Here is a 57085-nt window from a genome sequence, read left to right as displayed (position 1 = left end):
ACGTATGTGCTGTGCGACGAGCCCCTCCTCCGTCGTCTCGAGGTGGTACAGCGCGTCGAGTTCCGGGCTGTAGTAGCTGCCCGCGTACCCGGCCAGCGTCGCGGGATCGGGAGTCGGGGGCGGGACGGAATCGGCGGCCGGAGAAGGCGGATCCTCTTCCTCCTCCAGAGCCGCCTCGGGGAAGACCTCGGCGAGGACGACCTCCGCCACCTGCCGCGCCCGGCCTCCCGGGTTGCCGTTGGCGACGTTCGTGAGAACGACGACCCCGACACCGGCCTCGGGATACCAGGTCGCCTGCGTCCGGAACCCCGCGTCGGCGCCCCCGTGCCCCACCGTGCGCAGGCCCCGGTGGTCGCCGATGCTGAGGCCGTGCGCGTAAGGGATCGTGTCTCCGCCGTTCAAGACCCCGCGCGCCGTCATCATCTCCATCACCTCCGGGCCGCCGACCGTCTCCTGCCGGAAGTTGTCGAGCCAGCGGGCGAGGTCGTCCGCGGTCGTAAAGAGGCTCGTCGCCCCCGCGTTCGCGTAGCTCAGGACCGCCTTGGTGTACTCCGCGCCCATCCCCCCGCCGCCTCCCTCTTCCCCACTGTCTTCGTCCGTGGGTATCGGCCGGTAGGAATAGGCGCGGGCGGGGACGATGTGTTCGTGGTCGTCGTGGAAGTGGGTTCGGTCCATTCCGAGCGGCCGGAAGATCCTCGCTGCGGTGAATTCGGGGAAGGACATGCCGCTGACCGCCGCCGCCGTCTGTGCGAGGAGCGTGTAGCCCATGTTGGAGTAGAGGTACTCCGAGCCCGGCACGAAGTTGAGTTCCCGCTGGCGCGACATGAGGCCGAGGATCTGCTCGGTCGTGATCACGTCGTCGAGGCGCCAGCCGGAGATCCCGAGAAGCTGCCACTGGTCCCGGATCCCGCTCGTGTGGTGGATCATCTGGCGGACCGTGACCGGGTGCTCGAACTCGGGGACGAACCCGAGGTGCGCCTGCACGCGGTCGTCGAGCGAGAGCGCCCCATCGGCCGCCAGCATGGTCACCGCCATGGCCGTGAACTGCTTCGACACGGAGGCGACGTGGAAGACCGTATTGGGGGTGACGGGGACGCCATGCTCGATCTGGGCGTAGCCGTAGCCGCGCGAGTGGATGATCTCGCCGTCGCGGATGACCGACACGGCGGCGCCCGGCGAGCCCGGGCGGTCCAGGTCGGCGAACACGGCGTCGATCGCGCGCGCGAGGTCGGAGGACGAGGCCGGGTCTCCGGCGCCTCCGCACCCGGCGAGCAGGGCGGCGGCGACAAGCGGGAGGAGCGCGGAGCCTGCTACCGGACGCATGCGGGCGGCCGTGCGATCAGGGGTCATCGAGTTCGACCAGCATCTCGATCTCGACCGACTGGTCGCGCGGGAGCGAGGCCATGCCCACGGCCGCGCGGGCGTGCTTCGAGATCGAGGGGCCGAACACCTGCTCCATCAGGTCGGAGCAGCCGTTGATGACCTGCGAGTGGTGCGTGAAGTCGGGCGGCGTGTTCACCATCCCGAAGACGCGCACGATGCGCTTCACCCGGGAGAGGTCGCCGATTTCCCTGGCGAGCGACGCCAGCAGGCAGACGCCGACCCACCGCGCGATCTCGTAGCCCTCCTCGACGGTGTGGTCGAGGCCGACCTTGCCGGTGTTGCTCTCGTCGAGGCCGCCGCACGGGCCGTGGCCGGCCAGGAAGACGAGATTCCCGGTCGTCACGGCCTTCACGAAGTTGGCGGTCGGCGCATCCGGCGTCGGGAGTTCGATCCCGAGTTCCGCGAGGCGCTCTTCCGGAGTCTGGGCGGCGGCTCCGGCGGCCAGGGGGAGGAGGACGAAAAATCCCGCGAGCGCGCCGACGACGGCGCGCGGCGCGTGCCCGGATCGCAACGAGGGCCAAGTCATGCGGTCCCCGCCGGATCGCGCCGCCGGGTGACGATCGCCTCGGGCGTCTCGCCCGTGCGGATCGCCTCGGCCGCGATGTCCACGGCCTCGAAGATCTTCGTATAGCCGGTGCAGCGGCAGAGATTGCCGGAAAGCGCCCGCGCGATCTCCTCGCGCGCGGGGTCCGGATCGCGGGTCAGCAGTCCGTGGGCCGAGCAGAGAATGCCAGGTGTGCAGAAGCCGCATTGCGCCCCTCCCGTGAGATCGAAGGCGTCCTGGAGCGGGTGGGGGCCGGACGCGTCCGCGAGCCCTTCGACGGTCGTGATCTCGTGACCCGCGGCCTCGTGCACCGGCATGATGCAGGAGAGCACGGCCTCGCCGTCGCGGAGCACCGTGCACGCCCCGCAGTCCCCCTTGTCGCACCCCTGCTTCGATCCGGTGAGGCCGAGGCCGTAGCGGAGGGTCTCGAGGAGGGTGTAGTGGGACGGCACTCCGACCCGCCGCCGGTCTCCGTTCACCCGCAGTTCCACCACCTTGTGCATGATGATCAAGTTGTCCGCGGCGCTCACGGGCGGCAACCGAAACCGGGGCGGGGACGGTTCGGGTGCGCATCGTGTGACGAAAGCCCCATGTTTATCCGTCTGGAGAGAGTCCACCCGCAGATGACGGCCACACGGATGCCGGTCACACGGATGACGGCCATATGGCCATATGAGGGAACGCACGATGCATTGCCCGGTTCGACGAACTCTGCTTTCGCTCCTGCTCTGCGCGGCGGGAGTGTGCGCGCTCGCCCCCGACGCCGCATGGGCCCAGGAGATCCCGGTCGACCGCTGGCTGGTCACGACCGCGGAGCACGCGGGGGGCGACCATCCGCTTCCCCTGGCGGGGCGGGACCGGTTCCCGGACCGGAACCTCGAGACCGCCGCCGGCACGTGGTCGCTCTTTCGCCGCGACGGGCAGGCGGTGCTGGATTTCTCGGAGTTCTCGGACGCCGGGCAGGCGACGCTCGCCCACGTGTACCTGAAGTCACCCGCGGACGCGAGCGTGCGGCTCGAACTGGGCTTCGAGCCCTGCACGCGGCTCGAGGCGTGGGTGAACGCGCAGTACATCGCGGACCCCGGAACCGCGCACGAAGTACGGCTGGCGGCGGGTTGGAACACGCTCCTCGTCGTGCTCGACGGCGAACCCGGATGTGCGCGCACGCTCTCCGCGCAGCTCTCCCCGGACACGGGTCCGAACGTGTGGGCACGGCGCGACGACCGCTCCGGCGACCCGTTGACCGTGCAGGCCTCCCGACCTCCCGGTGTACAGCCGACCTGGCCGGCGGGTGTCGTGACGGTCTCTACCCCCCGCATCACGGGGCTCGCCTGGCGCCCGGACGACGACGATCTCCAGGCCGCCATCCGCTACGAACTCGCGAGTTGGGGTCGCGAGTTCGAGGCCGGTATGGCCGGCACCGATGCCCCGGGGATCCAGCGCCAGGTGGTCCGCTTCCGAAACCCCTTCGATCTCCCCCGCCGCAGCGGCGGCGCTCCGGGCGAATCGGGCGCCGCGGGTGAGGACGAGGATGAGACCGGTCCAACCGACCCGGAAGGCATGCGGGCGCGGATGGTCGCGCAACTTCTGGGGCTGGGTCGGCCGGAAGCACGTACCCCGGCGCCGAGACAGGGCTCCGCGGAGCTGCGCCTCGCGGACGAGTCGTTCGTCGCCGCGTCCAACGACCTCAAGCCGGGCGTGGCCGTCTCCTTCGAGGGCGTCCTCCCCTTCCGGAAGCTCCGTGAGGCCGCGCTGCGCGAGGACGGAATGAAGGGCGAGTTCCGCTGGGACGGCGGAGATGGCGAGGGGGAGGGCCGCATGCCGGCGGCGCCTGTGCTGCGAGCGCTCCACGGCGCGCTGGATCTGGCGCTCGAGGCCGGGCTGGACGGCGTGTGGCGCGGCCGGTTGCGGGTTCCGGAGGCCCTGGCGGGTTTCACGCTCCGAGGTGCGGACGGATCGTGGACCGTCGACGGATCCGCGATGGAGGACGGCCTCCTGTGCGACCCGTGCGAGCGCGGACGTTGGCTGGAAATCGAGTTCCGCGGTACCGGTGGGGAGCCGCCACGTGCGTGGATCGCGGGCCCGGGTTTCCCGGATCCGTCCGGAACCGGCCCGCCCTCGGCGGTCGAGCTGCTGCGGGCGCTGGAAGGGGATAACGACCGTTACCGCGCTCTCATCGAGCGTCCGTCGCCGGATCCTCCTCTTCAGGGGGTTCAGTCGGTTCCTGCAGCGCGGGCTCGGTCGGCGGCGGCGCGATCACGGGCTCCGAGGCCGGTTTAGGGCCGAACGTCGGACGCGAGGAATCCGTGGACCAGGGATCGATGAACTCCTGAGCCGGATCCTCCTCATCGCGCGGCGTGGGCGGCGCCTGCTCCTCCACGACCGGTCCCGCAGCCGCGTTGGCCGCGTCCGCCTCGTCCCCCGTCTCGTCCCCCGTCTCGTCCCCCGTCTCGTCCGCGGCGGCGGTGGACGCCCCGGCGGCCGCGGCGGTCCCGGCGGCGGTGGCGGTTCCAGCGATCGTCTCGCGGTTCGCCGTCGGGGGTTTCGGAGGCGCGGGCGGCGACTTCCACTGCGTCTCGCGGCCAGCGGCCTCGAGTTCGCGCTGGATCTCGTTCATCCCCTTCCGGAACTCGCGGATCCCCTTGCCGATGGTGCGGGTGATCTCGGGGAGGCGGCGGGGCCCGAATACGATGAGCACGAGTATCGCGATGAGGATGAACTCCTGGATCCCGAAACCCAGATCCATTCGGCTAACCGGCCGCAGGTCCGGGGGCCAGCGCCCGCAGCACGTCCTCGCCGTAGAACATGCCGATGTACCTGGCCTGCACTGGCGTGACCGTGCGGACGGCCCAGATCAACTCGACGTGGTTGGGTTCGCGGGGTTCCGCCGGGAGCGAGAACCCGCATTCTTCCAGCAGACGGTCCGCCTTCTTCAGGTTGCACTTGCTGCAGGCCGTGACCACGTTCGACCATCCGTTGTCTCCGCCACGCGAGATCGGAGTCACGTGATCGCGAGTCAGCGATTCGCGATACCCCAGTTCCCGCCTGTGACGGCCGCAGTACTGACAGCGATAGGCGTCGCGCGCGAACAGGAAGGTGTTCGTGACCTGGCGGCGGAAACGGCGGGGGATCTGGATGAACCGAACAAGACGGATGACGACGGGGGTATCCATCCGCACACGCTCGGAGCGGATGGGACGTGCGGAATCCACCTCCAGGGCGTCGGCCTTCCGGTCGATGAGCAGGCGAACGGCGCGCCGGACCGGAATGATCGTCAACGGCTCGTATGAAGCGTTCAGGGCCAGACAGCCCATGAGCGACCCCCCTTGGATTCGGTGGCGGAAAACAAGCAATCCGGCTGCGACGTGTCAAGCGAAGGCCCCCCCGGGAAGGCGGTGCGGGAGATAAGCTCCGCCGGCGTGTGCGAGGTAGCGGTCGCGCGAACGTTCCTCGGTACGCTCGCGTACTCGATCCCCGCCTCGCTCGTCGGCGCCGTGGAGCCGGGCGTGCGGGTGCGCGTGCCGCTCGGCGGCGGCACGGCGGTCGGGGTCGTGGACCGTCTCGGACTGCGGACGGATCGGGGGCGCAAACCCCGGTTGCGGGAGCTGCGGGGCATCCTCGACGAAGCGCCGGTGATCGATGCGCCCCTCCTCGATCTCTGCCGTTGGATCTCGGACTACTACGTGGCGCCGCTCGGCGTCGTGCTGAGGGCGGCCCTCCCCCCCGGTGCGCTCGGCTCCCGGGCTGGCGGCGGGAGCCCCGCGCGGCCGCGCACCGAGCGCGTGCTCCGGCTGGTGCGCGAACTACGAACGCTGAGCGAACGCGACCGCGCCTTCGGGCGGGCGAAGCGACAGCGCGAGCTGTACGAGACGCTTGAGTCGGTCGGTGGGCAGGCCGGCGTCGGTCACCTGGTGAAGCAACTCGGCTTCAGCCGCGGTGTGCTCAACGGGCTCGTGGAGCGGCGGCTCGCGGAGTTCGTGGAGCGCGAGGTGGAGCGGGACCCGTTCGCCGGCCCGGTGGAGGCGGAGGCCCGGTTCAAACTGACTCCGGACCAGGCTCGGGTGGTGAGCGACCTTGAGCGTCTCGACGCGCCGGGGCGCGTCACGCTCCTGCGCGGCGTGACGGGCTCGGGCAAGACCGCGGTCTACCTCGAGGTCCTGGAGCGCCAACTCGCGCTGGGCCGCTCCGGCATCGTCCTCGTGCCGGAGATCGCGCTCACGCCCCAGACCGTGCAGCGGTTCCGGGCCCGCTTCGGTGATGAGGTCACCGTGCTGCATTCCGGGCTCTCGGACGGGGAGCGCTTCGACGCCTGGCGCAGCCTGCGCGAGGGAAGGAGGCGGATCGCGATCGGCCCGCGCTCGGCGGTGTTCGCGCCGGTCCGGAATCTGGGCGCGATCATCGTCGACGAGGAACACGAGAGCAGCTACAAGCAGTCCGACGTGCCGCGCTACCATGCCCGTTCGGTTGCGATCGTGCGCGCGCGGCTGGAAGGGGCTCTGTGCGTGCTCGGGTCCGCGACGCCGGCCCTCGAGAGCTGGGAGAATGCGCGGACCGGGCGCTACCGCCTGCTCGAACTCGAGGAACGGGTGACGGGCCACGGGCTCCCTTCCGTGGAACTCGTCGACCTGCGCGCCGACGCCGGCGGGGGCCCGGAACGGGAGGCGGAGGACCCCGCTCCGGGCGGCGGACCGCGGGTCTTCTCCAAACGGTTGCGGGAGGCGATCGCCGCGCGTCTCGAACGGGGCGAGCAGACGATCCTCTTTCTCAACCGCCGCGGATACGCCTCCTTCGCGGAGTGCGCGGCCTGCGGTCACGTGTGGAGTTGCGACGCCTGCTCCGTGACCCTCACGTATCATCGCCGGCGCAGGCAACTCGTGTGTCATCACTGCGGCGCCACGAGCCCGCCGCCGTCCGGGTGCGGCGAGTGCGGCGGCCCCGCGCCGCGCTACGCCGGGATCGGCACCGAACAGGTCGAACGCCGCGTGGGCGAGCTTTTTCCCGAAGCCGGCATCGCCCGCATGGACCTCGACACCACGGGCTCCAAGTGGGCGCACGTCGAGATTCTGGAGGCGTTCCGGAGGCGGGACGTCGACATCCTGCTCGGCACGCAGATGATCGCCAAGGGCCTCGATTTCCCGCAGGTCACACTCGTGGGCGTGATCAACGCGGATGTCGGTCTCCATCTCCCGGACTTCCGCGCCAGCGAACGCACCTTCCAACTCCTGGAGCAGGTCGCCGGGCGGGCGGGGCGGGGCGAGGAACCGGGGGAGGTGCTCGTCCAGACGTCGCGTCCGCGGCACTACGCGCTCGCCGCGGCGGCGGAACACGACTACGTCGGCTTCGCGGAACGCGAACTCGGGGACCGCGAGGAACCCGGCTATCCGCCGCACCGCCGGCTCGCGAACCTCGTCATCTCCGGGAAGAGCGAGTCCCGGGTGATCGACGTCGCGGAGGAACTGTCCGAGTGGACGCGGCGGCTGATTCGGGATCGCCGGCTCGCGGGGGTCGAGGTCATCGGACCGGCCCCCTGCCCGATCGACCGACTCCGGGAGCGGTGGCGGTGGCACTTCCTGATCAAGGCGGATCGCGCCGCGACGCTCGGCGGCGTGCTGCGCTTCCTCGGCGAGCAGCGGGGCCAGCCCGGCTCCGGTCTCCGGCTCGAGATCGACCGCGATCCCGAGGCGCTCCTGTGAGAGGGCGATCAGGCTCTCCGTTTCGCTTGTTGGCAGGACTCTGCTCCGGCAGGTTGTGCCACGGAATTCTACCCGCCGTACATCGGCGAGAAGCAGAAGCGAGGGAGAGGGAATGAGCGAGTCAGGACCGCGGACCGTCGTGTCCATGGGAGTCCACCGGCGCGGGCGCGCGCGGGGCGTCGGGCTTGTCATGGCGATCGGGATCGCGGCGGCGACCTGCGGGGGGCCATCGCTGCCACCCATCGCTTCGGCCGAGGCGGCGGCCGCGTTCGAGGCGTGCCGCGAGTTGGGGTGGGAGGAGAAGCAGGGGTGCTACGAAGCACGGCTTCTCGACGAACTCGGCGCGGGCGGGGCGGGCGCGGCGCTGGAGATGCTCGAGTCGCTGGCCGCTGCGGACAGGGAAGCTCAAGCTCAAGCCCATGTCCTCACTCATGCGATCGGTATCAACGCCTACGCGCCCGGAGAGACCTTCACCGATGCCTTCGAGGAGTGCACGGAGGTCTTCCAGTCCGGGTGCTACCACGGCGTCGTCCAGGCCTATTTCATCGCGATGGGCGAACCGAACGCGGAGATGGTCGCCGGACTTTGCGCGCCCTATGAAGCGGACCCCGCCGACCGCTGGCTGCTCTTCCAGTGCCTGCACGGCCTCGGGCACGGTCTCACGATGTACTACGGCCATCACCTGCTCATGGCGCTCGAGGGCTGCGACCTGCTGACGACCGGATGGAACCGGAACTCGTGCTACGGCGGGGCGTTCATGGAGAACGTGGTCAACGCGATCGCGCCTCATCATCCGGCCGCCGAACTGGTGTCCGACGGGACCGCCGCGGAGGGCGTTCCGGGGGAGACGGGCGAGGCCTCGGATCACGGCGCGGGCGCGCACGTCCACGGGGCGATGGCGATGGCGGACGGCGTGGAACCCTTCGAACCGCTGCGCGCCGACGACCCGCATTACCCCTGCTCGATTCTGGACGAGAAGTACCTGACCTCCTGTTACCAGATGCAGACGTCCGCCATGCTCTGGCACAACGACGGGGACATCGCGGACGCCGCCGCCGCCTGTGTGGATGCACCCGACGCCTGGCGAAACCACTGCTTCGTGAGCCTCGGCCGCGACATCAGCGGCCGCACGCTGCAGGACGAGGACGATGCGCGCCGCGAGTGCCGGAAGTCGCCGGAGGAGTACCGCGAGTGGTGCTACGTGGGCGCCGTGAGAAACTTCGTGGACGTCACCGCGACGACGGACGCCGGGTTCTCGTTCTGCCGCGGCCTTGAGGACTCGGCCAAGCCGCGGTGTCACGAAGCGATGGGAGAGGCGGTGTACTCGCTCTACGCGGATGAAGCCGCGCGGCGCGACGCCTGCGAGGCGTCGGAGACGGAGGAACTCGCGCTCGCGTGCCGGCGCGGCGCACTCGTCACGGACTAGCGGCGCAACCCGACGCGCTAATCTTTCTCGCTGCCTCTCGCTGCCCGCATGAAGCCTCGCAGCAGCCCTTCATCGAGTCGTCCGTCCGTTCTCACTCCCGAGCAGACATCCACGCCGAAGGGACGGACCGCCCGCAGGGCCGCGGCCACGTTGGTTGGACGGAGGCCGCCCGCGAGGTAGACGGGGCAGCCGGCCCGTTCGACGATGGCGCGGCTGTGGCTCCAGTCGTGGACGCGACCCGTGCCCCCGAGTTGCCGCACGGGGAGGTCCGGGTTGCCCGAGTCGAGCAGAACCGCATCGACCAGCGGCGCCACCGCGACCGCCTCCTCCACCGAGTCCTCCCCCCGGACGTGGACGACCTGAACGAGCGAGACGCCCGGCAGACGCCGGCGCAGGCTGCGGAGCGCTTCGGACTCAAGCCGGTCCACGAGCTGGAGCGCGTCGGCCCGGATCCGGCGCTGCTGGGCCGCGATCTCCTCGGGATCCGTCCGCGACGTGAGCAGGAAGGTCGCGACGTCGCGCGGGGCCGCGGCCGCTATGCGGCGGATCATGGCCTCGTCGATGACCCCCGGCCCGCTCGGCATCGCCGACACGAGCCCGATCGCCGTGGCCCCGCAGCGGGCGGCGAGCGCGGCCTCCTCGGGACTCCCGATGCAGCAGATCTTGACCGCCGGCTTCGGCTGGCTCAGGCGGGCGCCCCCGTGGCTGCGCGCTCGACGCCGAGCCCCGGAGCGTCCGGCAGGACGATGCGACCCTGCTCGAGATGCGGGCCCGTGAACGGATCCGTACGGAGGAGCGCGGCGCCATCCAGGTCCGCGTAGTCCACGAGCGAGGCCAGGTGCGCCGCGGGCGCGATCCCGAGGCTCGTCTCGAGCATGCAGCCGAGCATGACCGAGAGGCCGCAGGCGCGCGCGGTGTGGATCATGCGGAGCGCCTCTCTCGGACCGCCGCACTTGGCGAGCTTGATGTTGATGCCGTCGACGAGGCCGTCGAGTCGCGGGATGTCGCTCGCCACGATGCTCGACTCGTCCACGACGATGGGGAGAACCGCGCGCGAGCGGACGAAGGCCAGCTCATCGTTCTCCGTCGGCGGGAGCGGCTGCTCCACGAACTCCACCCCGTACTCGGCGCACATCGCGATCCCCTCGATGGCCTCGGCGGACGTCCAGGCTGCATTCGCGTCCACGCGCAGGATCTTGTCCGGCGCCGCGCCGCGGACGGCGCTCAGCCGCGCTTCGTCGTCGTCGCTCCCGAGCTTGATCTTGAGGATGGGCCACGCTGCGGCCTCGCGCGTCTTCCGCGCCATGACTTCCGGAGCGTCGATGCCGATCGTGAACGAACTGAGTGGCGCGTCGGCCGGATCCAGACCCCAGAGCTTCCAGAGCGGAAGCCCGGCCCGTTTTCCGACCCAGTCGTGGAGCGCCGACGAGATGGCGCAGCGGGCCGACCCGTTGCGGCCGAGGAGGCTCGCGAGGTCCCGCTCGATGTTCTCGAGCCGGAACGGGTCTTCCACCTCCTCGATGCGGGGGGCCAGCTTCTTCAGCGCGGCCTCCACCGTGCCCACCGTCTCCCCGTAGTATCCGGACGGATCCGCCTCGCCCCAGCCCTCGATCCCCTCGTGCTCCAGCCGCACCCACACCAGGTCGTCGCCCGTCTTCACGCCGCGGCTGATGCCGAAGGGGTACGCCGTCTCGACGTGGAACGGCTCCCACGAGATTCTCATGCGTCGACCGTCCGCCAGAGACTGTACTGGATGCGGGACGGAGTCACTTCCGGTCCATCCTCGCGCATGTAGACATCGATTTCCGTCCGGTGCCCGAAGCGCCCCTCCAGGTAGACGCCGGGCTCGACGGAGAAGCCGACGCCCGCCACGAGTCGCCGGTCGTCCCGCATCTCGATGCTGTCCAGAGTGGGTCCGACACCGTGGAGTTCGCGGTCGATCCCGTGCCCCGTGCGATGGAAGATCGCGTCCTCGTAGCCGCGCGCGATCAGCGCCTCCCGGGCCGCCCGATCCGCGTCCGCACCGGTGGCGCCCGGGTCCTGCCGGATGACTTCGACCGCCGCGTCGCGGGCCTCGACGACCGCGTCCCAGCCGGCGGTCACCTCGGCCGGCGGCTCCGGGCCGAGGAAGCCCATCCAGGTCTGGTCGGCGAAGACCGCGTCGGGTTCCCCCGCCACGCGCCCCCACAGGTCGACCATGAACACCTGGCCCGCTGCGAGAGCCGACGATCCTTCGGCCGGAGGTTCGTAGTGCGGCTTGGCGGCGTTGGGGCCCACCGCGACGATCGTGTCCGTCTCCGCCAGGCCCTCGGCGCGCAGCCGCGCCCGGATCCATTCGGCCAGGTCGTGCTCCGTGACGGGGATCGGCTCGCCGGACGTGTCGAACGCGGCCGCCGTCCCGGGATCCGCCTCGGGCGTCAGCCCCGCCGCGCGCGCCGCCAGTTCGAACGCCGTCCGCGCCGTCCGCGCCAGGATCTCGGCTGCCGCGTGGTGCAGCGCGTGCCCGTGCGCGCCCCACTGGGCCGCTGTCCCGGAGATCAGCTCCACCGAACTGACGACCCGGGGTCCGAGCGCCTCCACGAGTTCCACAACGCCGGCGGGGACGTGGTCCACGTACGGGATCGAGTCCCGAGGGCTCACCTCCATCGCGACCGTATCCATGCCCCGCAGCATCCCGCGTAGCGCCGTCTCCATTTCATCCCAGCCGACGTAGCTCGTGAGCGCGTGCGGCCACCCCTCCCATCCGGACACCTCGATCTTCTGGACGAGCGCGTGCGGCGTCCGCCCCGGCTCGATGAGGACGAAGTACCGGCGCTTCTGGCCCTCGGGCAGGCCGACGAGGTGGGCCGCCAGCGGATTGAGGGCCCGGAAGTCGTACAGCAGCCAGGCGTCGATTTTCTGTCGTTCGAGCTCGCTGGAAGCGGTCTCCAGAAAGGTGGCATCGAGGTCGGGCAAGGCCGGGCTCCTGTTGTGCGGGGTGCGCCCCGGGGGCGGTCAGCCCGTCGCGGTCAGCCCGTCGCGTCGCGCAGGGCCGTCAGGTGCGAGACGACGTTGCGTCCCAGTTCGTCGGGATTGTAACCGCCCTCGAGGAAGGAGACCACGCGGTTTCGGGCTGTGGCCCGCGTCCGTCCCAGGATCTCGTGCGTGAGGGTGTCGAAGTGCGCCGGGGTGAGGGTGAAACCTCCCAGCGGATCCTCCGCCCCCGCGTCGAACCCGGCGGAGATGAGCGTGAGGTCGGGCTCGAAGCGGGCCAGTGCCCGATCGACGCCGTCGAGCAGGGTCTCCACGTAGCGCTCGGGCGGAAGACCCTCGTGCATGGGCAGGTTCAGCGTCGTCCCTGCTCCCGCCCCCCGTCCCCGTTCGGCGGCGGACCCGGTGCCGGGGAAGAGGGGGTGCTGGTGCATCGAGAGGAAGAAGACGGAGGGGTCGTCGTAGAAGATGTCCTGGGTCCCGTTCCCGTGGTGCACGTCCCAGTCCACGATCAGCACCCGTTCAACTTCCGGCCGCGCCAAGGCGTGCCGCGCGGCTACGGCGATGTGGTTGAAGAGGCAGAAGCCCATGGCCCGGTCGGGCGTCGCGTGATGCCCCGGCGGGCGCACAGCGCAGAAGGCGGCGCGGCACATGCCGTCGAGGACCGCGTCCACCGCCGCGACTCCGCACCCGGACGCCGCGACGGCGGCGTCCCAGCTTCCCGGCGAGACCGGCGTATCGGGATCGATGCGCACGATCCCTCCGCTCTCGATGGACCGGTCGCAGACCGCCCGCACCCGTTCCACATGTCCCGGCGTGTGGGCCCGTTCCAGTGCGGCGACGTCCGCCGGAGGCGGCATGACGGGGAGGACATCCTGGTGAAGATCGGGCAGCGCCCGCTCGAGCGCGCTCATGAGGGCACGGAGCCGTCCCTGGTGCTCCGGGTGACCCCAGCCCGTGTCGTGCCGGCTGCAGTCGGGATGCTGAAACAGACCGACCTGCTTCAGCGCCGCCGCCTCAAGCTGGCAGCGCGGCGTTTTGCCACGAGCTTCTACGTCGCGAAGGTCGCGAGGCTCTGTCCCTCGGGACCTTCCCGCAACTCCCGGAGCGCCCGGTCCCGAAGCTGCCGGACGCGTTCGCGCGTCACGCCCAGCAGGCGGCCGATCTGCTCCAGCGTGTGCGGGTCCTCGCCCTGCAGTCCGTAGTACAGCCGGACGACGCGCGCGTCGCGGGGCCGCAGGCGGCGCAGACCCTCGGCGATGTGCCGCTTCAGCATGCGCTGTTCGACGACTTCCTCGACGTCCGTTTCGTCCGCGAGAAACCGCTCGGCGAGGTCGCTGTCGTCGGCGGCCCCGATCCGCGCGTCGAGTCGAACCTCGCGCGCGTTCAGCCTCCGCAGCAGCGCGACCGTGGGCATCGTCAGCCCCGTCTCGTCCGCAAGCTCCTGATCGCTGGGCTCGCGGTCGAGGGTCTGACGCAGTTCGCCCCGCGCGCGGATCATGCGCGCCAGCTCGGTCGCCCGGTTGAGAGGCACGCGCACGGGCCTGCCCTGCTTCGCGATGGCGGACAGGATCGCCTGACGAATCCACCACACGGCGTAGCTGATGAACTTCACGCCGTGGTCCGGGTCGAACTTCCGGGCAGCGATGACCAGGCCGACGTTCCCCTCCTGGATGAGGTCGAGGAAGCTCAGCCCCTTGTTGCGGTAACGTCGGGCGACGGAGATGACGAAGCGCAGATTCGCGCGGATGAGACGGTCGAGGGCGGAGGTGTCGCCGCTGCGAGCCGAGCGGGCGGTCTCACGTTCCTCGCTGGGGCTCAGGAGCGGATAGCGACCCAGCTCCTCGAGGTAGCGTTCAAGGATGTTCGGCGACAAACCCTCGCGATCCATCGCAACTTCCTCTCTCTGCGGGACGTCGACCCGGTCAGGCTGTCGGCCCGATCCAACGATTCCGGCTCCGTCGCGCACGGACCATCCGACGCTTCGATGAAGCTAAACGCGAACCGGCCACCCCGCAAAATGGGGGAGCGAGACGCGGGGCGGTGCGTCAGAACCGGCCGCGAGCGCGTTCGCGGGCCGGGAGGACTTCGAGGCAGGTGGTCCACCAACCCGTGAGGATCGTCTCCACGAACTCCTCCGGCAGTTCTTCGTCGCGCATCTCGGCTGCGAGGCGCTCGTGATCGTAGCCCACCGACACGAACTCGAGACTTGGCGGAGCCCCCGTGTCGGCGCCGAAATCGAGCAGTGCATACCACACCTCCGTCCGCCCGTCATTCGCGGGCCGGCCCAGCACGCCGACGTTGGCGAACAGCCCGACACCGGGCAGCGAGCGCTTCCACGGGATCCCGGTATGGGTCGCGAGCACGATGTCCGCCTCGTACTCGCGGGCGACCCACGTCAGGAACTGCGTCGAGGTCGCGGATTCCCAGAGGAATTCGTTCATGCGCCGGGGGCTGCCGTGGCACATGAGCACCCGCGTGCCGTTCACCTTGAGGCGGATCTCTCCGGGGAGGCGGCCCATCCAGCGGCGCCACCGCTCGTGCGTGTTCCGGAACGTGTAGCGGTACGAGAGCCGTGCGAAGTGGTTGTCGCGCGGGTCGGTGTAGCCGCACTGGCAATCGTCGAGGCCGCGCGCGATCGAATCGTCGTAGTTCCCGCGCAGGACGCGGATATCGTGGTCGACGAGGAGCGGGAAGACCCGGTCCGGGTGGGGGCCGAACGCCCCCAGGTCGCCCAGGCAGTAGAGCGCTTCCGCCCCCCGCGCCGTGGCGTCCTCGATCGCGGCCGCCAGCGCCAGGTGGTTGCTGTAGACACCCCCGAAGACGGCGATCCGGCGCGGCTCAGGAGACATCCTGCCCGATGCCCCCGTAGTTGGAGCAGATCGCGCCGTGCAGCCAGCACGTGTAGCACGCGGACTCGTCGAGCCGCACCGGGCGGGAGGCTTCCTCCAGCGTCGAACCCATGCGCGCCGCCGGCGTCTCGATGAGGATGGGACACGCGTAGATGCCGCGGTTCGTCACGACCCGGCTCGACGCGCAGAGCAACTGGTTTTCCTCGTACTCCTCCATCATCGCCTCCGTCACGCGCTCCTCATCCGTGTAGGGGCGTATGCGGTCCGCCTCGCGTCCGATGCGGAGCGACGGAAGGATCTTGAGCCGCGGGTTCTCGTAGCCGAGCGCCCGAAGCCGGGCGACGAACGCCTGCCGCACCTCCTCGTCCCGTTCCGGTTCCCACACCTGCGTGGCGGTGATGATGGGAAGGAACCCCTCCTCGAGCAGCTTGCGGACGCCGTCCATGGCGCGATCGAAGGTGCCGTCCCCCCGGATGGGGTCGTTTGTCTCGGGCGACGGCCCATCGAGGGAGACGCGCATCTCGAGCGAGTAGCTCGCCGCGCGGGCGGTGCGGGCGATGGGCTTCAGGGCCCGCGCGGGGAGCAGGGTCCCGTTCGTCAGCACGGAGGCCGGCCCCCGCTCCAGGGTCCGTGCCAGCATGGCGGGGAGGTCGGGGTGCATGAAGGGTTCGCCGCCGGTGAAGTAGTACTCCTTGACGCCCCACTTCTCCGAGCGCCGGAGCCAGTCCTCGACCTCGGCGAGCGAGAGGAACTCGAAGCTGTCGTTGTCCGGGGCGCAACTGATGAAGCAGTGGATGCAGCGCAGGTTGCAGATCGTCCCGGTGACCTGGAACCAGAGTGTGTCCAGGTGGTCCAGCCGTACGAGGGGCGCATCCGGGCGCGGATCCGCAGCCAGTCCTGCGCCGTTCGACGCGGGCGCGGGCGAGTGGATCTTCCGCGCTCTCGCGATGTCTCGCTGTGGTTCGATCGGCAGCGCCGATCCAGGCATGAGATGAACCTCTTGCGGGTGGTCTGGCCGTTGATTCTACCGCGAGCGCCGGGGCGCGCGCGACCTGGCAGCCCGTCGCAAAGGCCCCGCCGCCTTCGAGTCGCAAATGTATCTCAGGCCGCGAGGACGGCCTTCAGGTCAGGAGCGGGTGCCTCGAGTCGAGCCGTGCCTCCACTTCCTCCTCCGCGGCTTCTATCAGCGCCAGCACCGGCTTCGGATCGCGCGGTGCGGAAGGTTCGAAGGAGAAGATGCGCAGCACGCGCGCCGAGTGGTGCAGGGAACGCCCGAGCCGCGGGATGTCGATGAGGCCCCGCTCGCCCAGCGCGGTCAGCCGGCGGACCTCTCCGTCGTTCCGCACGAGGAGCAGGTTGAGTTCGAGCATGCCGGGGTAGCTCGGATAGTCGAGCATCACGGCGCCCTCGGAGAGCCCCCACTCGAGGGCCATGCGCCGCTCGAGCGCGGCCACGAGGTCCGGGCGCCGCGACGGCCACGACGACAACGCGTCGGGAAGCTGGTCGCCCGTCAACTCCACGAGCCGCTTCGGAAGGCGCCGGTCGACGAGCGCCCGCAGCAGCTTCGCCGCCCGGCCGACAGCGGACGCGCGGTCGTAGCCCGCGCCCGCCGACGACCGGTCGATGCGCCGGCCGATGAGCGCGAGCAGTTCCTCGTCGCTGGGCCCCGCCAGGTCCTCGGAGGCGAGCAGGCCGCTGTCGAGCGCCGTCTGGACGAGGCGCACGAAGGTCAGCGTCGCGGCGCGCACGGCGTGGTGCCAGTAGACGTTGCGGAACATCTGGTACTTCGAGAAGAGGAGCGTCTCCAGCGCGCTGAGTCCCTTCTCGCTGACCGCGAGTTCGAGCGGATGTCCGGCCCCTTCGCGAGCGAGGGTGAGCGCGGGGAGGAGACGGTCGACATCCACGGCTCCGTACGGCACGCCGCAGAAGAGCGAATCGCGCCGGAGATAATCGATCTTGTCGAGGTCCAGCGATCCCGAGATCAGCCCCTGCAGCGGGTGGCCGGACTGACCGCGGATGAGGGCGCCGATGCGGCCTGGGGCATCCGCGCCGTGCCGCTCCAGGACGCGTCGGATGGGGTCCGCCGCCATGAAGCGCGCCGCGATCTCCTCATGGTCTCCCGGGATGGCGCTCGGACCGAGTTCCTCCACCGCGTGCGAGAAGGCGTAGTGCCCGACATCGTGGAGGAGGGCGCCGAGACGAACGACCGGCAGTTCGCCCATGTCCTCCGCATCCAGCGCCTCGAGGTGTCCGTCGCGCTCCAGGCGGGAGATGGCCCGCGAGACGAGGTGATAGACGCCGAGGGCGTGCAGGAAGCGGTTGTGGACGCCGCCGGGATACACGAGGTGCGCGAAGCCGAGTTGCTTGACCCGCCGCAGGCGCTGGAACTGGGGCGCGTCGAGAATCTCGGCCGCGTCCCCCTCCACGCGGACGTTCCCCCACAGGGGATCTCGGATGGTTCGTATTCTGGCCATGGGCGTCGCTGAACATGATCCGCACAGCGTTCAACGGCCAATCAACCGAGCCGGCGGCATGTGGCCCGCGGCATGCGGCCAGTTGGAGGTGCCGGCGGTGTTGCGGCGCGGACGGGGCACTTGCGAGCTTGCCAGACCTTGGCTGTCGGGTTCCTCCGCCGCGGGCGTCCGCAAGGAACTCCGAAGCGGGAACCGGCTGAACGGGAGGCGGCGTGGAGATCAAACGCGACCGGATGGTTCACCTCGGGTACGCGAAGTACTGGCGCTCCGACCAGATCGTCGGGCTGCTCCCGATCGAGGAGGATCGGGGACCCGGCCGGCGCACGGAGGTCTTCGTCGCGAGCCGGTCCGAGCCCGTCACGGCGTCCCGGTCCGAGGCTTCGATCCTCCGGGACATGGCGTCGCTCCCGGACGAAGCCCGGGTCGCCGAGGCCGGCTCCATCGCCGAGGACCTCGTGGGTGCGCTGCGCGACCTGTCGCCGGTGCTCAAGCGGATGCTGAAGAACGAAGAGAGTTTCGACGTCGAGTACTGGGCCGGCCGACTGCGGCGCGTCATGGAGTCGGACGATGATGGGCAGGAGGACCTCTTCGGCTGACGGGGGACGGGTGGCCGCCGCCTTGGCGGTCGCCGTGGCAGCGCTCTGCTTCGCCTCCCGGTCCGGAGCCCAGGAGATCCCCGCACCGCCGACCGCGGCCCGGCAGGCCGGGGCCTCCGAGGGTTGGAATTCCGAGGCGGCCCTTCTCCTCATCGAGCGGGCGATCGATGCGCGGCGGCACGCGTGGGCCGACAGCTCGCTCGAACGATTTCGGGCCGACGTGCAGGGGCACGTGTACTACCTCGGCGACATCCTCGGGGAACGGCACGTCATCCGCGCGGACCAGCTCGCGCTGGATGTGCGCTGGCAGCGGCCGGACCGCTCGATGCAGACGATCGTCGGGCGCCGGCACGAACTCCGGCTGCCCACGACCATCGATTACCACCTCGACCACCTCTTTCTCGTCCTCGACAACTTCCCGGACCGGATCCGGATCGGAGAGGGCGACGAGATCCGGGACGTGCTTCACCCCGCGGGGTCGGGCGCGCGCGAGTTGTATGAATACCGACTCGCCGACTCGCTCGAGATCCGGCTCCGCGACCGAACCGCGCGGGTCTTCGAACTGGAGGTCCGTCCGCGCGACGGAGCGGACGCGGCCGCCGTGGGATCGCTCTTCGTCGAGCGGGAGACGGGGGCCATCGCGCGGATGCGGATCACGTTCACGCCCGCCGCCTATCAGGATCCGCAGATCGTGCGGCTCGTCGTCGACCTGCGCTCGGCCCTGCAGGAGGGCCGCTACTGGCTGCCCGACGAGCAGGCGGTCGAGATCGTGCGCTCGCTTCCCTGGCTCGACTTCCCGCTCGGAACGCTCGTCCGAACCCGCCTCCGCGTCCTCGACTACGACTTCGACGAGGGAGCGCTCTTCGGGCTCGGACGGGGAGCGCTCATCTACAGCCTTCGCGACGAGGAGCTGGCCCGCTTCGATGCATGGGAAGACCCGCTCCACGGGGGATCCCTCGAGGAAGGAAGCACCGATGGCGACCTGGGCGAGGCCGTCGCCGACGCACGCGAACTCCTGCTGCGGCGGACTCTGCTCGGGGGCCGAAGTTGGCAGCTTGCGCTTCCGAACGCGTCGGGGGCCATCCGCGCGCGGCGTTCCGAGGGGCTGTTCGTCGGGGCCGGAGCCGCCTACCGGCCGAACGATCTCACGCAGGTGTCGTTCCGGGGCGGCCACGCGATCGGGGAGGCACGGCCCCAGGCAAGCCTTGGACTGCGGCGGCGGCTGGGGGAGGTCGACGTGGAGGTCGACGGCTGGCTGCGGGTTCATCGCGACGTGGGGCGCCCCGCAGGCGTGGGACTGCTGCGGACGCTTGCCCTCCTCGCCAGCGGCGAGGACTACGAGGACCCCTACCTCACCACCGGCACCCGGATCGGGCTCGCCCATCGCGACGGTCCCGTCCACTGGCGTGTGGGCGCGTCGCTCGAGCGCCATCGGAGCGCCGGGCTGGTCGTCGGGACCGCGCCGCTCGGAGATCGGCCGCTTCGCCCCGTGCGCCCGGTCGACGAAGGGGAACGGGCCCGGCTCGATGCCGGGCTGACGGTGGAACTCCGGAGCGGTCCGGGCGCGCGGTGGAGGCTGGAACTCGCGGGAGAAGCGGCGCCGAGCGGCGTTGGGGACTTCGGCTACACGCGCGCCACGGTCGCGCTGCGGGCCCGGGGAAGCCCGGGCGGCGCGTGGAACTGGGCGAGCGACGTGGAGTTCGGTCTTGCTGGCGGGGAGTTGCCGACCCAGCGCCTCTTCCTGCTCGGGGGGCGCGGTTCGCTGCCGGGCTACGAGTTTCGCGGCTGGGGCGGGGACCGTATGGCGCTGTGGCGCGCCGAGTTGTCGCGCGCCGTCGCGTCCCCGTGGGTGCGGTTGCGCGCCATCGGAGCCGCTGGCGGGACCGGGCTCGGCCGCCCCGGAGAAGGCGCCGCCCGCCGATTCGGCGTGGGCGGAAGCGAGGGGCTGCGCGCCTCGGCCGGCCTCGGCCTGGGACTTTTCTACGACATCCTTCGCCTCGACGTCATGCGCGGCCTGCTCGGCGATCCATCGCCCGGCGGGAGCCCGGGGAAGTGGGTCGTCCTCCTCTCCGTGGACCCCCGATTCCTCAGGATCCTCTAAACCCGGAACGATTATCCATCTTGTTTCGGCTCGCGCGAGATGACAGGATTCAGATTGGGTTGACGTCCCCTGATTCCCGGGGCGACGCGCATGGAACGCACGGTCTCCCGCTTGAGGTTCGCCCATGAGTGACGCCGAGATCACGACCGAGACTCCAACCGGTCATTCCCGCAGGACGTTCATCAAGGGGGTCATCGCGACCGGTGCGGTGGTCTCCTCCTCCAGCCACCTCTTCCGGGCCCGGAGCCTGTCGGCGAGTGCGGCGGTGCGGGCGTCGATGCCCCGCATGATCTCGCTGAACGTGAACGGGGTGTCGCGTTCGGTGGATGTCATGCCGCAGGAGACGCTGGCCATGACGCTTCGGTACAAGCTGGGGCTCACCGGCACGAAGCTCGGGTGCGATCGCGCGGAGTGCGGCGCCTGTACGGTGCTCATCGACGGGGTCTCGCACTACGGCTGCTCGATGCTGACGAACGCGGTGCGTGACCGGTCCGTGAGGACGATCGAGGGGCTCGAGAGCGCGGACGGGACGCTGCACCCGGTGCAGCAGGCCGTGATCGACGAGGGCGGATTCCAGTGCGCTTTCTGCGCGCCCGGCTTCATCATGAGCATGGTCGCGCTGACGAACGAGAACCCGGAGCCCACCCGCGAGGAGGCCGCCGAGGCCCTCTCCGGCAACCTCTGCCGCTGCGGGGACTACAACAAAATCCTGAACTCCGCCATGCGTGCCGCCGAGTACGCGCGGCGCATGGTGTGAGGGGAGGACGATCATGGCGCTAATCGGACAGGATATTTCGCCGCCGGATCTGCGCGCGAAAGTCACGGGACGAGCAAAGTACGCGGAGGACTTCAGGGCCGAGGGCATGGTCTTCGCCAAGCTCCTCCTGAGCCCCATGCCGCACGCGCGCGTGCGCAACGTGGACGCGAGCCGCGCGCTCGCCATGCCCGGCGTGCTCGGGATCCTGCGGGCGAGTGAGGTCAATCAGCCCGAGGCACCGGGCGAGGCGGCGCTCACGGATGAGCCGAAGTACGTGGGCGAACCCATCCTGGCGCTGGCGGCGGTGGACGAGACGACGGCGGCGGACGCGATCGAGGCGATCGACGTCGACCTCGAGCCGCTCCCGTTTGTGGTCGATCCGCTCGACAGCCTGCGCCCCGGGGGTCCGGACGCCCGGCTCGACGGCAATGTGATGCGCTTCGGAGAGGACGGGCGGGAAATCGTCCCCTTGAAGTGGTCCCAAGCGGAGTTCGACGCGGCGGAGGCCGAGAATCGGCTGCCGATGGGCGAGCCGGACGCCAGTTGGGATCACGGCGACCTCGAGGCTGGCTTCGCCGCCGCAGATTACGTACTCGAGGACACGATCGTTCACCAGTCGCTGACCCACCACCCCATGGAGCCCCGCAGCTCCATGGCGTACTGGGAGGACGGTCGCTGCTACCTCTACGGCTCGACGCAGAGCACGCAGCAGACGCACCGGGCGCTGGCGAATCAGCTCGATCTCGACCCCGAGGACATGGTGTTCGTCGGCCAGTACTGCGGCGGCGGCTTCGGGTCGAAGATTCGGGGTGCGACGATCTACCAGGTCACGGCGCTCCTCGCGAAGAAGATCCAGCGGCCGGTGATGATGCGGATCAACCGCTACGAGGAGAACTACATCGGGCGCGCCCGCCCCGGTTTCCAGGCCTGGGTGAAGATGGGGTTCCGGAACGACGGGAAGATCACCGCGATCGACCTCTACATCGTGCAGGACCACGGACCCTACTCGCGCTCGGGCGACTACAACACGGCCGGCATGGTCACCGACCTCATGTACCAGCCCGACGCGATGCGCTTCCGCGGCGTCGGGGTCTACACGAACACGCCGCCGCGGGCGGCGCAGCGGGCCCCGGGCGGCGCGCAGATCGTCGCGATGCTCGAGCCGCTCGTCGACAAGGCGGCGCGCGAACTGGGCATCGACCGGGTGGAGATCCGGAAGATGAACGCCCCTACGCACGACTCGCAGTTCGGGCCGCAACGGGCGACGACGACGAGCGCCTTCGTGCGCGAGGCGATCGATGTGGGCGCGGCGCAGTTCGACTGGGCCGGCAAGCAGGCGCTCAGCGGACAGCGGAACGGAACGAAGGTCACGGGGGTCGGCGTGGGCGTGAGCCCGTACGTCGGCGGCTCGTCGGGGTTCGACGGGCTCCTCCTGATCCGTCCCGACGGGAAGCTGTACATCCACCAGGGGATCGGGAACCTCGGCACACACTCGATGGCGGACACGGCCCGAGCGGCGGCGGATGAACTCGGCCTCGAGTGGGACGACTGCGCGGTCATTTGGGGCGACAGCTCGCAGCACCACCCGCACAGTGCAGTGCAGGCGGGAAGCCAGACGATCCACGCGCACACGCGCGCCAACTACGCCGCCGCACTCGACATGAAGCGGAAGCTGCAGGAGGTCGCGGCCGCCGCGCTGGGTGGCTCGGCGAGCGCCTACCGCGTCGAGGGTGCGCGCGTGACCGGACCGGGAGGCTCGATGAGCTTCGCGCAGGCCGCGGAGCGCGCCATCGCGATGGGCGGCGAGTACTCCGGCCAGGAGTTGCCGGAGGATATCAACGACTACACGCGGGCCTCCGCCACGCAGCTCGCGGGCCAGGGGCTGATGGGAGTGGCGCGGGACAACTTCTCGCACGAGGGCTCGACGTGGTCGTGGGTCGTGGGCTTCGCCGTCGTCGAACTCGACGTCGAGACGGGCGACGTAACGATCGTCGATTTCACGGGATCGGCGGACTGCGGCGTCGTCGTGCACCCGCGCAGCCTCGCGGCGCAGATCCACGGCGGCTGCGTACAGGGCTTCGGTCAGGCGCGCAGCCAGAAGTGGGTGTACGACCCGAAGTGGGGCGTGCCGTTCGCCCACCGGCTCTACACCGCGAGGCCGCCCGGAATACTGGATGTCCCGCCTTCGATGGACTGGGCGGCGGTCGGCGAGCCCGACCCGCAGACGCCGATCGGCGCCAAGGGAATCGGCGAGCCCCCCGTCGGCGCCGGCTCAGCGGCGGTGACTTCCGCGATCGCGGACGCGCTGGGCGGCGCTTGCCTGTGCCGAATCCCGTTGACCGCCGATGTGATCCTGGCCGAGCTGGAGGGTAGAGCCCAGCCGCACGCACTCACCGAGATCCACAGCTAGGGGAGATAGGACGATGGCCGTGATTCGCGACATGATGCCCGCGTTCGAGCTCTTCCAGCCGACGAGCGTGGACGAGGCGCTGGACGTGCTCGAGCGCCACGACAACACCTGGGTCCTGGCCGGCGGCCTCGACTCGATGGACTGGTTCAAGGACCGCATCAAGCGGCCCGACGTCGTCGTCGAACTCGGCTCCGTGAGCGAGCTGACCGGCATCCGTTCGAGCGGGGACGGGATTGAGATCGGCGCCATGACGTCGTTGCGCGACGTGGTGGCGAGCGAGGACGTGCAGGCCCGCTTCGGACTCCTCGCCGACGCCGCCGCCCAAGTGGCGACGCCCCAGATCCGGAACCAGGGGACGCTGGGCGGCAACCTCATCCAGGACACCCGCTGCTGGTATTACCGGGGCGGGTGGCCGTGCTACCGCGCGGGCGGGAACATCTGCTACGCCGGGACACCCCGCTCGATGAACCGCGAGCACGCCGTGACCGGACAGAGCCGCTGCGTGGCGGTGAACGGCGCGGACACGGCCGGGGCGCTCGTCGCGCTCGGCGCGCAGATGCTGGTGCGGAGCGCGGGCGGCGAGCGCGTCTACGAGGCCGAGGACTTCTTCGTCGGCCCGGAGATCGACATCGAGCGCATGACCGTGCTGGAGCCGGGAGATCTCCTGACGCACGTGCGCATCCCCGGCGACTGGGCGGGCGCGCGCTTCTACTGGGAGAAGGTCCGCGACCGGAAGTCGTGGGACTGGGCGCTGGCCAGCGTGGCCGCAGCGATCGTCGAGTCGAACGGCACGATCGAGCGCGCCCGGATCGCGCTTAACGGCGTGGCCCCGACGCCGGTGCGGCTGACCGACGTCGAGGACCTCATCCAGGGGATGCCGGCGAACGACGACACCGGCATGGCGGCCGGCGAACTCGCTACGCGCGGCTTCAAGCCGCTGCGCCACAACGACTACAAGGTACCGCTCGCGCGGAATCTCGTTCGGCGCGCGGTGCGGGGAGACGCGGCCTAGCGTCCCGGAAAGGAGACCGCCTGGATGGAGATTCTCCGTACTGCGCCGAATCCGTGGGGCCAGGAGGTACTCGTCGGCGTCGCCTGGGATCTGCTCTGGGCCGCCGCCATCGCCGGCTTCCTGTTCGTGGTCGGGCACCACCTGTACGTCTGGATCATGGCGCCCAAGGCTCCGAAGACCGCGCCTGAGCCGGCCCCCGACGTGCCCGAGCGGGTGGAGCGCCACTCACAGGCGTCCCGGACGTTCCACTGGCTCATGGCGGCGACGATGCTCACGCTGCTCGTCACGGCGTTCTTCCCCGTGATCGGCGTCCAGTTCGCCTGGGTCACCATTCACTGGATCGCCGGCGTCGTCCTCACCCTCCTCATCATCTGGCACATCATCCACGCGACGACGAAGCAGGACTTCTGGTCGGTGTGGACCGGGACGAAGGAGATCGGGCAGGCGTTCCAGGCGGTCGGGAAGTTCCTGCGCCGCCAGCCGGCCAAGGAGGAGCGGTCCGGCAAGTACCCCCTCGACCAGCGGGCCTACCACAACGCGGTCACGCTCGTCTCGGGCGGGGTCATCGTCACGGGGATCCTCATGATGGTGGGGGTCGACACGTGGTTCTGGGCGAGCAACCCGTACTTCCTCTCCGACTCCACGTGGGGCCTCGTGTTCGTCCTGCACGGGCTGTGCGGCGTCGGGCTCGTCACGATGGTCATCGCCCACGTCTACTTCGCCATCCGGCCCGAGAAGCGCTGGATGACCCGCTCCATGATCAAGGGCTGGATCACGCGCGAGGAATACCTCGAGCACTACGACCCGGACCTCTGGAAGCTGGGGACGGAGCCGGCCGGGGCCGAGATGGCGGGGGGGAGCGCGTCGTCCGCGGACGCCGACGGGGTCGTGCCCGCTTGAGCCGCGAGGAGCTGAAGGCTCACATCGAGGTGCTCGAAAAGGCGTACGAGTTCTTCCTCTCCTACGCCGCGCTCGGCGCCGAGCGTGAGGAAGCCTCGAAGGTCGGCGGGCAGTTGCGGGAGTACCTGAGCCGCGCGGACGCCGCCCTCCGGGCGCTGGCGGACGACCTCGGCGGCCTGGTCGCGGCGGAGGGGCTCGAACCGGCGGGCGTCTACGGCGAGATGATCGACGTGACTTCGGCCGATGCCGCGCGGGCCGGGGCGGCGGTCCGGATCGTCCTCGCCCAGGAGACGATCAGTTCGCAGTTGATCGACAACCTCAACGCCTCGTCCCACCTGAGGGCGCTCCTCACCGACCTCTTCCTCCTCGACGACGTCGTCTGACCCGCGCGGAGAGCCCACTGCCGCGCACCATGCTGCCCCCGGCCGCTACCCGTCCGTGCGCGCGAAGGTGAAGGTGCCGATGGGCTGGTCGGAGAAGGGGCTCTCGCCCCGCAGGCTGTGGATCGGTTCCTTCGGCTGGGTGTCGTCGTTGGCCGAGGTGTAGTTGGGGCCGCTGTCCGTCCCGGCATCGTAGGGGTAGAGGACGACCTCGAGTTCCTCGATCCAGTTTCCCTCGTCGTCCCGTAGCGAGAGTCCCGACACGCCCACGAACCAGTCCGGGCTCGGGGCGATCATCGTGACGAGGGTGACGAGCGGAAACTCCTCCCGCAGCGCGATCGCCTGAATCGTCGTGCTCCCGGGGCTGCGGATCCCGGACCCGTTGACGACCGCCAGCGCGTCTCCCGGGATTTCGGCCTGGATCTCTGCGGTCAGCGTGGACGTGCCGCCCGTCTCGGCCATGCTTTCGACCCCCGGCGTGGCGGTGCCGTCCCGGGCCCAGAAGGTCACGCCGGCCTTGTGCACGGCGCCGATCAGCGGCGAGAAATGGGCCCCGCCCGGAAAGTTCGTCGGGTGCGTCGACGCGCTCCACGTCGCCTCGAAGACCACGCGGTACGTCGCCGTGGTCGCCGCGACCGGGGGCGGCGGTGGTGGCGGTTGAGGCTCCGGGCCCGGTCCGGGATCGGTCCCGGCACCCCCGCACCCCGCCATCGCGGCGAGAGCGACCGCGCCCACCACCGGCCGAAGCCACGCATGTCGACACTTCGCAACCGTGGGAATCATGGTGGCTTTAACCGCCCGAGTCCGCCGAAGGTTCCGGGTTCCCCCGGGAGAAGTCGGCGGCGACTCAGGCGCTGGCGTGCCAAGCGGCCAGGACCTCGGCTTCCAACTCGGCGGGGAGGCCCGCTCGAGGCTCGCCGCGGCGTTCCTCGGGAAGCGAGTTCCACCACTCGACCGTGTCGCGCGCGGTGTCGGCGAGCGGGCGGAACGTGAGCCCGGCCTGCACGGCGGCGGCGACGGAAACCTGGTTCATGCCGACCGTTTCCCCTTCGGGCGGCGTCCAGTTCGTCATGTGCATCCAGGGCGCCACTTCCTGCTCCGCCATGAACTCCGTCGGTACCCAGGTGAACGTGGCGTCGGAGCCGAGCGCGCCGCGGATCTCCTCCAGCATGGCGCCGAACTGCTGCACCTCGCCCGTGGCGTTGTACGTGCCTCCGTTCCCGGGGCCCTCGACGAGCCGCACGATCCACTCGGAGAGGTCGCGCGCGTCGACGTTCTGCACCGGGTCGGCGGGGGTGTTGGGGGCGAGCACTTCCCCTCCGCGGTCGACGCGGACCGGCCAGTACGTCCAGCGGTCCGTGTTGTCGCCGGGCCCGACGATGAGCCCCGGACGCACGTTGATCGCGTTCTCGCCGAAGGCGTCGCGCGCGTACTGCTCGCAGCGCGCCTTCCTCGGCCCGTAGCCTCCGTCGTCCTCGGCCTCGTCGGGCGACAACTGCCCGACGTGATAGTCCTCGTCGATCCCGACCTGGGCGAAGTCCGCGTAGGCGGAGATGGAGGAGACGAAGAGGTAGCGGTCGACCTGGTCGCGCAGGAGTTCGGTCGTCGATGCGACCCAACTCGGGTAGGAGGCGGAGTTGTCGATGACGGCATCCCACTCTCTGCCCTCGAGTGCCGACAGATCGCTGGTCCGGTCACCGATCAGGTGCTCGACACGCTCGAAGTAGTCGTGGTAGAACGGGGGCGCGGTCTGCCCGCGCGTGAAGATCGACACCTCGTGGCCCCGGTCGAGCGCGTATTTCACCTGGTGCGGACCGATGAAGCGGGTGCCGCCGAGGATGAGGATGCGCAGCGGGCCTCCCTCGCTCCCCGCGCAGGCGGCCGAGCCGAAGGCGCCGAGTACGCCGAGCGCCCCGCCGGCCCGGGCGGACGTCTTCATGAATTCTCGTCGAGTCTGGTTCCACGCCATCGTGATCTACTCCCTTTCTGTGCCCTCTCCTGTGCCTTCCTCGTCCGGCGCCCTCTCTTCGGCGCGGGGTCCGGACCAGCCGTACGCGTGCGCCACCGTGATCGCGATCTCCGACGCGAGTTCGCTCCCCGAGTCGGAGTTCGTCATCACGAAGACGCCGTTGTCGCCGTCGATGTACGCCGCGAACGTGCAGCGGAACCCCTGGTTCGAGCCGCCGTGCCGGAAGCGTTCGCCGTCCCCGGAGATCGCCGGGCCCAGCCCCCAGTCGTCGGCGTCGGGCGTCAGCATCTCGCGCGCGAGCGCTTCGCCCAGCACGCCGGTTGACTCCCCCCTCCAGGCACGCTGCATCTCCCGGGCGTAGAGCGCGAGTTCGCTCGGCGTCGTCCACAGCCCGGCGGCCGCCTGTTCCGGATAGGTATGCCACCCGCCGGGAACCCGGTCGCCGTTCGGCCGGTAGCCCGTCGCGATGTCGTCCCGGCGCTCCGGGGGGATTGGCTGCTCGTACGTTGAACGCGCCATGCCGATCGGGTCGAGCACCTCCTCGCGCATGACCTCGGCGAACGGCGCGCCGCGGACGTCCGCCACGAGTTGCTGCATGACGGTGTAGCCGCCGCCGGAGTAGCGCCAGCTCTCCTCCGGCGCCTTGTAGACGCGCACAGGGTCCGTGTTGCCGTGGCCGTCGAGGACGCCCGGCCCGTCCGGCGCCTCCTCGTCCGGCCCGTACCCGGGGAAGCCCCACACGGTGAGGCCGGCCCGGTGCGTGAGGAGCCCCCGCAGGGTGACGGGCGCCTGCTCCGTGAACTCGTTCTCGGGCACTTGCCAACTCGTGAGGTAGGCGTTGACGTCGCCATCGAGGTCGACGCGGCCCGATTCGACGAGCCGCAGCGCGGCGAGCGCCGCCACGGGCTTGGAGATGGAGGCGGCCTGGAAGAGCGTGTTCGGCGTCACGGGCCGGCCCGATTCGACGTCGGCGAGCCCGTAGCCGCGGGCCCAGGCGATCTCGCCGTCGACCAGGACGGCGACGCTCACGCCGGGCACGCCCAGGTCGGCCATGCGGTCGGCGAGCGGGCGCCGCGCGACGGGCTCGCCGCGAATCGTGAAGACCGGCATCAGCGACGACTCGACGACTGCCTGGGGGGATCCGTCCGCGGCCCCCTCCGGCACGGTACTGTCGGGCGTGGGCGGCGGCGCGCACGCAAGCGCCCACCCGAGAGCGCACGACGTCCAGGCGATGAGGGCGATCCGGGCTGTCTTCACGGCCCCTTCCCGAATTTGCAGTCGTACCAGCTGCGGCCGATCCCGAGGTCCACGCGCAGGGGAACCGTCAACTCGATGGCCCCCTCCATCTCCTCGCGCACGGTCCGGCCGATCGTTTCAACATCGGACTCCGGGGCCTCGATGAGCAACTCGTCGTGCACCTGGAGCAGCATGCGGGCTCCGCTCCCCGCGAGACGTTCGTGCAGCCGGATCATCGACACCTTGATCAGGTCCGCCGCGGATCCCTGGATGGGGGAGTTCGTCGCGGTCCGCTCGCCGTAGCCGCGGATCCCGGGGTTCCTGGACCGGATTTCGGGGATGTAGCGGCGGCGCCCGAACAGCGTCTCGACGTAGTTCCGGTCCCGCGCCACTTCCTTCATCTCCTCCAGGTAGGCCGCGACGCCCGCGAACCGCTCGAAGTACCCGGCGATGAACTCGCTCGCCTGCGTCCGCGAGATCCCGAGCTGCTGGGCGAGGGCGAACGGGCCCTGGCCGTAGATGGTGGCGAAGTTGATCGTCTTCGCCTGCTCGCGCATGGTCGGCGTGACGTCATCCGGCTCGACCCCGAAGATCCGGGCCGCGGTCTCCCGGTGAATGTCCCGCTCCGCCCGGAACGCCTCCACGAACGCCTCGTCCCCGGAGAGATGGGCCATGACCCGGAGTTCGATCTGGGAGTAGTCCGCTCCTACGAACCGATGGCCGGGGGCGGCGACGAATCCCTTCCGGATCTCGCGCCCCAGCGCCCGCCGGATCGGAATGTTCTGGAGGTTCGGGTCCGAGGAGGAGAGTCGGCCCGTGGCGGCGACCGTCTGGTTGAAGCGGGTGTGGATGCGTCCCCGGCCGTCGATGAGCCGCGGGAGCACGCTCACGTACGTGCCGTCCAGCTTGTCGAGCTCCCGGTGTTCGAGGATGAGGCGCGGGAGTTCGTGGCCCATGGCGGCGAGTTGCTCGAGCACGGACTCGTCCGTCGAGGGGCCCGTCTTCGTCTTCTTGAGGACGGGCAGCGCGAGCCGGTCGAAGAGAAGCTCCCGCATCTGCGGGACGGAACGGAGGTTGACCTCGGTCCCGGCGATCTTGTGGATCTCCGAGCGCACGGCGTCGAGATCGCGGCGCAGACGGGCCCGCAAATCGCCGAAGAAGTCGAGGTCGAGCGCGATGCCGGCCCGCTCCATGCTCGCGAGGACGGTGACAAGCGGCATCTCGACCTCGCGGAAGAGGCGGCCCATGCCCGTTCGCACGAGGTCGGCCTCGTCGACCTTCGCGAGGCGGTGCAGGAGCGCGGCGCGCGGTCCGGCCCACTCGGCGACGCGCTCGGGCTCGATCGATGCCAGCGGAAGCCGGTTCCGTCCGGTGCCCGTGACGGCGTCGCCCGTCTCGAGGGCGACGCCGAGGCGGTCGGGAGCGAGGGTGGAGAGGGCGCGGTCGCGCCGGGCCGGATCGAGGCAGTAGGAGGCGATCTGCGTGTCGAACGCGACGCCGCCGTCAAGGCCCCCCAACTCGACGCCGTGCCGCCGCAGGAGCTGGGCGGCGTACTTGAGATCGTGCCCGAGTTTCGGTGCCTCCGAGGCCAGCAGGTCGTGCAGCCCTCGCATGTCGGACGACGACATCTCCGGCAGACCGACGGGCTCGCCCGCATCGAAGGCGAGCGTCGGGTTTCCCGCCGCGTCGTGCTGGACTTCCGGGGCCCGGTGCCCGAGTGGCAGGTAGAAGGCGCGGTCCTCGGAGGCGGCGAGCGCCAGACCGACGAGGGCGGCGCCGAGCGGATCTTCGGAGCTGCCCGCGACGCAGAGTCCGATGCGCGGAGCCCGGGAGCACTCGGCCAGCACGGCGCCCAGCCGATCCGTGTCGGCCACGACGTCCACTTCCGGGGCGAAGCGCTCGGCCTCCGTCGCCGGCGCCTCCAGTTCCCTCAGCAGGTTGTGAAACTCCAGGTCACGGAAGACGGACGCGGCCCTTTCGGTATCGAGCGGCCGCGACCGGAGGCTCTCGAGATCGAGGTTCACGGGCGCGTCGGTGCGGATCGTCACCAGTTGCCTGGAGCGCCGGGCGTCATCCGCATGCTTGAGAATCGCGTTTCGGGCCCGGGCCGCCGTGATCTCCTCCGCTCGCGCGAGGATGGCCTCGAGGTCGCCGAACTGCCGGATGAGGGCGGGCGCGATCTTTTTCCCGATGCCGGGCACGCCGGGGACGTTGTCGGATGAGTCGCCGAGCAGAGCCAGAAAGTCGGTCACGCGCTCCGGGGGCACGCCGAAGCGCTCCTCGGCGTTGTCCGGCGTCACCCACACCTGATCGACTCCGGCGGGCCCCCCTCGGCCCGGATTGAGCAGCGCGGTGCGGTCGTCCACGAGCTGATGGAAGTCCTTGTCTCCGGAGACGATAATGGTGCGCAGACCCTGTCCCGCGGCCTTCTGCGCGAGGGTCCCGATCACGTCGTCCGCTTCCCACCCTTCCGCCTCGATGACGGGCACCCGGAAGGCGGCGAAGATCTCCCGGCACCGGGGGAGGGATGCCCGGAGCTCTTCGGGCATCTTCTCTCGCGTGGCCTTGTATTCCGGGTAGATGTCGGTGCGGAAGCTGTCGCCGGCATCGAACGCGACGCCGAGATAGTCGGGTGCGTGATCCGCGATCAACCGCATGAGGAAGCGGGCGATGCCGTAGGGGGCCGACGTGTTTTCGCCGCTCGAAGTGGTGAGCGGCCGGTTGATCATGGCGAAGAACGCACGGTAGATGAGCGCGTAGCCGTCGAGCAGGAAGAGCGACGGACCAGCGGCCCGCGAGGGCTTCACGACGCCTGGCGCCGCCACATGGAGTTCACCGGCCGTCCGGGATGGTCAACATGGCATCTATGTATGGTGGAGGGGGCCGTCCGTGGCAAAGTCCGGCGACGAAAAAGCGCCCCGCCGGGAGGGGCGGGGCGCGTGAAGCTCCGGCTCGGCTACGGCGTCCGGTCAGGCAGTGCGCACGACGCGGGTCGCGTGCAGGCCCTTGTCGCCCTGCGTGAACTCGTAGTCCACTTCCATCCCTTCGACGAGCGTCTTGTACCCGTCCATGTCGATGGACGAATAGTGGACGAAGACGTCATCGCCGCCGTCGGGCTGCTCGATGAAACCGTACCCCTTGGAGTCGTTGAACCACTTGACCGTACCTGATGGCATCCTGCCTCCTGCGTACCTCGGTGATGGGCGTTGCGGGCGCTCCGCGCAGCCGATTGTGCGTCGTTTTGCGGCGCTGCGGGACACGAGACGTTGCTATGCTATGCGAGCAATTCGGACCCGTCAACACGCCATCGCGAACGACCGTATCAGGGGTTCGGGACCCCCAGGTCCGGGTACAGGAGGCGGTAGATTTCGGCCAGTTCCGTGACCGCCCGGACGTACTCGCGCGTCTCCCGGTAGGGGATCCGCTCGACCAGTTTTTCCTCGTCCGAGAACTCGGGGAAATCGCGCCACCGCGTGTAGCGATGGGGGCCGGCGTTGTAGGAGATCATCCCCGCGATGTCGAAGCCATCGAACCGGCCGAGAACTTCCGCCAGGTACCGGGTCCCGAGCATCAGGTTGACCTGCGGGACCGTGAGCTGGTGACGGCGATAGCCTTCGAGTCCGGCGCGTGAGGAGACGTTGCGGGCCGTCTCCGGCAGGAGCTGCATGAGACCGATGGCATTGGCGACGGAACGGATCTCCGGGTCGAACATCGACTCGCGACGCGAGAGCCCGGCGACGAAGTGCGGCGGGAGTCCGTTCCGTTCGGCCGCGGCGACGAGGGCCTCGCGGAAGGGCAGCGGATAGATCGCTTCGAGGAGCGGGCGGGTCCAGCGGCCGCGAATCGCCTGTGCGCGCCACCCCTCGCGAATCCCCTCCCGCGTCCATTCCGCCGCGTTCAGGACGTGCGCGAAGGCGAGGATCGCCCCGTAGGTCGACGGTCCGCGCTCGCTGGCGCGGCGGTATTCCCGGCGCGCGCGCTCGGGCCACCCCACCTCTCGCAGCTTGTTCATGCGCCGGAGCGCGGTCGCGTGGATGGGATCGAGGTCGGGCAACGGCTCGCCGTCGCCGATTCCGACCGCGGCCAGGCGGTCCGTGCCGGTGCGGGGCTCCGCGAGGATGGCGTAGTAGTCGAGCGGGTTGTACCTGAGGGCGCGGGCGTAGAACGCGCTCGCGCCCTGGGTGTCGCCCAGCGCCTCCGCGACCTTGCCGCCCCAGTAGATCGCTCCCTGGACCCACTCGCCCTCCGGGTAGCGCTCGCGGTATTCGGCCAGGAGCGTGCGCGCCTCCTCGTAGCGGCCCTCGTGGTACGCGAGAAGAGCGAGCCGTTCCAGCGACCGCGTCCCGTAGCTCGCGTCCGGGAACGCGCGGTAGGAGCGTTCGAAGCCCTCCGCGGCGATGTCGGGATGCCCCGCATCGTGCTCGAGGTCCGCGAGGAGGTAGGCGGCGCGGGCGGCGACATCCCCGGAGCCGCGGGCGGCCGTCTCGTGCGCCTCCGCGGCGTCGCCGTGGCGCCCGAGCGCACGGTAGACGCTGGCCGCGAGCATCCACAGCGACGCCCGCGGCGCGGTGACGGAAGCGGGGTCTCCGGTCCACGGGGCCAGCGCCTCCGCCGCCCGCCCGGGAGCGCCCAGCGCCATGTACGCCGATGCGAGCGATTCGGCGATGCCCGGGCGTTCGGCCGCGGGTGCGAGCTCCAGCGCCTCCGAGAGGTAGCCGGCGCCGCGGGAGTGACGGCGGGCGCGGATGTCGGAGCGCCCGACATCGCGCAGCGTCCGCCAGGATCGCGTGAGTGCGAGGAGCGCGGGTCCCGTCTCCGGCGTCTGGAGGCCTCTCGCGATCGCGTCGGCGAAGGCCGACGCGGCCGCGGCGGAGTCCCCGGTCGCCAGGTAGTGAGGTCCGAGGTGCCGAGCGGCGAGGACGTTCCGGACGCCCCTGCCGGCGCGGCTCGCGAGCGCGGCCCCCCGTTCGGGATCCTCCAGCTTGAAGGCCAGGCGGGCCGCCGGGAGGAGCGCGGAGTCCGCCGGCACGCGGGCCTCGCGCACGATCGAGTCGGCGAGGGCGAAGGCGTCCCGGTCCTCGGCCTCCGACAGGGCGTAAAGGCGCGAGAGCCGCAACCACGGAGCGAGTTCCGGGTGTTCGCGCTCGGCGAGCGCGAGCTGGTCGCGCGCCTCGTACCACTGGTAGCGCCGGTAGGACACGCGGGCGAACCCGACCCGCGCGCCGAGCGGAGGCGTCCCGTCGACCCCGCTCAGATACGCACGGTAGTGCGCCGCGGACCGGGTCAGGCTGTCGAGCCCCGCGTACGCCCGCGCGAGGAGGAGCGTGGCCTGCGACGGCGCGGACGGCGGCCAGCTTTCACGCTCCGAGAGGAGGCTCAGCACGGAAGCCCATGCCCGCTGATCCGCGAAGGCTCGCGCCGCCAGCAGCACGGCCTCGTCGCCCTCCAACTCGCCCGCGGCGAGCGCGGGCGCCAGCAGAGCCGATGCCGAGACCGGCATCCCGGCGTCGAGCAGGCTTCGGGCCCGCTCCAGCATGTCGTCGGCGCCTGCCATCGTAGCCGCGCCGGCGACGGGAGGGCGTGCCGGGTTCCCGGCCTGCGCGGCGAGACCGGACGCCAAGACGAGCGTCGGTAGCGACCGCAGCCAGGGACCGCGTATCCAGTTGATGCGCACGAGGCGCCGAATTCGCCGTCGAACATGCAAAGGAAGGCCTCCTTCCACGTCGTCCCCACCCCGTTCACGCCGGACCCGGCCTGCGGCCCGACACCGAACTTCGATGCTCCGATGGCTTCGATGCAAGCGGAGCCCGGCAGACGCCGAACGAAAAAACGGCCCGCCGGGATGGCGGGCCGCTTGTTCGGAACCCCTCGTGCGCGCCGGGGAACGCCCCCGGCGACGGGCCTTTCTTTTTCTAGCCGGCCGCGCGCTCGTGCAGCGCGTCGATGAGACGCTGTGCACTCTCTTCCATGTCGATGACGAGGCGGTCGATCTTCGTCACGAAGTAGTTATGGAAGATGTTGATCGGAATCGCGATCGTCAGACCGGTGGCGGTCGTGATGAGCGCCACCTTGATCCCGCCGGCGACCAGCGTGGCTTCCACCTCGCCCGCGATCTCGATGGCCTGGAAGGCCATGATCATCCCGATCACGGTCCCGAGGAAGCCGAGGAGAGGAGCGACGTTCGACAGCGTCGCCAGCCACACGAGACCCTTCTCGAGCCCCGCGACTTCGATGGCGCCGGCATTCTCCACCGCCTGCGTCGCGCGCTCGGTCCCTTCGTTGTAGCGCGAGAGCCCCGCGCTGAGAACGTTCCCCGCGGGAGCGCCGGACTCGGTGCAGACTTCGAGCGCCTCATCGAGGTGGCCAGCGGCGATCTGTTCGTCGGCTTCCCGGAGAACATTCTTGTTCTTGCCGCCCTTCAACTGCAGGTCGACGAGCTTCCAGAGGATGATGAGGATCCCAATGGCGAGCGCGGCCCCCAGCGGCCACATCATCCAACCCCCGGCATCCCAGATCTCCACCAGATTGAGCGACTGACCCTCACCCAGCGTCAGGGTCTCCTGCAACCAGAGTGTGGACGCTATCAAGGTGGTCCTCCCGGTAAGCGGTAAGGTTCATCGATTGACTGGCTCGCCACGTCCGGCGCGGATGCGCCCGAGTGCGAGCGGAACCAAGCTAGAAGCGGTCTGCGGGACCGTCAAGCGGCGGTACGGAGCCGCTACCGGTTCCAGAGCCAGGCACCCGACCGGTGGACGCGCTCGTAGCGGGCGGCAAGGCGGAACACAGCCGCGGACGGGGGGGTCGCGATCTCCGCGGTAGCATCCGTCGCGGCAGAGGCGGGCGCGGCCGGCACGCTGAACGCGCCAGCCACGCTGTCCGTGAGGCGCTCGACGATGAGGCGGGGGTCGGGCACAGGGTTGAGCAACTCGTTCAGGCCGATCGCGGGTCCCCCATCGGAGACCCCGGCCGCGTCCCCCTCGTCCGGCCGGATGTCGCGTCCGTCCAGGTCGCCGAGGCGCTGCCTGTCTTCCAGGAGGATGGACCCGTGCTGAAGCACGCTCCCGCGGCGGCGGCACTGCGCGCTGCCCACGAGCTTGCGGCCGCGTGCGGTGAGTTCTCCCGGGGCGGGATCGCGAAAGCAGCTCGCGGCGGAGATCCGGGCCGTCGCCGCGAGACCCGCCTCCGCATCGTCGCTCCGAACCGCGTCGAGCCGGACGCCCAGGGCGCGCAGCCCCTCGGCCAGTGCGCCGTGCACGGTCTGCAGGACGGCCCGGGGGCCGCCCCACGCCCGGGCGGGACAGGCGAAGGCGTACGTGATCTCGGGGCCGTGAAACACGGATCGGCCACCCGTCGGCCGCCGAACGGCGTCGACGCCGGGGCGGAGTTCAGCCGGAGAGCGCCCGAGCAGCCGGTCCGGCGCCTCCTGATGCCGCCCGAGCGACAGGCACCAGGGCTCCCAGCCATAGAAGCGGAGTAGCGTCGAACCGCCCGCGGCGAGTTCGAGCATCGCTTCGTCCACGGCCATGTTGCGGGCGCCGTCCGCCACGGCGTAGGGGAGTACGACGCACGGCGATCCCCGGGGCCGGGCACGCGCGCGCCGCGCGGTCACAACTCCAGAGCCTCTCCGGGCTCAAGGATCACGACCTCGGCCGTGTCGCCGACGGCGTCCACGAAGCGGGCCGGATCGACGTCGATCAACTCCCACGTGCCGTAGTGGTTCGGAACGGCGATGCGGGGTTCGATCATCCCTATCGCGCGCGCGGCGTCTTCCGGGCCCATCGTGAAGTTGTCGCCGATGGGCACCAGCGCCACATCAACCTCACCGTTCAGCAGCTCCATGTCGCGCGTGAGCCCCGTATCGCCGGCGTGGTAGACGCGGGTGCCGTCCACGGTGAGGAGGATGCCGGCGGGCGTCGTCGTGTACGCCTCCGCGCCCGGCGCGTCGATCTTCCCGCCGTGGAGGGCCACGGTGAGCTTGACGCGCCCGAACGGGAACTCGTGGGCGCCGCCGATGTGCATGGGGTGGGCGTTCGCGTGCCCCTGCACCTCCCCGGCGTACGACACGATCTCGTACGTGGCGATGAGCTGCGCGTTCGTCGCCTCGAGGATGTCCCAGGCGTCCGCGATGTGGTCGCCGTGCCCGTGCGTGAGGAGGAGATAGTCGAGGCGATCGGTGAAGTGCTCCGGTCCGACGTCCGCCACGGGGTTCCCGGTCAGAAACGGGTCGATGAGGATCCGCGTGCCGTCCGCCGTTTCGATCTCGTAGCAGCTCTGGCCGTGAAAGACGAGTCGTGCCATCCGCTTCTCTCCTGTTCCGGTGCGCCTCTGTGCCGGTGCGCCTATCCCGCCGCTGCGTCGGCAGCCTCGGCTTCGTAGCTCTCGATCGGCGGACACGCGCAGATGAGGTTTCGATCCCCGTACGCGTTGTTCACGCGGCGCACGGGCGGCCAGAACTTCCACTCCCGGGTCGAAGGCGCCGGCCAAGCGGCTTCCCGCCTTGTGTAGGCGTGATCCCATGCATCGGCTGTCACCATCTCCGCGGTGTGGGGCGCGTTCTTCAGCGGATTGTCCTTCGCATCCAGCGTCCCCTCCGCGATCCTCCGAATCTCCTCGCGGATCGAGACCAGGGCGTGGACCAGCCGGTCCAGTTCCCGCTTCGACTCGCTCTCCGTGGGCTCGATCATGATCGTGCCCGCGACGGGGAAGGACATCGTGGGCGCGTGGAATCCGTAGTCCATGAGCCGCTTCGCGACATCCTCGTCCGTCACGCCTGTCCCCCGCCTGAGCGGACGCAGATCGAGGATGAACTCGTGCGCGACCCGCCCGTGCTCGCCACGGTAGAGGACGTTGAAGTGCTCGCTGAGGAGGCTGGCCATGTAGTTCGCGTTCAGGACGGCCGCCTCGGTCGCCGCGCGCACGCCGTCGCGGCCGAGCATGGCGATGTAGGCCCAGGAGATGAGCAGAATCGAGGCGCTTCCCCACGGCGCCGCCGAGACAGCCGGGATCGCGGCGTCGCCACCGACATCGACGAGCGGGTGTCCCGGCAGGTAGGGCGCAAGTTCGTCGGTGACGCAGATCGGACCCATCCCGGGACCGCCGCCCCCGTGCGGAATGGCGAACGTCTTGTGGAGGTTGATGTGGATGACGTCCGCGCCGTAGTCGCCGGGCCGGCAGAGGCCGACCTGGGCGTTGAGGTTGGCGCCATCGAGGTACACGAGTCCGCCGTGCTCGTGGACGATGTCCGTCACCTCCCGGATGGCCGACTCGAACACGCCGTGGGTGGAGGGATAGGTGATCATCGTCGCCGCGAGCCGGTCAGCATGCTTCGCAGCCTTGGCGCGCAGATCCTCGACATCGATGTTCCCGTTCTCGTCGCAGCGGACGACGACAACCTTCATCCCGGCCATGACCGCGCTCGCGGGGTTCGTCCCGTGCGCCGACGACGGGATGAGGCACACGTCCCGGGCTCCTTCGCCCTGGTCCTCGTGTCGGGCCGCGATGACGAGCAGGCCGGTGTATTCGCCCTGGGCCCCCGAGTTCGGCTGCAGCGAGCAGGCGGGCAGCCCGCTCATCTCGCACAGCCACCGCTCCAGTTCGTCGAACAGGCGCCGATACCCCTCTGCCTGGTCAACGGGGGCGAACGGGTGCAGCGACCCGAACTCCGGCCAGGTGACGGGGATCATCTCCGATGTCGCGTTGAGCTTCATCGTGCAGGATCCGAGCGGGATCATGCTCGTGTTCAGCGACAGGTCCCGCGTTTCGAGCCGATGGATGTAGCGCAGCATCTCGGTCTCGGAACGGTACCGGTTGAAGACCGCGTGCTCGAGGTAGTTCGAGGTACGCGCGAGTTCCGCGGGATAGACGGGCTCCGGGATGTCCGTGGCGACCTCTCCGACGCGGAGTTCCGGCCCGTCCTCCCCGCCGAACACCGCGAACAGGTCCTCGAGATCCCCCCCCCGCACCGTCTCGTCGAGGGCGATCCCGACCGTCCCATCCTCGAAGTCGCGGAGGTTGATGCCGCGTTCGCGTGCCCTGGCGAGAATGTCGGCGGAAGTGAAGCCCGAGGGAATGACCTGCAGCGTGTCGAAGAACTGCTCGTGAACGATCGTGTGCCCGAGCCGGTCGAGTCCGTGAGCGAGGGTCCACGTCAACTTGCGGACGCGGGTCGCAATGGCGTGGATGCCCTCCGGACCGTGATACACGGCGTACATCCCGGCCATGATCGCGAGCAGCACCTGCGCGGTGCAGATGTTCGAGGTCGCCTTCTCCCGACGGATGTGCTGTTCGCGCGTCTGCAGGGCCATTCGGAGGGCCGGGTTCCCGTCCGCGTCGACCGAGACTCCGATGATCCGCCCAGGCAGCTTGCGCTTGAACGCGTCCGTGGCCGCGAGGTAGGCGGCATGCGGCCCGCCGTAACCCATGGGCACGCCGAACCGCTGGGAGTTGCCGACCGCGATGTCCGCGCCGAACTCGCCCGGCGGCACGAGCAGGGCGAGGGCGAGGAGATCCGCCGCGACCACGACTCCGGCCCCGTGCTCGTGAAGGGCGTCGCAGAGACCGCGATAGTCGAGCACCGCGCCTTCCGTGGTCGGGTACTGCAGGAGCGCGCCGAAGGCGTCGTCCGGATCGTGCGCCGCGATGTCGCCGTGCTGGAAGAGCCGGACCTGGATTCCGAGCGGCCGGGCGCGGCCGCGGACGACGGCGACGGTCTGGGGGTGGCAGGCCTCGGAGACGAGGAAGACGTTGCGGTCGCCGCTCCCCTTGCTGCCCCAGAGCATGAGCATCGCCTCCGCGGCGGCAGTTCCCTCGTCCAGGAGCGAGGCGTTCGCGATCGGAAGCCCCGTGAGGTCGATGACCATCGTCTGGAAGTTGAGCAGGGCTTCGAGGCGCCCCTGCGAGATCTCGGCCTGATAGGGCGTATACTGTGTATACCAGCCGGGGTTCTCCATGATGTTCCGGAGGATCACGCCGGGTGTCAGGGTCCCGTGATACCCCAGACCGAGATAGGAACGGAAAGGGCGATTGAGGCGCGCGAGTTCGGCCGCGCGATCGAGCAGCCTTCTCTCGCTGATCGCGTCCGGCAGGTCGAGGTCGCGACCCAGGCGGATGGGTTCGGGCACGGTTTCCTCGACGAGTTCGCTCAGGCTTTTCGCGCCGGTCGCCTCCAGCATCGGACCGACGTCAGAGGGCGCCAGTCCTATGTGGCGCCCGGCGAACTCGCCGACCGGCTCCATCTCCAGTTGCATGTTCAGGAGCGGGCCGTCAGACCTCGTCCGCATCGGCGACGAGGGTGGCGTACTGTTCGGAGGTGAGTAGCTCGTTGAAGTCGTCGGGCGACTCCAGCTCGAGCCGGATCATCCATCCTTCACCGTAGGGATCGCTGTTCACGAGACCGGGGTCGGCCTCCAGCGCGTCGTTCACCGCCACGATCTGGCCCGCCGCGGGACAGAAGAGTTCGGAGACGGTCTTCACGGCCTCGACGGTCCCGAACGCTTCCATCTGCCCGAACTCTTCGCCGGGCGCGGGGAGTTCGACGTAGACCACATCGCCCAGTTCGCCCTGAGCGTAGTCCGTGATCCCGATCAAGACCTCGCCGTCGACGTCGGTTTCCCGCACGTATTCGTGCTCGGGCGTGTATCTGAGGTCTTCCGGAATGTCCGACATGCGTACCTTGCCTTGCTTCGGATCGAGCGTCTCTGGGGGTGGCGGCGTGGGGACTATATCCGAGCCGCGAGCCGGGCGTCAAGCAACGCCGACACCCGTGTCGACACTAGTCGCCCGAAGCGAGTCTCCGCCGGGCTTTGCGATCCTTTCTGATCCGCTTCCGCGCGTCCCTCGCGCTCTCGCCCGGGTGTCGCTCGACGACGTCGACCCCTCCCATGCAGACGAGACCGCTGAGGCGGATGACGGGCGCATCCCGGGCCGGCGGCGTGACGGGCTCGGGCATCGTCACGCCCCCCATGAGCGCGATGCCGCCCCACTCGACGCGGACCCCCGGAGGGACGACGATGTCCACGCCTCCCATGAGCGCGAGGAGGCGGACGGAGACCGTCTCGGTCGCGAACGCCGCCTGCCGAAAATCGAGATCCGTACCTCCCATCACGGTGACGGCGGTGAGCTGGCGGGGAGGAACCCAACTGCCCTTGCGCTCGGTCGCTCCCCAGATCGAGACGATGAGGTCGTGCTCCTGGACGGGTCGCGCCGGATCCACCGGCACGGAGGCGGCCGGCGAGGGCTCGGGTACCGCCGGGCGGGTTTCGCTCCGGAGTGCGGGCAGGTCTCGCTCGAGCGCTGCCAGTTCCGCCCGGGTACGCGCGGCGTACGCGATGTCCAGCCGGCGCTCCAGTTCGGTCGTATTCATGGCGTCGCGCGCGAAGTGTGCGCAGAGACGGTCCACCGTCGCCTGCCGCTCCTCCGGCGACAACGCCCTCTCTTGGCTGTCCGTCATCTCCTCCTCGCCGTCTGGCCGGCCTGATTCTCACGCAAGGTGGCGGGGCTAGCAAGGCAAAAAAACTTGCCGCACGGGCGAGCGCACGGCATCATGGCGCACAGCAGGTGTTTTTCGTGCCCTGTCCGTGAACCCTTTGGAAGGAGGTGATCTAGTGTCTGCAGGATGTAGAACCGGGTCTGACTCGGCACGGGCAAGCGATCGCCTCGAGGCAGCGTAACCGGTCCTGAACCGGTGGCGCTCGAGACATGCGCCGACCTGAAAGCTGCGGTGCCTCGCCGGCGTCGCGTCGAGTCAGGTTTCGGTTGAGACAAGAGCCGGCCGCGGGTTTCACGCTCGCGGCCGGCTTCCTTTTCATCCCCCCTCCCCTCTGAGAATGTCGTTATTCAGCAAATACACCGGAGCCGGCAACGACTTCGTTATCGTGCGCGGCGAAGAACTGGGGCTCCGGGATGCGGGGGCCCTGGCCGCCACGCTGTGCCCCCGCGCGACGGGCGTCGGCGTGGATGGGTTGATCACGGTCCGCAGCCTGAGCGAAGAGGTCGTCCGCCTCCGGTTCTTCAATCGCGACGGCTCCGAGTTTTCAACCTGCGGGAACGGGTCGCGTTGCGCGGCGCGCTACGCGGTGGACCGGGGGCTCGTGCCCCCCGACCACATCCTCGCGACGGACGACGGTGAGATCCTGGCGCGGGTGCGGGAAGACGGAGTGGCGCTGGAGTACGCGCTCGACGCCCGCGTGGAACGCGAAATGCGCGTGCCCGTCGGACGCGGGCCGCAGGGGGAACGGGACGCCTGGCTGGTGCGGATGGGGACGGCGCACCTCGTGGTCCCCGTCGCGTCCGTGGATGTGGAGGACTTCGACGATCTCTGCCGACCGCTGCGGTGGCGGGAGGATGTCGGCCCGGGAGGAGCGAACGTGCACCTTGTTGCCCGCGACGGAGGGACGACGGTCATCCGCACCTTCGAACGGGGCGTGGAAGGAGAGACGCTCGCCTGCGGCAGCGGCTGCATGGCGGTGGCGTTCGCACTCCGGGCCGCGGGCGAGGCCGGGGACCGGGTCGAGTTCCTCGTCCGCTCCGGGGCCGCGTTGACGGTGGAGTTCCTCGAGGCGGGACGGATCCGCCTCAGCGGGCCGGCGGTGTTCATCTTCGATGGCGTCTTCCCCGAAGCCACGCCCTGACCGGGAGGCGTCCGCGGTGGCGGCATCGCTGCTGGAGTGGTTCGACGCGCGGCGGCGGGACGACGTCGCGTGGCGCGGAGAGCGCGACCCCTATGCGATCCTCGTGGCCGAGGTCATGGCCCAGCAGACCCGCGTGGAGACGGCGGCGCCGTACCATCGGCGGTTCATGGATCGCTTTCCCGACGTGCAGACGCTCGCGGAAGCGGAAGAGGACGAGGTCCTCGGCCTCTGGGAGGGATTGGGTTACTACGCGCGCGCCCGCAACCTGCGGCGGGCGGCGCAGCGCGTGGTATCGGAGTACGGCGGACGGATCCCGCGGGCCATCTCGGAGCTGCTGACGCTTCCGGGAGTGGGCCCGTACACGGCCGGCGCCGTAGCCAGCGTCGCGTTCGGGCTGCCGGAACCCGCGGTCGATGGGAACGCACGTCGCGTCTTGTCGCGCCTGGGCGATCTCGAGACGGCCTCCCCCGCCGAGCTTGACCGGGCCGCGCGGACCCTCCTCGGCGAGGCCTCGGAGCGGCCCGGCGATGTGAACCAGGCGCTGATGGACGTTGGGAGCGCGGTCTGTACGCCGCGCCGCCCGCGGTGCGGAGCGTGCCCGCTATCGAGTCGATGTCTGGCGCTGCGACGGGGCACGATCGGGCAGCGGCCCCCGAGGAAGCGGGGCGTTCGATCGCCCGAGCGGGTCGAGGCGGCAGCCGTGGTCCGCCGCGACGGGCGGGTACTCGTGCTGCGGCGACCGTCGGACGGGCTCCTCGGCGGTCTGTGGGACTTCCCTTCCGTCGCGCTGTCGCCTCCGACCCCTCCCGCCGCGGCGCTCGCGAGAGCCCTCCGGGAGCGGTTCGGTCTCGACTGTCGCGTGGGCGAGGAGATTCGCGAGCTGCGGCATACGTTCAGCCACTTCCGCCTGCGGCTCGCGGTGCACCGGGCCCGGTGGCGATCCGGTGACGTCGCGCGGCGGCGGCCGCACCGCTGGGTGGGCCCCGCGGAATTCGGCGATCTCGCGTTTCCCGCCTATCTCCGGCGGCTGATCGATGAGGACATCTCCCCGAGAAAGGCGAGGTAGGCGCGGATCGTAAGATGCGCCGCCGCGTGGTGCGAGGCGGGAAGATCCCCGTAGACCGCGGCCCGGATCCGCGCCGGGGTCCGGGCGCCGGCCTCCAGCGCCCGTCGAACGGACGCCACCCGCCGCAGCCGGTGCGTGCGGCATTCTTCGAGGCGCGCGAGCGCGTCGTCGACGGGTGGACCGTGTCCCGGGAGCAGGCGCTCGGGACGGAAGGACGTGAGGCGCGCGAGACTCGCGAGGTAGGCCTCCACGGACCCGTCCGGGTGGGCGATCATGGTACTCCCTTCTCCGAGTACGAGGTCCCCCGTGAAGAGGGCGCGCGAGGGCTCGAGCAGGTAGCAAAAGTGGTCCGCGGAATGACCGGGCGTCGCGATCGCCCTCAGGCGGAACCCCCCTCCGAGCTCCAGAGCCTCGTCATCCGCCACCGCTCGGCCCGGCAACTCCACGAGGTCGAGGGTGGCGGAGGAGGCGCGGAGTTCGCCCCAGCGGGCGGCGGCGTCCGCCGCGGACGCCGCGTGGTCCGCGTGTGCGTGCGTCAGACAGACCGCCGCCACGGGTCTTCCCGCGATCACGTCATCGACGCGGCCGAGGTGCGCTTCGTCCTGCGGCCCGGGGTCCAGAACGATCAGCGGCCCGCTTCCGATCACGTACGTCTGCGTACCGGTCAGAGTGAGGGGGCCCGGGTTGTCGGCGCGAACCGCCGTGATGCTCGGTCCGTGACGGGCGACGTGGTTCCGGGACGCGACACCGGAGGTCACTGGACGTCGTCGTAGCCGGGGTCCCCGGGAGCGAGCGGCGTCACCCCCTCCTCACCGACGCTGAGTCTGACGAGCGCGGGCTCCACATGCACGTCGCTGAGCGCCTTCATGGCCTCCTCGAGCGACGGGTAGCCGGCGAGGCGCTCGATCGTCCTTGCCGTCGGGAACATCATGGGCAGCCGGCCAGCGGAGAAGCGCCGCAGGGCCGCGGCGGGCGTCGTCCACATGGCCGCCTCGTGTTCCGGCGTGAGACGCACGCGACCCGGTCGCTCCTCCAGCGAGAGGAGGAAGAAACGGGTGTCGAACCGCAGCGCCGCACCGCGCGGCGTGATCCAGCGGGCGAAGTACACGATGCGCGTGGACGAAAAGTCGAGCTCGAGACGCTCCGCCACCTGCGAGAATCGGGCGCCTTCCGCGAGCAGCGCCCGGCGGGCCTCGCCCAGGTCGTCCAATCCGATGCCGCGCAGCGGCGCCGGCATGATCCCCGTTTCCTCGAACAGTTCCCGCAACGCCGCCACGCACGCCGAGGCTTCGCCGACACCGGGGAGGCGGTCCGCCCACGTCGCGCGAGCGTCGTCCGCGTCGATCGCGCCGCCCGGAAAGGCCCACGCCCCCGCTCCAAACCTGGCGGCGCCAGGCCGCTGAAGCAGGAGGAACTCCACCCCGGAGCGCGCCTGCGTCGCGACGACGACGGTCGCGGCCGGCCGCGGAATCGCGGCGCTCAAATTCCGCTTGCCACCCGGGCGATGACGAGCAGGATCCCCAGCAGCAGGAAGGCGATCGGCAGGGCCGCGGCGAGCAGCCATGCCGCAAAGGCTCTTCCAGTCGTGGTCCGGTGCGCTTCGCGCAGGCCGATCACGGTGAGCACGACGCCCCAGATGCCGGCCACCCAGCCGCCGATGAACGGGACGACGGCGAATACGCCGGGGCCGCATGCATAACAGATGGTGCGAACCGTTGCCGTGAGGCTTCGACGCCCGGGAACCAGCATCAGCACGAACACATGCAGGACCAGACTCGCGATGATGAGGTACAGGACCGCCCAGAAGGGGGCGAGGAAGAAATCGGCCAGCCTGCCGATGTAGCCGGCGGTGTCCGAACCATCCGGCAGGGCGACGTTCATGATCTCGGCGAGCGTCTCCACGAGACCCGGTTGCGTCGTCGGCAACAACGCACCCCAGGTTAGCGAGAGCGCGGCTGCGAGGACGCTGACCAGGAGATAGTAGAGGACCGGGCGCACCGCGGCGCGATCGAAGGGCCCGTCGGCAAAGAAGGCGCCGGGCTCGAACACGCTCCGGCGCCACGTCTCGATGAAGTTCAGCGGGAAGGCCACGGCCGGATCCTCCCACGCCGGCAGGTTGACCTTTCCCGCGCCCGCCGCGTCGCCCGTGCGCTCTTCCCCGGATGTGGCCGCGACCGCTCCGCAGAATGGACACCGGTCGAACGCAGCGCTCGCGTGCCCGCACATCGCGCACGTCACCATCGGGTTCGCGACGCGGCTCAGTCCAGGATGCGCAGCGGCATGACGAGGCAGAGATAGTCGGGTTCGCCACTCGCGGGAGAGAAGGTCGCCGCTCGTTCCGGCGCCTTGAACGTCATTCGAACATCTTCCTCCGGCATGTGACGCAGCACCTCGAGGAGGTACGTCGCATTGAAACCGATCTGGATGTCCTCGCCCTCGTAGTCCAGCGACAGCGCATCCTCGGCCTCCCCGAGGTCCGGTGTCTGAACCTTGAACCCGAGGTCGCCGGCCTTGAAGGAGAGCCGCACCCGCCTCGTCGAATCGTCCGCCATTACCGCGACGCGCCGCACCGCCGTCTCAAGGGCCGCCCGGTTCAAGGTCGCAACCTTGTCGTTGTCCTTCGGGATGACCTGTTCGTAGTTCGGATACGGCCCCTCAATGAGCGAAGTGAAGACCTCGCGATCCTCCGACCGGAAAGCCAGGTGGTTCTCCGAGCGCGCGATCCGAAGCACGGTGTCGGCCGGATACAGTTTCTGCACCTGGTTCAGCGCTTTGGGCGGAATGATGAGATCCACCTCCGCCGGCGACCCGCTGACGTCCAGCTCGCGTGACATCTTCGCGAGCCGGTGGCCGTTCGTTGCGACCATCACCGTCGACGCGTCGCGCAACTGCCACAGAATCCCGTTCAGAATCGGTCGGCTGTCCTCCGTGGAAACGGCAAAACTCGTCCGCTCGATCAGCGTCTGCAGCTCGCCGGCGGACATCTCCCAGCCACCGGCGAAATCGACCTCCGGGAAATCCGGGAACTCGTCCGGGGCCTGACCGTAAAGGCGGAACTTGCTCCGGCCGCACTCGATGTCCACCCCGGTCGCGGCCGCGCCGCGATCTCCGCCCGCCGCCGCGAACTTCACGGGTGCATCGTCGAGTACGCGCGAGATTTCCAAGAGCTGTCTCGCGGGCAGTGCCACGACCCCCGCTTCGGAGATGTCGGCCGGCACCGACAACGAGACGAAGATGGACATGTCCGTGCCGCTGAGCCGGACGGCATCGTCCTCCGCATGGATCAGGATGTTCGAGAGAACCGGGAGAGCAGCTCGCGTAGGGACGGCGGCGGCGCTCGCCGCCAGCCCCGTCTGGAGTGCCTCTCGGGTGATCGAGAATCTCATTTCAACTCCGGCGGTATCGGTTCGGGTTTTCCACCGTGGGTTCTACGGTTGCGTATGATATATGTATCAACGGAGTAGTAGTAGAGCCTGTCGAAGTGTCGAAACGTCGGGGTTCCCCGCGTTTCTTGCGGGCTCGGACGCTGCGCCCGCTGTCGACACGCGGACACGGGTGTCGAAGCTCCGGCGAAACATCGGCGCCGCCACGAAGAGCATGCGCCCACTGGTGTGCGTGGGGAGCAAGTCTTCATCCGGTTTTGCACAGGGTAATGGACGAACGTGATATCACGTTCGAAACAGCTCTTGCTGCAGCTGGCCGACGCGGCCGCGAAGCGCGGGATCCGATGCCATGTCCGCCTCGACCTTGTTGACGGAGTGGATGACGGTCGAGTGATTCCTGCCGCCGAAGAGGTGGCCGATGTCGGAGTAGGGCAGGTCGAGATGTGTCTTGATGAGGTACATCGCGACCTGTCGCGGAACGGTCACCGTCCGCTTCCGCCTTTTCGACATGAGTGCCTCTACGGAGACGCCCCAGGAGGCGGCGATGTGGGCACGGACCTCCTCGGCGGACACTTCGATCACCTGCTCGTCGGCCTCGCTGCCCTCGGGCCCGAGGGCGTCGCGCGCCATGTCGAGTGAGATCTCGCGTCGAGTGAGCGAGCTGAAGGCGAGAAGCTTGATGAGGGCCCCCTCGAGTTGCCGGACGGAGGTACGCCGACTCCGCGCCACGTACTCGATGACGTCGTCGCCGATTTCGATTCCGTCCTCATCGGCCTTCTTGCGCAGGATGGCGGAACGTGTCTCCAGGTCGGGGGGCTGGATGTCGGTGACGAGGCCCCACTCGAAACGGGAAACGAGACGTTCCTGGAGCCCGGGGATGTCCTGCGGGGGCCGGTCGCTCGTGATGACGATCTGTTTCTTGGCGTCGTAGAGCGCGTTGAACGTGTGGAAGAACTCCTCCTGCGTCCCTTCCTTGTTGGCGATGAAGTGGACGTCGTCGATGAGGAGAACGTCGATACGGCGATAGCGCTCGCGGAACAGCGCGGTCTGCCCGGTCCGGATTGCATCGATCATCTCGTTGGTGAACTGCTCGGAGGGGACGTAGGCGACCTGGCAATCCGGGAGCCGGTCGAGAATCGTGTTTCCGATGGCATGCATGAGGTGGGTCTTGCCGAGGCCGGTGCCGCCCCAGATGAAGAGGGGGTTGTACGTCGTAGCCGGAGCGGCGGCCACACGATCGGATGCCGCGGCGGCGAGTTCGTTGCTGCCGCCGATAACGAAGCGCGCAAAGGTGTAGCGTTCGTTCAGCGCCGCGGCTGCCGGAAGGCCGCCGCGATTCGGCGTCCGCGAAGCCAGCGCATGACCCGGGTCGCCGGGGTAGGGTTCCGTGATTTCCGGGAAGTCGAGGCGCTCCTCGGCTCCCTTGTGTTCGAAACGGAGTCGGAGCCTCGCACCGAGCTCTCGCTCGGAGATGTCCCGGAGGAGAGTCCCGTACTTATCCTCGACCCACTCCACCGCAAACCTCGTCGGGGCGGAAACGACGAGCGTATCGTCCGAGAGAGAAACGGCCTCGGTCGATCCGAGCCAGGTGCGATAGGTCTGCTCCGGGAGCACGAGCTTCGCAGATGCGCGAATCTTGATCCAGGCCTCGTGTGCAGTCAGCTCCATCCGTGGCGCGCCGGCATGAGGAAAAAGGCGGTGGGATAGGGGTCCTGATCTTAGGCGAATCCGCTGGCGAGTGTCAACGAACGGAAACGCCTCGCGACGGGCGGTGCGCCTCGTCGGCAGGAGGGCGGTGCGGGCTCCGGCACCGACGGGCTGAATTGACACTATCCCGCATCAGGTCTAGACTTCCGGGCTGGCCTCGAAAGCCTGTGAAATGACCGGAAAGCCTCGGGTGATGTGAGATGGGGAAGCCCACATACAGCAAGCCAACCAACAGGAAGCGCGTTCGCGATCATGGATTCCGAGCGCGTATGAAGACGAAGGCGGGCCGCCGCACGCTGTCGCGCCGCAGAAGGAAGGGTCGACGTCGGCTCACCGTCAGTGACGCGTTCCGTCGCAAGCGACGAAGCCGCTAGCGGGCCTCCCCCGGGGGGCTTTCGACGGCCCCGCGCGGCTCGGCTGCGCACAGCGCGGGAGATTCGCCGGACCATCCGTACGGGCCGTTGCCGCCGGGATCGCATCGTGGACGTGTTCTTCGCGCCGTCGCCCTCGGGCCGCTCCAGAGTCGGAGTCGTGACGCCTCGCCACGGGCGCGGCGCGGTCGCGCGAAATCTCGTACGCCGGCGTCTGACCGAGATCGCCCGCATCCACATTTTGCCTGCCCTTGAGACCCGCCGGCTCGAGCTGGACCTGGTCGTGAGAGCGAAACCGGCCGCCTATGACGCCTCGTACCAGAGGCTTCGAGTGACGTTGATGGACTCGCTGGAGACCGTATGCGCAGAATGATCATCGGAGCGATTCGCGGCTACCAGCTCGTCGTTTCTCCCTGGTTGCCGCCCGCCTGCAGGTACGAACCGAGTTGTTCGGAGTACGCGTTGACCGCGGTGCGGCGATTCGGCGCCGCCCGGGGGAGCTGGCTGTGCGTTCGGCGCCTGCTTCGCTGTCATCCGTTCGGGTCGTGCGGCTACGACCCGGTTCCCGCCCGGAAGCGCTGAATGGAACGCCGTCTGCTCCTGGCCATCGCGCTGATGGTCGGCGTGATGATCCTCTCGAACGTGTTCTTTCCGCCGACCGAAAGACCGCTTGAACCGGTGTCGGCCGACAGCGTGGAGACACCGGAAGCCACGGACGTGGCGGACGAGATAAGCCGTCTTTCCGCCGAGGAAAGGGCCGCTCGGGACGTGGCGGCGGTTCTGGCCGAAGCCGAGGCGACACCCGCCGAAGCGGAGGAGACGGAGGAAGCCGCTCCCGCGGCGCGCGCGAGCGCGATCGTCATGGTCCGATCGGAACTGTACGAGTACCGGTTCGACACGCGGGGCGCGCGACTCGTGGGCGCGACGATGCTCGCGCACCAGAACTTCGCCGAGGGCGGGCATGGCGGCCGCAATGTCGAACTGGTGCGGCCCGACGACTCGATCCTGACGTACGCGCTCACGCTGCGGGGCGACACGGTTTCGCTCGGCTCGATCGCCTTCACTGCGTCGACATCCGCGCTGGAGGTGAGGGATGGGCCCGCGGAACTGCGTTTCGAGGCCGCGATCGGCGAGGTCACCTTCGATGTCTCGTATCGCTTCCACCCGGACGATTACCGGATCGACGTAAGCGGCGGGCTGCGCGGCCTGGGGGACGTGGGGCACGTCGTTCTCGTGGGCCTCGGTCGCGGGATCGAGCGAAACGAGGCCGTACCCCGGGAGGACCAGGCGGCGATGTCGCTCGTCACCCGGAGCCGCTCCGGCCAGATTGCGGCCGAGCGGCTGGACCGCGTGGACGACGGCGAGGCGAGGCCGGCCTCCGGCGGGCCGTTCAGTTGGGCCGCATCGAAATCGAAGTACTGGCTGGCCGCCGTCGTCGCGCCGCCGGGAGGGCCGGGCATCGGGGGCGTAATGCTGCGGGGCGTGCCCGAGGAGGACGCGGCGGAGATGCAGGCCGCGCTGCCGGTACCCGCCGGCAGCACCGGCTTCGAGTACGCCGCGTACATCGGGCCGCAGGACTTCGCGCGGCTGCAGGCCGTGGGGCAGGAACTCCACAACGTGAACCCCGTCGGCTGGCGCTGGCTCCGGTGGTTCACCCGGCCGTTCGGGAACCTGATCGTCGCGATCCTGATCTGGATGCACGAGTCGTTCTCGCTGGCGTACGGCTGGGTCCTGATCCTGTTCGGCGTCGGATCGCGGATCATCCTGTCGCCGCTGTTCCACATCTCAGGACGCGCGCAGATGAAGCAGATGGCGCTGCAGCCGGAGATCAAGAAGCTGCAGGAGCGGTACAAGGGTGATCCGCAGCGCCTGCAGCAGGAGCAGGTGAAGCTCTTTCGGGAACACGGGGTCAACCCGCTGGGCGGCTGTCTGCCCATGTTCCTGCCCCTCCCGATCCTGATCACGCTGTTCTTCGTGTTCCAGAACACGATCGAGTTTCGCGGCGTGCCCTTCCTGTGGCTGTCGGATCTCTCCCTCAGGGATCCCCTCTTCATCGTGCCCGTCCTGATGGGCGGATCGATGCTGCTGCTGAACTGGATCACGCAGCGGGGCATGCAGACGAACGCGCAGATGAAGATGATATCCTACGTGTTGCCGGTCGTCTTCACGTTCTTCTTCGCGAACTTCGCGGCCGGGTTGAACCTGTATTACACGGCCTCCAACATCATGTCGCTGCCGCAGCAGATGTACCTCTCGCGAGAACGCAGAAAGGCGCAACCGGCGCCCTCCCGGAAACAGGAGTAGCGCCGCGGCGCGCCAACGAGGCGCCGCGCCGTCACCGTACGTGGGAGATGGCAAGCCCGATCAGGCGCTCGGACTGCCGGAGGAACTGCTCCGCACGGGAAGGACCGAACCCGAGGAGCAATCCGACCCGCGTTCCTTGCGCCAGCGCGGCCCCGATTTCCGCCGCGATGGCGGGCTCCCACGCCAGTTCCGCCCAGCCGAAGTAGTCGACCGAAGCGTGAAAGCGCGCGCGCCCGCCGGGTGCGGACTCCCAGGCGGCGCCCGCGCGCAACGAAAGGGGTTCGAAGTCGGGGGTGGCGCGCAGCAGCACTCCCGGACCTCCGTAGACGGTGAGGCCCGATACCGGAGATCCCTGGAGCATGACTTCCAACCCCTCGCGGCTCGTGCTGATGGGACGGGCGCCGGTGTCCAGGAGAAACTCGTCCCCGAGGTGCGAGCTCAGATGATAGAGTTCGGCACGAGCCGCCACCGCCCCGAAACGCGCGCGTAAAAGCACTCCGATTCGGTAGTGCACTTCGATGAGCGCCTGATCCGGACCTCCGAGGTCGAAGCGGGAAAACGCCCCTCCGTGAATCGCTCCCGCGTACTCCACCTCCCCGTCGGGGTCGCGCCGGATCCAGAACCCGAGGCGGTCACCGATGTCGGCGAGGGCAATGCCGTCGCGGAGGGAATCGCGCGTCGCGCTCAACAGCGCGAGACGATGTACGGGCTCGAGGGGGGAGCCCGCCGGCGTGCGGAAAGGGTGGCCGTTTCCGTCCCGGATTCCGATTGCGGCGCCGCCTCCCTGCCCGGCAAGAGGGCATACCGCGGTGACGGGCGCCGTCAGGAGGAGGACGCAGGCCACGAGGCCGCGCACGTGCAGCGTCCAGACACGCACGGCCCGGACGCGGTCCACGATGCGCTCGACCTTCAAGCGGCGCGCTGACACCTCGGGCAGAGTATGGTCTTCCGGCCGGTCACGCGGAGGGAGGTCAACGCATGTCGGCACCGCGGGCACGAGCCGCCCGACGAGCGTGAGTTGATCAGCCACCCCGGATCGGAATGGGCGGCGCTCCAGTGCAGCGTGGCCCGCCTCAGGACCCGCTTCAGGTAGCGGTGAAGCCGATCGAGCTGGTCCGGCTCCAACTGAGCGACCCGAAGGTCGGGACGTACGCCGGCCTGGAAGCAGATTTCGTCCGCATAGTCGTTGCCGATCCCGGCAATCGCCTTCTGGTTGAGGAGAAAGCCCTTGATGCTGGAACGCGTATTCCGCTGCGCAAGTGCCTCAAAGCGCGCAAGAGTCAGGTCGTCGCTCAGCGGGTCCACCCCGAGGCTCTGGAGCGATCCCTTCTCGTTGAACTCGCTCCCCGCCACGGCTTGAACCGTGCCCTGGGAGCCCGACGACGAGAACCGGAGTTCCCTGCCGGCCGCAAACTGGAACCGGATGCGAGTTCGGTCCGTCGGAGGCGCGGTCTGGGATTCGAGGCGCAGGAGGCCGTCATCCCCCATGTCGAACATGAGGCTGTAATCGGAACGGAAGCGGAGGACGACGTAGCGACCGTGGCGTTCAACGGAATCCACGGCGTGGTTCTCAAGATGATTCTCGACGATATCGCGCTCGATGGAAGCGACTTCGGGGTCGTCGATTCGGATTATGGAGATCGTCTTGCCGGTTGTGTAACCGGCAATGCGCTCGATCATTCGCTCAACATCGGGAAGCTCTATCATTGCATCACGGCTCCGGTAGGCAAGACTGGGTGCACATAGACCGTACCCCCGTACGAAAAAAAGGTGCCCCGTGCTTCATGGACGGTGAAGAAAAGGAACTCGAACGAGTATCGCGGCCGGGTCTCAACCCTGCATCAAAGACGGAACGAGACGCCGGCCCGCCACGGGGACAGCAAGTGCCGTAATATTATGTTATATAATGAGTTAGCGTATTCACGCCGAGTGTTCGGGGCCGCCGGATGTGTGTCGAAACCAGGCGGATATTCTCTCCTGAACGGACGCCGCCGCCTGCGCGGGATCCGGAGCGTTGCGGATGGGTCGTCCCATGACGATGTAGTCGGCCCCGGCCTCGAAGGCGGACTCTACATCCACGGTCCGTTTCTGATCATCGGTACCGGCGTCCATCGCCGCGCGGATACCGGGGACGACGATGCGAAACCGGGGAGAAACCGCAGGGCGAACTCGAGCGGCCTCGTGGCCGGAACTGATGACGCCGGCGCAGCCGATGCTCTCCGCCCGACGGGCCCGGGAGAGGACGACGGCCCCGATGTCGGCTTCAAAGCCAAGGTCCTCCATGTCCGCCCGGTCGAGACTCGTTAGCACCGTCACAGCCAGGATTCCAAGGTCGCCCGCAGCGGCGTCGCAGGCCGCACGGAGGATCGCATCGTTGCCGTGCACTGTGACGAAATCCACGTCCCGGGTTCGGAGTTGTCGGACGGCGGAGCGGACGGTCTGAGGGACATCGAAGAGTTTGAGATCGGCAAACACCTTCTTGTCTCTGGAGCGAAGCCAGTCGGCCAGCTCGAAGTATCCTCCCGAAAGGAAGAGTTCCAGGCCGATCTTGTAGAAGGAAACGGTATCGGCCAGCGCGTCGACGGTTTGTCGCGCTTCCGAGGCAGTCGGAACGTCCAGCGCAAGGATCAGCCGATCGGTCGCGGGGATCGTCGTGGAGATCGGCGGCCTCCCGAAGTTGTTGCCGTTGCGAGCCCCGGCGGTCGGAGTTCCGCTCGGTCTTCGTGACCACCGTTGACACGGGAGCCGGCTCGTGGCGAAGTGGAGGACGAAGCTCTTCTCCGGCGCGCGTGCCTGCAAGAGGCAGACCGTCGATGTCGGGCCATCGTTTCACGTGAAACGCCCCGTTCGTTCAGGCGTGCACGGCCGGGCTCGTCCACAACCGTCATCAGATGTTTCACGTGAAACACCAGGTCCGCGGGCCTGACAATACCGCGCGTCGGCGTCGAGAGCGGACACCACACGCAGTCGCCCGCGTCACGAGAGCGCCATATATTTTGGGAAGTCTCACAGGAGCGGACGTTCAGCAGCGCGACGCCCCTCTTGTCGCGCTCGATCGTCACCGGATTAGTTCGTTACGAGGCATATGCTTACAGTGCGTGTCCGTTCACGTCGCCGGGTGCGGCGATCAACGAGGGGTGGATTGATTTGGGTCGGGTGATCGCGATTGCAAATCAGAAGGGCGGGGTCGGCAAGACCACCACGGCGATCAACCTGGGCGCCTCGCTGGCGATCGCGGAGCGCAACACGCTCGTCATCGATTGCGACCCGCAGGGGAACGCGACGTCCGGCTTCGGGCTGCGCAAGGACGGAGGTGTACCCAGTGTGTACGACTGCCTCGTAAACGGACAACCCCTTCAGGCAGCCGTGCGGCCGGAAGTTCACTTCCCGTGCCTCTCCGTGGTCTCTGCGAGTCGGGACCTGACCGGCGCCGAAGTTGAACTGATCGACCGATCGGATCGCCAGCGAATCCTCGGCCGGAAGATAGAGGCGCTCCGCGATGACTTCGAGTATATCCTCATCGACTCACCGCCGTCTCTCGGGCTCCTCACGCTGAACGCACTGGCCGCTGCGGACGCCGTGCTCATCCCGATTCAGTGTGAGTTCTATGCGTTGGAAGGGCTTAGCCAGCTCCTGAACACCGTGCGGCTGGTGCAACGCAGCATCAACCCGGAACTCGAGATCGAGGGGGTGCTGCTGACGATGTACGATTCACGCCTCAACCTCGCCAAACAGGTGGCCGCCGAGGCGCGTGAGTACTTCGGAGGCAAGGTCTTCGATACGATGATCCCGCGGAACATTCGGCTCGCCGAGGCCCCGAGTTTTGGAGAGCCGATCGCTCTGTACGATGTCCTGTCGAGTGGGGCCCGCGGATACCTGAGCCTGGCTCGCGAACTGATCGACCGGCACAGGGGCCCGTAGGTTGCCCCGGAACGACCGCCGTCTCGGCAAGGGGCTTGCGGCCCTGTTGGGCGAAAACCTCGGGACGGAACGCGCAGCGGCGGAGGCGGAGATTCCGGTCGACGCCATCCAGGCGAATCCGTTCCAGCCTCGTAGCGACTTCGATCCGGCCCGCCTCGCGGAACTCGCGGACTCCATCCGCGAGAACGGCTTGCTCCAACCTGTCGTCGTCAGGCCTGTGGGAGAGGTGTTCGAGATCGTCGTGGGCGAGCGGCGATTCCGGGCGATTCAGAGTCTCGGCTGGACGTCGGTTCCGGCTCTGGTCCGGACGATCGACGATGAGCAGATGCTGGTCGTCGCGCTGGTCGAGAATCTGCAACGTCATGACCTGTCAGTACTTGAAGAAGCTAAAGGGTATCGTCGACTTATGCGGGACTTCGGTCTGACGCAGGAAGAGGTCGGACGGCATGTGGGGCGGGACAGGTCGACCGTGGCAAACGCTCTTCGACTGCTCGCCCTGCCCGGGGCAGTGCTGGGCTTGCTCGCCAAGGGGGAGCTGTCTGCGGGCCATGGCCGCGCCCTCCTGGGGTTGTCCGCACCTGAGGAGCAAACCCGCGTCGCGCTGGAGGCGGTGGAGCAGGGGTGGTCCGTCAGGGAGACGGAACGCCGGGTCCGCCAGGACCGCGCGGCGCCACGGGGGCGGCGGACGACCCGGGGGAAGAAGACGACAGGGGCGGGCGATCCCGTGGTGAGGCGCGCGGAACTCGGGCTGGAACGAGGGTTTGGAACCCAGGTGCGGATCCGGACGCGGTCGGATGGAGCAGGCGAGGTCGTCGTGCGTTTCCATGATACGGATGATTTTCTGCGGCTCGTGGCCCTGATGGGAGGGGATGAGCTCGCCTCGGAGCTTCGCGAATGACCATTCTCCGGCGATGGACACTGCAGTTGGTCCGACGGGATGGCCGGCAGGTACGATCCCTGCCGCTCAGCCGCACACGGCTGCTTCTCCCGGTGGCGGGTACGATCATCGGCTTGTTCGGCCTGGGGTTTCTGGGAGGCCTCCTGACGGCTTGGCGCACCGAGTCCAGTCGCGTGCTTGAGCTGGAGGCGGAACTCGCGACGCTCGAGAGCGAGCGCGAAAGGATGAACCAGCTCGCGGCCCGTTTGAACGAACTCGAGGAAGAGTTCGGCTTCCTTCAGGCTGCGGTAACCGTTGGTCGGCCTGCCGAATCCCCGCCGGTGAACGTCGTCCTCAGGGGAGGTGTGGAGGTCAGTTCACCGACCTCGGCAGAGGCGACGACCCCTGCCTGGCCTCTCACGCAGCGCGGCTTCATTACCCGTCACTACGGTTTGCGTCCTGCCGATTCGCCCGAAGGACACCCGGGATTGGACATCGCGGTTCCGACGGGGTCGTACGTGCGGGCGATTCAGGCGGGAAGGGTCGAGGAGGCGGGCGAAGACCCGATCTATGGAAAATTTCTGCGGATTGCGCACGCCGACGGGCTAACGTCATTGTATGGCCACAACGCCTGGCTGTTCGCCGAGGCCGGCGACGCGGTGGAGCGACTCGAGGTCATCGCCCTCACGGGAAACACGGGACGATCCTCGGCTCCGCATCTACACCTGGAACTGGCCCGGAACGGCGCACTATTGGACCCCCTCTCGCTGGTGGCGGACCACAGCGGTCAGGACAACACGGGAGCCCCGGCGGAGAGGCAACCGGAGTAAGGATTGGAGCGAAATGGCTAGAGATTCTCGACATGGCGGGCAGACCCGTGAGCTAAGCGACGTGGTTTCGGTCGTCGCGCCCGGGATGACGATCCTCGGCGACGTGATGTGCGATGGCACGGTCCGGGTTGAAGGCAAGATCGAAGGATCGGTCAAGGCGACGAAATCCGTGGTCGTCGGCAAGGACGGACGTATTACCGGCGATATCGATACGCAGGACGTCGTGATAGCCGGCACCGTGGTGGGGACCGTTGTCGGAGCCAGTCGCGTGGAACTGCAGGAAACCTGCAGAATC

Annotated in this window: 53 protein-coding genes (1 of these 53 cut by a window edge); 20 read left to right on the top strand and 33 right to left on the bottom strand. The window is 69.2% G+C overall.

Translation table 11 applies throughout. The features are described from left to right. The 3 genes in view from OXN85_05335 to OXN85_05325 are tightly spaced (each overlapping or abutting the next) and all read right to left on the bottom strand, a layout consistent with a single transcriptional unit that may run on beyond the window. Window positions 1-1350, bottom strand: the 5' portion of a protein-coding gene (locus OXN85_05335; protein ID MCY3599373.1) for a serine hydrolase. Its footprint begins 177 nt before the window's first position; 1350 of the gene's 1527 nt are visible here — the first part of the coding sequence; the start codon lies at window positions 1348-1350; its stop codon lies off the left edge, out of view. After that, complete coding sequence (locus tag OXN85_05330; protein ID MCY3599372.1) at window positions 1340-1909, bottom strand: RidA family protein; 570 nt, start codon at window positions 1907-1909, stop codon at window positions 1340-1342. Before OXN85_05330 ends, OXN85_05335 begins: the two co-directional genes overlap by 11 nt. Next, window positions 1906-2430 carry a (2Fe-2S)-binding protein gene (locus tag OXN85_05325; GenBank protein ID MCY3599371.1) on the bottom strand — a complete coding sequence of 175 codons (525 nt, stop codon included), beginning with the start codon at window positions 2428-2430 and terminating at the stop codon, window positions 1906-1908. Before OXN85_05325 ends, OXN85_05330 begins: the two co-directional genes overlap by 4 nt. A 184-nt stretch (window positions 2431-2614) precedes the next feature. Here OXN85_05325 and OXN85_05320 point away from each other — a divergent pair, with 184 nt between their 5' ends. Beyond that, complete coding sequence (locus OXN85_05320) at window positions 2615-4207, top strand: hypothetical protein (protein MCY3599370.1); 1593 nt, start codon at window positions 2615-2617, stop codon at window positions 4205-4207. Here the strand turns inward: OXN85_05320 and OXN85_05315 are convergent. Continuing rightward, the gene (locus OXN85_05315; GenBank protein MCY3599369.1) at window positions 4101-4673 is read right to left on the bottom strand and encodes a twin-arginine translocase TatA/TatE family subunit; all 573 of its coding nucleotides are present in this window, start codon (window positions 4671-4673) and stop codon (window positions 4101-4103) included. The two genes, OXN85_05320 and OXN85_05315, sit on opposite strands and share 107 nt — an antisense overlap. A 4-nt stretch (window positions 4674-4677) precedes the next feature. Beyond that, the gene (locus OXN85_05310; GenBank protein ID MCY3599368.1) at window positions 4678-5205 is read right to left on the bottom strand and encodes an HNH endonuclease; all 528 of its coding nucleotides are present in this window, start codon (window positions 5203-5205) and stop codon (window positions 4678-4680) included. A 141-nt stretch (window positions 5206-5346) separates the two neighbouring features. On the opposite strand from OXN85_05310, the gene priA reads away from it, so the two are divergent. Next, entirely contained in the window at window positions 5347-7620 is a 2274-nt protein-coding gene (gene priA / locus OXN85_05305) for a primosomal protein N' (protein MCY3599367.1), read from the top strand. A 112-nt stretch (window positions 7621-7732) separates the two neighbouring features. Further along, a complete protein-coding gene (locus OXN85_05300; GenBank protein MCY3599366.1) occupies window positions 7733-9046 on the top strand; it encodes a hypothetical protein in 1314 nt (437 codons plus the stop codon). Window positions 9047-9063: 17 nt separating this feature from the next. Here OXN85_05300 and OXN85_05295 read toward each other — a convergent pair whose 3' ends face one another. The 8 genes from OXN85_05295 to OXN85_05260 all read right to left on the bottom strand — a co-directional run bounded on the left by OXN85_05295 (window position 9064) and on the right by OXN85_05260 (window position 17342). Further along, window positions 9064-9735: a phosphoribosylanthranilate isomerase gene (locus OXN85_05295; protein MCY3599365.1), complete on the bottom strand. Its 672-nt coding sequence runs from the start codon at window positions 9733-9735 to the stop codon at window positions 9064-9066. Beyond that, window positions 9732-10769, bottom strand: coding sequence for a dipeptide epimerase (locus tag OXN85_05290; protein ID MCY3599364.1), 1038 nt, complete (start codon window positions 10767-10769; stop codon window positions 9732-9734). The genes OXN85_05295 and OXN85_05290 overlap by 4 nt, the downstream gene beginning before the upstream one ends. Continuing rightward, a complete protein-coding gene (locus OXN85_05285; GenBank protein ID MCY3599363.1) occupies window positions 10766-12001 on the bottom strand; it encodes a M24 family metallopeptidase in 1236 nt (411 codons plus the stop codon). The genes OXN85_05290 and OXN85_05285 overlap by 4 nt, the downstream gene beginning before the upstream one ends. Before the next feature lie 53 nt (window positions 12002-12054). Then, the gene (locus OXN85_05280; protein ID MCY3599362.1) at window positions 12055-13008 is read right to left on the bottom strand and encodes a histone deacetylase; all 954 of its coding nucleotides are present in this window, start codon (window positions 13006-13008) and stop codon (window positions 12055-12057) included. A gap of 59 nt (window positions 13009-13067) precedes the next feature. Continuing rightward, window positions 13068-13907, bottom strand: a complete 840-nt coding sequence (locus OXN85_05275) for an RNA polymerase sigma factor RpoD/SigA (protein MCY3599361.1) — start codon at window positions 13905-13907, stop codon at window positions 13068-13070. A gap of 157 nt (window positions 13908-14064) precedes the next feature. Next, a complete protein-coding gene (locus OXN85_05270; protein MCY3599360.1) occupies window positions 14065-14868 on the bottom strand; it encodes a metallophosphoesterase family protein in 804 nt (267 codons plus the stop codon). After that, window positions 14858-15856, bottom strand: coding sequence for a radical SAM protein (locus tag OXN85_05265; GenBank protein ID MCY3599359.1), 999 nt, complete (start codon window positions 15854-15856; stop codon window positions 14858-14860). Before OXN85_05265 ends, OXN85_05270 begins: the two co-directional genes overlap by 11 nt. 133 nt (window positions 15857-15989) lie before the next feature. Then, window positions 15990-17342, bottom strand: a complete 1353-nt coding sequence (locus OXN85_05260) for an HD domain-containing protein (GenBank protein ID MCY3599358.1) — start codon at window positions 17340-17342, stop codon at window positions 15990-15992. 212 nt (window positions 17343-17554) lie between these two features. Here OXN85_05260 and OXN85_05255 point away from each other — a divergent pair, with 212 nt between their 5' ends. The 7 genes from OXN85_05255 to OXN85_05225 all read left to right on the top strand — a co-directional run bounded on the left by OXN85_05255 (window position 17555) and on the right by OXN85_05225 (window position 25501). Next, a complete protein-coding gene (locus OXN85_05255; protein ID MCY3599357.1) occupies window positions 17555-17938 on the top strand; it encodes a hypothetical protein in 384 nt (127 codons plus the stop codon). Further along, window positions 17910-20039 (top strand): hypothetical protein, encoded by a 2130-nt coding sequence (locus tag OXN85_05250; GenBank protein MCY3599356.1) that lies wholly within the window; start codon window positions 17910-17912, stop codon window positions 20037-20039. Before OXN85_05255 ends, OXN85_05250 begins: the two co-directional genes overlap by 29 nt. A 124-nt stretch (window positions 20040-20163) precedes the next feature. Beyond that, complete coding sequence (locus tag OXN85_05245) at window positions 20164-20796, top strand: (2Fe-2S)-binding protein (protein MCY3599355.1); 633 nt, start codon at window positions 20164-20166, stop codon at window positions 20794-20796. 13 nt (window positions 20797-20809) lie between these two features. Next, the gene (locus OXN85_05240) at window positions 20810-23206 is read left to right on the top strand and encodes a xanthine dehydrogenase family protein molybdopterin-binding subunit (protein MCY3599354.1); all 2397 of its coding nucleotides are present in this window, start codon (window positions 20810-20812) and stop codon (window positions 23204-23206) included. A gap of 13 nt (window positions 23207-23219) precedes the next feature. After that, complete coding sequence (locus OXN85_05235; GenBank protein ID MCY3599353.1) at window positions 23220-24218, top strand: xanthine dehydrogenase family protein subunit M; 999 nt, start codon at window positions 23220-23222, stop codon at window positions 24216-24218. 24 nt (window positions 24219-24242) lie between these two features. Continuing rightward, window positions 24243-25118 carry a cytochrome b/b6 domain-containing protein gene (locus tag OXN85_05230; GenBank protein ID MCY3599352.1) on the top strand — a complete coding sequence of 292 codons (876 nt, stop codon included), beginning with the start codon at window positions 24243-24245 and terminating at the stop codon, window positions 25116-25118. Next, window positions 25115-25501, top strand: a complete 387-nt coding sequence (locus tag OXN85_05225) for a hypothetical protein (GenBank protein MCY3599351.1) — start codon at window positions 25115-25117, stop codon at window positions 25499-25501. Before OXN85_05230 ends, OXN85_05225 begins: the two co-directional genes overlap by 4 nt. 45 nt (window positions 25502-25546) lie before the next feature. Here the strand turns inward: OXN85_05225 and OXN85_05220 are convergent, their stop codons facing one another. From OXN85_05220 to OXN85_05165, 12 genes are all read right to left on the bottom strand, one after another. Then, on the bottom strand, window positions 25547-26281 hold the full coding sequence (locus tag OXN85_05220) for a spondin domain-containing protein (protein MCY3599350.1): 735 nt from the start codon (window positions 26279-26281) through the stop codon (window positions 25547-25549). Window positions 26282-26345: 64 nt separating this feature from the next. Then, window positions 26346-27437 (bottom strand): NAD-dependent epimerase/dehydratase family protein, encoded by a 1092-nt coding sequence (locus OXN85_05215; protein MCY3599349.1) that lies wholly within the window; start codon window positions 27435-27437, stop codon window positions 26346-26348. Window positions 27438-27473: 36 nt separating this feature from the next. Beyond that, on the bottom strand, window positions 27474-28724 hold the full coding sequence (locus OXN85_05210) for a serine hydrolase (protein ID MCY3599348.1): 1251 nt from the start codon (window positions 28722-28724) through the stop codon (window positions 27474-27476). Continuing rightward, window positions 28721-31528, bottom strand: coding sequence for a DNA polymerase I (polA, locus tag OXN85_05205; protein ID MCY3599347.1), 2808 nt, complete (start codon window positions 31526-31528; stop codon window positions 28721-28723). Before polA ends, OXN85_05210 begins: the two co-directional genes overlap by 4 nt. Before the next feature lie 144 nt (window positions 31529-31672). Further along, complete coding sequence (locus OXN85_05200) at window positions 31673-31879, bottom strand: cold-shock protein (GenBank protein MCY3599346.1); 207 nt, start codon at window positions 31877-31879, stop codon at window positions 31673-31675. Between the two features lie 146 nt (window positions 31880-32025). Then, window positions 32026-34257, bottom strand: a complete 2232-nt coding sequence (locus tag OXN85_05195; protein ID MCY3599345.1) for a transglycosylase SLT domain-containing protein — start codon at window positions 34255-34257, stop codon at window positions 32026-32028. A gap of 358 nt (window positions 34258-34615) precedes the next feature. After that, window positions 34616-35290: a MotA/TolQ/ExbB proton channel family protein gene (locus OXN85_05190; GenBank protein ID MCY3599344.1), complete on the bottom strand. Its 675-nt coding sequence runs from the start codon at window positions 35288-35290 to the stop codon at window positions 34616-34618. 131 nt (window positions 35291-35421) lie between these two features. Next, on the bottom strand, window positions 35422-36312 hold the full coding sequence (locus OXN85_05185) for a hypothetical protein (protein ID MCY3599343.1): 891 nt from the start codon (window positions 36310-36312) through the stop codon (window positions 35422-35424). Further along, window positions 36309-37001 carry a metal-dependent hydrolase gene (locus OXN85_05180; protein MCY3599342.1) on the bottom strand — a complete coding sequence of 231 codons (693 nt, stop codon included), beginning with the start codon at window positions 36999-37001 and terminating at the stop codon, window positions 36309-36311. Before OXN85_05180 ends, OXN85_05185 begins: the two co-directional genes overlap by 4 nt. A 41-nt stretch (window positions 37002-37042) precedes the next feature. Next, window positions 37043-39937: an aminomethyl-transferring glycine dehydrogenase gene (gene gcvP / locus OXN85_05175; GenBank protein ID MCY3599341.1), complete on the bottom strand. Its 2895-nt coding sequence runs from the start codon at window positions 39935-39937 to the stop codon at window positions 37043-37045. A 28-nt stretch (window positions 39938-39965) separates the two neighbouring features. Beyond that, on the bottom strand, window positions 39966-40367 hold the full coding sequence (gcvH, locus tag OXN85_05170) for a glycine cleavage system protein GcvH (protein ID MCY3599340.1): 402 nt from the start codon (window positions 40365-40367) through the stop codon (window positions 39966-39968). Window positions 40368-40473: 106 nt separating this feature from the next. Continuing rightward, window positions 40474-41151, bottom strand: a complete 678-nt coding sequence (locus OXN85_05165; protein MCY3599339.1) for a DUF1707 domain-containing protein — start codon at window positions 41149-41151, stop codon at window positions 40474-40476. 376 nt (window positions 41152-41527) lie between these two features. On the opposite strand from OXN85_05165, the gene dapF reads away from it, so the two are divergent. After that, entirely contained in the window at window positions 41528-42331 is an 804-nt protein-coding gene (gene dapF, locus OXN85_05160; GenBank protein MCY3599338.1) for a diaminopimelate epimerase, read from the top strand. 16 nt (window positions 42332-42347) lie between these two features. Further along, on the top strand, window positions 42348-43397 hold the full coding sequence (locus OXN85_05155) for an A/G-specific adenine glycosylase (protein ID MCY3599337.1): 1050 nt from the start codon (window positions 42348-42350) through the stop codon (window positions 43395-43397). On the opposite strand, the gene OXN85_05150 is transcribed toward OXN85_05155, so the two are convergent. The 5 genes from OXN85_05150 to dnaA form a co-directional block, all read right to left on the bottom strand. Then, window positions 43346-44155, bottom strand: a complete 810-nt coding sequence (locus OXN85_05150) for an MBL fold metallo-hydrolase (GenBank protein ID MCY3599336.1) — start codon at window positions 44153-44155, stop codon at window positions 43346-43348. The genes OXN85_05155 and OXN85_05150 overlap by 52 nt on opposite strands. Continuing rightward, complete coding sequence (locus tag OXN85_05145; GenBank protein MCY3599335.1) at window positions 44152-44880, bottom strand: NUDIX domain-containing protein; 729 nt, start codon at window positions 44878-44880, stop codon at window positions 44152-44154. Before OXN85_05145 ends, OXN85_05150 begins: the two co-directional genes overlap by 4 nt. Further along, window positions 44877-45638, bottom strand: a complete 762-nt coding sequence (locus OXN85_05140) for a YIP1 family protein (GenBank protein MCY3599334.1) — start codon at window positions 45636-45638, stop codon at window positions 44877-44879. The genes OXN85_05145 and OXN85_05140 overlap by 4 nt, the downstream gene beginning before the upstream one ends. A gap of 17 nt (window positions 45639-45655) precedes the next feature. Next, entirely contained in the window at window positions 45656-46783 is a 1128-nt protein-coding gene (dnaN, locus tag OXN85_05135) for a DNA polymerase III subunit beta (GenBank protein MCY3599333.1), read from the bottom strand. 282 nt (window positions 46784-47065) lie between these two features. After that, the gene (gene dnaA / locus OXN85_05130; GenBank protein MCY3599332.1) at window positions 47066-48448 is read right to left on the bottom strand and encodes a chromosomal replication initiator protein DnaA; all 1383 of its coding nucleotides are present in this window, start codon (window positions 48446-48448) and stop codon (window positions 47066-47068) included. A 239-nt stretch (window positions 48449-48687) separates the two neighbouring features. Between dnaA and rpmH the strand changes: the two genes are divergently transcribed. From rpmH to yidC, 4 genes are read left to right on the top strand one after another with little or no spacing between them, the layout of a single operon-like run. Further along, window positions 48688-48861, top strand: coding sequence for a 50S ribosomal protein L34 (rpmH, locus tag OXN85_05125; GenBank protein ID MCY3599331.1), 174 nt, complete (start codon window positions 48688-48690; stop codon window positions 48859-48861). Continuing rightward, window positions 48827-49231: a ribonuclease P protein component gene (locus OXN85_05120; protein MCY3599330.1), complete on the top strand. Its 405-nt coding sequence runs from the start codon at window positions 48827-48829 to the stop codon at window positions 49229-49231. The genes rpmH and OXN85_05120 overlap by 35 nt, the downstream gene beginning before the upstream one ends. Further along, window positions 49219-49440: a membrane protein insertion efficiency factor YidD gene (yidD, locus tag OXN85_05115; protein MCY3599329.1), complete on the top strand. Its 222-nt coding sequence runs from the start codon at window positions 49219-49221 to the stop codon at window positions 49438-49440. Before OXN85_05120 ends, yidD begins: the two co-directional genes overlap by 13 nt. Beyond that, complete coding sequence (gene yidC / locus OXN85_05110) at window positions 49441-51162, top strand: membrane protein insertase YidC (protein ID MCY3599328.1); 1722 nt, start codon at window positions 49441-49443, stop codon at window positions 51160-51162. It begins immediately after the preceding gene. A gap of 31 nt (window positions 51163-51193) precedes the next feature. Here the strand turns inward: yidC and OXN85_05105 are convergent, their stop codons facing one another. The 3 genes from OXN85_05105 to pyrF all read right to left on the bottom strand — a co-directional run bounded on the left by OXN85_05105 (window position 51194) and on the right by pyrF (window position 53823). After that, window positions 51194-52075, bottom strand: coding sequence for a DUF1207 domain-containing protein (locus OXN85_05105; GenBank protein MCY3599327.1), 882 nt, complete (start codon window positions 52073-52075; stop codon window positions 51194-51196). Then, window positions 52072-52869 (bottom strand): hypothetical protein, encoded by a 798-nt coding sequence (locus OXN85_05100; protein MCY3599326.1) that lies wholly within the window; start codon window positions 52867-52869, stop codon window positions 52072-52074. Before OXN85_05100 ends, OXN85_05105 begins: the two co-directional genes overlap by 4 nt. A gap of 213 nt (window positions 52870-53082) precedes the next feature. After that, window positions 53083-53823 carry an orotidine-5'-phosphate decarboxylase gene (pyrF, locus tag OXN85_05095; protein ID MCY3599325.1) on the bottom strand — a complete coding sequence of 247 codons (741 nt, stop codon included), beginning with the start codon at window positions 53821-53823 and terminating at the stop codon, window positions 53083-53085. A gap of 486 nt (window positions 53824-54309) precedes the next feature. Here pyrF and OXN85_05090 point away from each other — a divergent pair, with 486 nt between their 5' ends. The 4 genes from OXN85_05090 to OXN85_05075 all read left to right on the top strand — a co-directional run. Further along, complete coding sequence (locus tag OXN85_05090; protein MCY3599324.1) at window positions 54310-55083, top strand: ParA family protein; 774 nt, start codon at window positions 54310-54312, stop codon at window positions 55081-55083. 46 nt (window positions 55084-55129) lie between these two features. After that, window positions 55130-55981, top strand: coding sequence for a ParB/RepB/Spo0J family partition protein (locus tag OXN85_05085; protein ID MCY3599323.1), 852 nt, complete (start codon window positions 55130-55132; stop codon window positions 55979-55981). Then, complete coding sequence (locus tag OXN85_05080; protein MCY3599322.1) at window positions 55978-56790, top strand: M23 family metallopeptidase; 813 nt, start codon at window positions 55978-55980, stop codon at window positions 56788-56790. The genes OXN85_05085 and OXN85_05080 overlap by 4 nt, the downstream gene beginning before the upstream one ends. Before the next feature lie 61 nt (window positions 56791-56851). Next, a partial coding sequence (locus tag OXN85_05075) for a polymer-forming cytoskeletal protein (GenBank protein MCY3599321.1) occupies window positions 56852-57085 on the top strand: 234 nt, incomplete at its 3' end.

The sequence above is a fragment of the Candidatus Palauibacter australiensis genome (genome assembly GCA_026705295.1).
GTDB lineage: Bacteria > Gemmatimonadota > Gemmatimonadetes > Palauibacterales > Palauibacteraceae > Palauibacter > Palauibacter australiensis.
This window is presented reverse-complemented; position numbering and strand designations above follow the sequence as displayed.

Excerpts from the sequence above, each read along its gene's own strand:
- OXN85_05300 (MCY3599366.1), top strand. The coding sequence starts at position 7,733 with ATGAGCGAGTCAGGACCGCGGACCGTCGTGTCCATGGGAGTCCACCGG.
- OXN85_05315 (MCY3599369.1), bottom strand. The coding sequence starts at position 4,673 with ATGGATCTGGGTTTCGGGATCCAGGAGTTCATCCTCATCGCGATACTC.
- OXN85_05260 (MCY3599358.1), bottom strand. The coding sequence starts at position 17,342 with ATGGCCAGAATACGAACCATCCGAGATCCCCTGTGGGGGAACGTCCGC.
- OXN85_05215 (MCY3599349.1), bottom strand. The coding sequence starts at position 27,437 with ATGAAGACGTCCGCCCGGGCCGGCGGGGCGCTCGGCGTACTCGGCGCC.
- OXN85_05230 (MCY3599352.1), top strand. The coding sequence starts at position 24,243 with ATGGAGATTCTCCGTACTGCGCCGAATCCGTGGGGCCAGGAGGTACTC.
- OXN85_05290 (MCY3599364.1), bottom strand. The coding sequence starts at position 10,769 with ATGAGAATCTCGTGGGAGCCGTTCCACGTCGAGACGGCGTACCCCTTC.
- OXN85_05240 (MCY3599354.1), top strand. The coding sequence starts at position 20,810 with ATGGCGCTAATCGGACAGGATATTTCGCCGCCGGATCTGCGCGCGAAA.
- dapF (MCY3599338.1), top strand. The coding sequence starts at position 41,528 with ATGTCGTTATTCAGCAAATACACCGGAGCCGGCAACGACTTCGTTATC.
- OXN85_05080 (MCY3599322.1), top strand. The coding sequence starts at position 55,978 with ATGACCATTCTCCGGCGATGGACACTGCAGTTGGTCCGACGGGATGGC.
- rpmH (MCY3599331.1), top strand. The coding sequence starts at position 48,688 with ATGGGGAAGCCCACATACAGCAAGCCAACCAACAGGAAGCGCGTTCGC.
- OXN85_05100 (MCY3599326.1), bottom strand. The coding sequence starts at position 52,869 with ATGATAGAGCTTCCCGATGTTGAGCGAATGATCGAGCGCATTGCCGGT.
- dnaA (MCY3599332.1), bottom strand. The coding sequence starts at position 48,448 with ATGGAGCTGACTGCACACGAGGCCTGGATCAAGATTCGCGCATCTGCG.
- OXN85_05270 (MCY3599360.1), bottom strand. The coding sequence starts at position 14,868 with ATGTCTCCTGAGCCGCGCCGGATCGCCGTCTTCGGGGGTGTCTACAGC.
- OXN85_05265 (MCY3599359.1), bottom strand. The coding sequence starts at position 15,856 with ATGCCTGGATCGGCGCTGCCGATCGAACCACAGCGAGACATCGCGAGA.
- dnaN (MCY3599333.1), bottom strand. The coding sequence starts at position 46,783 with ATGAGATTCTCGATCACCCGAGAGGCACTCCAGACGGGGCTGGCGGCG.
- OXN85_05180 (MCY3599342.1), bottom strand. The coding sequence starts at position 37,001 with ATGGCACGACTCGTCTTTCACGGCCAGAGCTGCTACGAGATCGAAACG.
- OXN85_05165 (MCY3599339.1), bottom strand. The coding sequence starts at position 41,151 with ATGACGGACAGCCAAGAGAGGGCGTTGTCGCCGGAGGAGCGGCAGGCG.
- OXN85_05220 (MCY3599350.1), bottom strand. The coding sequence starts at position 26,281 with ATGATTCCCACGGTTGCGAAGTGTCGACATGCGTGGCTTCGGCCGGTG.
- OXN85_05325 (MCY3599371.1), bottom strand. The coding sequence starts at position 2,430 with ATGCACAAGGTGGTGGAACTGCGGGTGAACGGAGACCGGCGGCGGGTC.
- gcvP (MCY3599341.1), bottom strand. The coding sequence starts at position 39,937 with ATGGAGCCGGTCGGCGAGTTCGCCGGGCGCCACATAGGACTGGCGCCC.
- OXN85_05245 (MCY3599355.1), top strand. The coding sequence starts at position 20,164 with ATGAGTGACGCCGAGATCACGACCGAGACTCCAACCGGTCATTCCCGC.
- OXN85_05235 (MCY3599353.1), top strand. The coding sequence starts at position 23,220 with ATGGCCGTGATTCGCGACATGATGCCCGCGTTCGAGCTCTTCCAGCCG.
- OXN85_05330 (MCY3599372.1), bottom strand. The coding sequence starts at position 1,909 with ATGACTTGGCCCTCGTTGCGATCCGGGCACGCGCCGCGCGCCGTCGTC.
- OXN85_05320 (MCY3599370.1), top strand. The coding sequence starts at position 2,615 with ATGCATTGCCCGGTTCGACGAACTCTGCTTTCGCTCCTGCTCTGCGCG.
- OXN85_05140 (MCY3599334.1), bottom strand. The coding sequence starts at position 45,638 with ATGGTGACGTGCGCGATGTGCGGGCACGCGAGCGCTGCGTTCGACCGG.
- yidC (MCY3599328.1), top strand. The coding sequence starts at position 49,441 with ATGGAACGCCGTCTGCTCCTGGCCATCGCGCTGATGGTCGGCGTGATG.
- yidD (MCY3599329.1), top strand. The coding sequence starts at position 49,219 with ATGCGCAGAATGATCATCGGAGCGATTCGCGGCTACCAGCTCGTCGTT.
- OXN85_05250 (MCY3599356.1), top strand. The coding sequence starts at position 17,910 with ATGATGGGCAGGAGGACCTCTTCGGCTGACGGGGGACGGGTGGCCGCC.
- OXN85_05200 (MCY3599346.1), bottom strand. The coding sequence starts at position 31,879 with ATGCCATCAGGTACGGTCAAGTGGTTCAACGACTCCAAGGGGTACGGT.
- gcvH (MCY3599340.1), bottom strand. The coding sequence starts at position 40,367 with ATGTCGGACATTCCGGAAGACCTCAGATACACGCCCGAGCACGAATAC.
- OXN85_05195 (MCY3599345.1), bottom strand. The coding sequence starts at position 34,257 with ATGGCAGGCGCCGACGACATGCTGGAGCGGGCCCGAAGCCTGCTCGAC.
- OXN85_05275 (MCY3599361.1), bottom strand. The coding sequence starts at position 13,907 with ATGGATCGCGAGGGTTTGTCGCCGAACATCCTTGAACGCTACCTCGAG.